Origin of the sequence: Parasediminibacterium schistidii (assembly GCF_046546515.1) — a bacterium.
Lineage (GTDB): Bacteria > Bacteroidota > Bacteroidia > Chitinophagales > Chitinophagaceae > Parasediminibacterium.
This window is the reverse complement of the sequence record NZ_JBKHKJ010000033.1, coordinates 1-52,548: the sequence shown is the minus strand read 5'-3', so window position 1 is coordinate 52,548 and position 52,548 is coordinate 1. Positions and strand designations below refer to the sequence as shown.

38 protein-coding genes are annotated in these 52,548 nt (G+C 40.5%); 29 read left to right on the top strand and 9 right to left on the bottom strand.

Annotated elements, in window-relative coordinates; genetic code table 11:
* The 6 genes from ACHFIY_RS16485 to ACHFIY_RS16460 all read left to right on the top strand — a co-directional run.
* Nucleotides 1-534: T9SS type B sorting domain-containing protein (locus ACHFIY_RS16485; protein WP_410847217.1), on the top strand; the 534-nt coding region annotated here is incomplete at its 5' end.
* 834 nt (nucleotides 535-1,368) lie between these two features.
* Entirely contained in the window at nucleotides 1,369-2,676 is a 1,308-nt protein-coding gene (gene rimO, locus ACHFIY_RS16480; protein WP_410847216.1) for a 30S ribosomal protein S12 methylthiotransferase RimO, read from the top strand.
* Nucleotides 2,677-2,866: 190 nt separating this feature from the next.
* Nucleotides 2,867-4,498: a bacillithiol biosynthesis cysteine-adding enzyme BshC gene (gene bshC / locus ACHFIY_RS16475; RefSeq protein WP_410847215.1), complete on the top strand. Its 1,632-nt coding sequence runs from the start codon at nucleotides 2,867-2,869 to the stop codon at nucleotides 4,496-4,498.
* A gap of 60 nt (nucleotides 4,499-4,558) precedes the next feature.
* Complete coding sequence (locus ACHFIY_RS16470; protein ID WP_410847214.1) at nucleotides 4,559-4,981, top strand: hypothetical protein; 423 nt, start codon at nucleotides 4,559-4,561, stop codon at nucleotides 4,979-4,981.
* A gap of 100 nt (nucleotides 4,982-5,081) precedes the next feature.
* Entirely contained in the window at nucleotides 5,082-6,224 is a 1,143-nt protein-coding gene (locus tag ACHFIY_RS16465) for a sensor histidine kinase (protein ID WP_410847213.1), read from the top strand.
* Complete coding sequence (locus ACHFIY_RS16460; protein WP_410847212.1) at nucleotides 6,221-6,922, top strand: LytR/AlgR family response regulator transcription factor; 702 nt, start codon at nucleotides 6,221-6,223, stop codon at nucleotides 6,920-6,922. Before ACHFIY_RS16465 ends, ACHFIY_RS16460 begins: the two co-directional genes overlap by 4 nt.
* Before the next feature lie 197 nt (nucleotides 6,923-7,119).
* Here the strand turns inward: ACHFIY_RS16460 and ACHFIY_RS16455 are convergent, their stop codons facing one another.
* Nucleotides 7,120-7,368, bottom strand: a complete 249-nt coding sequence (locus ACHFIY_RS16455; protein ID WP_410847211.1) for a hypothetical protein — start codon at nucleotides 7,366-7,368, stop codon at nucleotides 7,120-7,122.
* Between the two features lie 213 nt (nucleotides 7,369-7,581).
* On the opposite strand from ACHFIY_RS16455, the gene ACHFIY_RS16450 reads away from it, so the two are divergent.
* The 6 genes from ACHFIY_RS16450 (at nucleotide 7,582) to ACHFIY_RS16425 (ending at nucleotide 13,806) form a co-directional block, all read left to right on the top strand.
* Nucleotides 7,582-8,514, top strand: a complete 933-nt coding sequence (locus ACHFIY_RS16450) for a phosphoribosylaminoimidazolesuccinocarboxamide synthase (protein WP_410847210.1) — start codon at nucleotides 7,582-7,584, stop codon at nucleotides 8,512-8,514.
* A 292-nt stretch (nucleotides 8,515-8,806) separates the two neighbouring features.
* Complete coding sequence (ccsA, locus tag ACHFIY_RS16445) at nucleotides 8,807-9,478, top strand: cytochrome c biogenesis protein CcsA (protein WP_410847209.1); 672 nt, start codon at nucleotides 8,807-8,809, stop codon at nucleotides 9,476-9,478.
* 1 nt (nucleotide 9,479) lies between these two features.
* A complete protein-coding gene (locus ACHFIY_RS16440; protein ID WP_410847208.1) occupies nucleotides 9,480-9,701 on the top strand; it encodes a CcmD family protein in 222 nt (73 codons plus the stop codon).
* Nucleotides 9,702-9,817: 116 nt separating this feature from the next.
* A complete protein-coding gene (locus ACHFIY_RS16435) occupies nucleotides 9,818-11,227 on the top strand; it encodes a Glu/Leu/Phe/Val family dehydrogenase (protein ID WP_410847207.1) in 1,410 nt (469 codons plus the stop codon).
* Nucleotides 11,228-11,538: 311 nt separating this feature from the next.
* Nucleotides 11,539-12,930, top strand: a complete 1,392-nt coding sequence (gene mgtE / locus ACHFIY_RS16430; protein WP_410847206.1) for a magnesium transporter — start codon at nucleotides 11,539-11,541, stop codon at nucleotides 12,928-12,930.
* 90 nt (nucleotides 12,931-13,020) lie between these two features.
* Nucleotides 13,021-13,806: a PhzF family phenazine biosynthesis protein gene (locus ACHFIY_RS16425; RefSeq protein WP_410847205.1), complete on the top strand. Its 786-nt coding sequence runs from the start codon at nucleotides 13,021-13,023 to the stop codon at nucleotides 13,804-13,806.
* 145 nt (nucleotides 13,807-13,951) lie between these two features.
* On the opposite strand, the gene ACHFIY_RS16420 is transcribed toward ACHFIY_RS16425, so the two are convergent.
* From ACHFIY_RS16420 to ACHFIY_RS16410, 3 genes are all read right to left on the bottom strand, one after another.
* Nucleotides 13,952-14,581 carry a response regulator transcription factor gene (locus ACHFIY_RS16420; RefSeq protein WP_410847204.1) on the bottom strand — a complete coding sequence of 210 codons (630 nt, stop codon included), beginning with the start codon at nucleotides 14,579-14,581 and terminating at the stop codon, nucleotides 13,952-13,954.
* Complete coding sequence (locus tag ACHFIY_RS16415) at nucleotides 14,556-16,316, bottom strand: tetratricopeptide repeat-containing sensor histidine kinase (protein ID WP_410847203.1); 1,761 nt, start codon at nucleotides 16,314-16,316, stop codon at nucleotides 14,556-14,558. The genes ACHFIY_RS16420 and ACHFIY_RS16415 overlap by 26 nt, the downstream gene beginning before the upstream one ends.
* A gap of 883 nt (nucleotides 16,317-17,199) precedes the next feature.
* Entirely contained in the window at nucleotides 17,200-17,370 is a 171-nt protein-coding gene (locus tag ACHFIY_RS16410; RefSeq protein ID WP_410847202.1) for a hypothetical protein, read from the bottom strand.
* 245 nt (nucleotides 17,371-17,615) lie between these two features.
* Between ACHFIY_RS16410 and ACHFIY_RS16405 the strand changes: the two genes are divergently transcribed.
* From ACHFIY_RS16405 to ACHFIY_RS16390, 4 genes are all read left to right on the top strand, one after another.
* Complete coding sequence (locus tag ACHFIY_RS16405; protein WP_410847201.1) at nucleotides 17,616-25,484, top strand: YCF48-related protein; 7,869 nt, start codon at nucleotides 17,616-17,618, stop codon at nucleotides 25,482-25,484.
* Between the two features lie 233 nt (nucleotides 25,485-25,717).
* Nucleotides 25,718-25,927 (top strand): hypothetical protein, encoded by a 210-nt coding sequence (locus ACHFIY_RS16400; RefSeq protein WP_410847200.1) that lies wholly within the window; start codon nucleotides 25,718-25,720, stop codon nucleotides 25,925-25,927.
* Between the two features lie 766 nt (nucleotides 25,928-26,693).
* Nucleotides 26,694-27,158: a ribonuclease HI gene (rnhA, locus tag ACHFIY_RS16395; RefSeq protein ID WP_410847199.1), complete on the top strand. Its 465-nt coding sequence runs from the start codon at nucleotides 26,694-26,696 to the stop codon at nucleotides 27,156-27,158.
* 68 nt (nucleotides 27,159-27,226) lie between these two features.
* On the top strand, nucleotides 27,227-27,715 hold the full coding sequence (locus ACHFIY_RS16390) for a hypothetical protein (protein ID WP_410847198.1): 489 nt from the start codon (nucleotides 27,227-27,229) through the stop codon (nucleotides 27,713-27,715).
* Nucleotides 27,716-27,887: 172 nt separating this feature from the next.
* On the opposite strand, the gene ACHFIY_RS16385 is transcribed toward ACHFIY_RS16390, so the two are convergent.
* Both ACHFIY_RS16385 and ACHFIY_RS16380 read right to left on the bottom strand, forming a co-directional pair.
* On the bottom strand, nucleotides 27,888-30,404 hold the full coding sequence (locus ACHFIY_RS16385; RefSeq protein WP_410847197.1) for a DUF5686 family protein: 2,517 nt from the start codon (nucleotides 30,402-30,404) through the stop codon (nucleotides 27,888-27,890).
* A 196-nt stretch (nucleotides 30,405-30,600) separates the two neighbouring features.
* On the bottom strand, nucleotides 30,601-33,750 hold the full coding sequence (locus tag ACHFIY_RS16380) for an alpha-amylase family glycosyl hydrolase (protein ID WP_410847196.1): 3,150 nt from the start codon (nucleotides 33,748-33,750) through the stop codon (nucleotides 30,601-30,603).
* A gap of 900 nt (nucleotides 33,751-34,650) precedes the next feature.
* Here ACHFIY_RS16380 and ACHFIY_RS16375 point away from each other — a divergent pair.
* From ACHFIY_RS16375 to hpt, 4 genes are all read left to right on the top strand, one after another.
* Nucleotides 34,651-36,102, top strand: coding sequence for a sodium:solute symporter (locus tag ACHFIY_RS16375; protein WP_410847195.1), 1,452 nt, complete (start codon nucleotides 34,651-34,653; stop codon nucleotides 36,100-36,102).
* 172 nt (nucleotides 36,103-36,274) lie between these two features.
* Nucleotides 36,275-36,913, top strand: a complete 639-nt coding sequence (locus ACHFIY_RS16370; protein WP_410847194.1) for an O-methyltransferase — start codon at nucleotides 36,275-36,277, stop codon at nucleotides 36,911-36,913.
* A gap of 2 nt (nucleotides 36,914-36,915) precedes the next feature.
* On the top strand, nucleotides 36,916-38,025 hold the full coding sequence (locus ACHFIY_RS16365) for a glucosaminidase domain-containing protein (RefSeq protein ID WP_410847193.1): 1,110 nt from the start codon (nucleotides 36,916-36,918) through the stop codon (nucleotides 38,023-38,025).
* A gap of 42 nt (nucleotides 38,026-38,067) precedes the next feature.
* Nucleotides 38,068-38,604 (top strand): hypoxanthine phosphoribosyltransferase, encoded by a 537-nt coding sequence (gene hpt / locus ACHFIY_RS16360; RefSeq protein ID WP_410847192.1) that lies wholly within the window; start codon nucleotides 38,068-38,070, stop codon nucleotides 38,602-38,604.
* A 202-nt stretch (nucleotides 38,605-38,806) separates the two neighbouring features.
* Here the strand turns inward: hpt and dcd are convergent, their stop codons facing one another.
* On the bottom strand, nucleotides 38,807-39,343 hold the full coding sequence (dcd, locus tag ACHFIY_RS16355; protein WP_410847191.1) for a dCTP deaminase: 537 nt from the start codon (nucleotides 39,341-39,343) through the stop codon (nucleotides 38,807-38,809).
* 307 nt (nucleotides 39,344-39,650) lie between these two features.
* On the opposite strand from dcd, the gene ACHFIY_RS16350 reads away from it, so the two are divergent.
* From ACHFIY_RS16350 to ACHFIY_RS16310, 9 genes are all read left to right on the top strand, one after another.
* Nucleotides 39,651-41,363, top strand: coding sequence for a DEAD/DEAH box helicase (locus ACHFIY_RS16350; protein WP_410847190.1), 1,713 nt, complete (start codon nucleotides 39,651-39,653; stop codon nucleotides 41,361-41,363).
* Between the two features lie 253 nt (nucleotides 41,364-41,616).
* Nucleotides 41,617-42,711, top strand: a complete 1,095-nt coding sequence (locus ACHFIY_RS16345) for a chorismate mutase (RefSeq protein ID WP_410847189.1) — start codon at nucleotides 41,617-41,619, stop codon at nucleotides 42,709-42,711.
* A gap of 229 nt (nucleotides 42,712-42,940) precedes the next feature.
* Nucleotides 42,941-43,960, top strand: a complete 1,020-nt coding sequence (gene aroB, locus ACHFIY_RS16340) for a 3-dehydroquinate synthase (RefSeq protein WP_410847188.1) — start codon at nucleotides 42,941-42,943, stop codon at nucleotides 43,958-43,960.
* Between the two features lie 10 nt (nucleotides 43,961-43,970).
* Entirely contained in the window at nucleotides 43,971-45,275 is a 1,305-nt protein-coding gene (gene aroA, locus ACHFIY_RS16335; protein WP_410847187.1) for a 3-phosphoshikimate 1-carboxyvinyltransferase, read from the top strand.
* A 36-nt stretch (nucleotides 45,276-45,311) separates the two neighbouring features.
* A complete protein-coding gene (locus ACHFIY_RS16330; RefSeq protein WP_410847186.1) occupies nucleotides 45,312-45,896 on the top strand; it encodes a hypothetical protein in 585 nt (194 codons plus the stop codon).
* A 1,031-nt stretch (nucleotides 45,897-46,927) separates the two neighbouring features.
* Nucleotides 46,928-47,158, top strand: a complete 231-nt coding sequence (locus ACHFIY_RS16325; RefSeq protein WP_410847185.1) for a hypothetical protein — start codon at nucleotides 46,928-46,930, stop codon at nucleotides 47,156-47,158.
* Nucleotides 47,155-47,589, top strand: a complete 435-nt coding sequence (locus ACHFIY_RS16320) for a PIN domain-containing protein (RefSeq protein ID WP_410847184.1) — start codon at nucleotides 47,155-47,157, stop codon at nucleotides 47,587-47,589. The genes ACHFIY_RS16325 and ACHFIY_RS16320 overlap by 4 nt, the downstream gene beginning before the upstream one ends.
* A 3-nt stretch (nucleotides 47,590-47,592) precedes the next feature.
* A complete protein-coding gene (locus ACHFIY_RS16315) occupies nucleotides 47,593-48,894 on the top strand; it encodes a chorismate synthase (protein ID WP_410847183.1) in 1,302 nt (433 codons plus the stop codon).
* Nucleotides 48,895-48,957: 63 nt separating this feature from the next.
* Nucleotides 48,958-49,272: a thiamine-binding protein gene (locus ACHFIY_RS16310; RefSeq protein WP_410847182.1), complete on the top strand. Its 315-nt coding sequence runs from the start codon at nucleotides 48,958-48,960 to the stop codon at nucleotides 49,270-49,272.
* 168 nt (nucleotides 49,273-49,440) lie between these two features.
* On the opposite strand, the gene ACHFIY_RS16305 is transcribed toward ACHFIY_RS16310, so the two are convergent.
* Together ACHFIY_RS16305 and ACHFIY_RS16300 are read right to left on the bottom strand one after the other, a co-directional pair.
* Nucleotides 49,441-51,465, bottom strand: coding sequence for an OstA-like protein (locus ACHFIY_RS16305; RefSeq protein ID WP_410847181.1), 2,025 nt, complete (start codon nucleotides 51,463-51,465; stop codon nucleotides 49,441-49,443).
* Between the two features lie 33 nt (nucleotides 51,466-51,498).
* Nucleotides 51,499-52,548, bottom strand: a 1,050-nt coding sequence (locus tag ACHFIY_RS16300; RefSeq protein WP_410847180.1) for an MlaD family protein, incomplete at its 5' end; no start/stop codon positions are given.

Genomic DNA, 52,548 nt, shown 5'->3' with positions numbered 1-52,548 from the left:
AATAAAGATATACAAGGGTGCATAAACTGTATGAAACAAAGTCATGAAAAAATATCCTTTTTTCTTCTCGTAACTATTGCTATTTTATTCAGTTGTTCCAAGTCCAAAACACAAGCGAAGACTATTAATTGTGATGGATTGATAACAGACACACTAAGTACAAATGATAGTGGCAGGATTTACATGCCTAATGCTTTTACGCCTAATGGAGATGGTTTAAATGACATCATTTACCCCTTTGCATGGAATATTAATTCCATTGAATTTACAATTTATGATGAGGATAACAATATCGTTTTTACAACTACGCAGTTACATAATGTATGGCAACCTATACCTAACCCTGTCGTAAATACAAAATACTATTATAGAATTCAGGCTACAACTACTACCAATCATAAAATTGGGTTGTGCGGGGATTTGTACATGCTTAGTTGTATGCCTAAAAATGCACCTGTTTTATATTTTGAAGATCAGCTTTCTGTTAATGGGTTTACTGTGCCAACAGCTGAGGTATTGGGAACATGCCCATAAAAATAACAACTGGCTTTAATAAGTTTTAAGTGATGTACAAAACATTTGAAATAGTAAATGAAATTCTGCTTGCTGAATATTTCCAATAAAAAAAGTACCCATTTATTGTTTTATACTACTTGCCTCTATACTTGCTTTCAGCGCAAGACTTCCCATTATTTAAAATTGGAAAAGGCAAAGTTGGCACTCCCTTACAAAAGTGTCTATAAAACTTTTTCGCTTTGTCCTGATACCCCCCAATCTATAAAAATCTTATCTTTGTGGTAGAAATGCACTTGATAGAAACTACTTACCAAACTAGTGTCCTGGCATCCTATTCGTAGCTCTTTTTTTACTAATATTAAGATAGTTGTAGTCTCAAAATTTGGTCATGTATTTATGGCTGTAAAATATGCACAAATCACGCATAAAATAAGCATAAATTATGCACAAACCAAGCACAAATTACGCATAAAATAAGCATAAAATAAGCATAAAATAAGCATAAAATAAGCACAAAAATTTGATGTTGTTGTTGATAATCAATGGCTTACAAGTGTGGTAACGATTTTTGAAAAAAGAAACAGCGTAAAAATCCTACAAAAAATGCAAAACTGAAACTATTTTAATATAACACTAGGAAATATTGATATTATTAAAAATAAGTAGATGTTGTCCTCTTGCCCTGTTACTGTTACCTTTCTTTTGGGTAACTTGTCCCTGTCTTTCGGGAGGGGTAAGGTTGGGCTAGGTTGATTTTTTAATAAAAAAGCGAAAACCTTTTTATGAACCCCTTACTACTTTACGACTTATGACTTACGACTTATGCCTAATCACTTACCTTTGCCCACATTTATGAAAGCAAGGACGCTACAAAAAGACAAAGTAAACATCATTACGCTAGGTTGCAGCAAGAACCTGGTGGACAGCGAAGTGCTGAGCGGGCAACTGGCCGCCAACGCAATTGACGTGGTGCATGAAAACAAAAAACTAGACCATAATATTGTGGTGGTGAATACTTGTGGGTTTATCGACAAAGCCAAGGAGGAAAGCATCAATACCATCCTGGACCAGTTGGAACTAAAACGCCGTGGCAAACTGGACAAGGTATTTGTTACAGGCTGCCTCAGCGAACGATACCGCAACGATTTGGAGTTGGAAATGCCGCAGGTTGATGCGTGGTTCGGTACTATGGAATTGCCTTTGATGCTGAAAAGGTTTGAAGTTGACTATAAAGCAGAACTGGTTGGCGAGCGTTTGCTTAGCACCCCCCAGCATTATGCCTATTTAAAAATAAGCGAAGGCTGTAACCGTACCTGTTCTTTTTGTGCCATCCCATTGATGCGTGGTCAGCATGTAAGCAAAACGATTGAGGCATTGGTTGCGGAAGCAGAAGGCTTGGTAAAAAAGGGCGTGAAAGAAGTAATGCTAATTGCACAGGAGCTGACTTATTACGGCTTGGATATTTACAAAAAAAGGGAATTGCCAAGGCTGCTCCATGCACTCGCAGATGTAAAAGGTTTGGAGTGGATTAGGCTACATTATGCTTACCCATCCAAATTCCCGTTGGAAATATTGGATGTAATGCGGGAACGGGAAAATATTTGCAAATACCTCGACATGCCACTGCAACATGCCAGCAACAACATGCTAAAAGCCATGAAGCGCAATATTACCCGTGAGGAAATGAGCGAACTAATCCACCAAATAAGGGAGCGTGTGCCGGGTATTTGCCTGCGTACCACTTTGATTGCTGGCTTCCCCGGCGAAACAGAGGAAGATGTAGAAGAACTGAAAGCATTTTTAGTAGAGCATAAGTTTGACAGGGTAGGTATATTCTCTTACAGCCACGAGGAAAATACATCTGCCCATTTGCTGGAAGATAATATTTCACAAGAAGACAAAGAATTGCGTGCGCAGGAGATAATGGAAGTGCAGCAGGAAATAAGCCTGGAACGCAACCAAGAAAAAGTAGGCAAGACCTTAAAAGTAATTGTTGACAAGCGTGAAGCAGGCCGTTACCTTGGCCGCACTGAATTTGACAGCGTGGAAGTGGACAATGAAGTAATCATCAACACCACCAAAAGACTAAAAATCGGCGATTTTGTAATGGTTAAAATTACCAAGGCGTTCGATTATGACTTAGAAGGCGAACTGGTGTAGGGTTGTTTTAAATTTTAAGTTTTATTGATTTAACCAAAAAGCCGCAAAAGAAGTAAAATCTTTTTTGTGTCCTTTGTGACTTTAACCTTGTGTACCTTGTGGTTTAAAAACGCTTTGCCTTTTTTATTTTGTAAGTAGTAATTCCATTAGATAGCCTTATTATAATTTTGTTGCTTATCCGCAAATGATTATGGGCAATAATTCAGAAGCTTTGAATGTTTCTTATGCGTCAACAGGTTTCTTATCCAAATTGGTGTCTGAATATATTACTGGCAATGAGCAACTAAAGCCATTTTACCAGCATCCCGTTTCTATGGAAGGGGTTTTGGATTCCATAGAAGCCCGCAAAGCATACCCTACCAACCGGGTTTTATTGGTAGATGAACTAACAAAGCAATACCATGGCATTGCCCTTACAGGAAAACAACAGCACAATCTCCGCGCATTATTAAGCAAGCATACATTTACCATTACCACGGCACACCAGCCCAATATTTTTACGGGGCCATTGTATTTTATTTATAAAATAATCCATGTTATTAAGCTGGCAGCCAATTTAAAGATAAAATTGCCTGATTATGATTTTGTGCCTGTTTACTATATGGGCAGCGAAGATGCTGACTTAGACGAACTAGGCTATATCAACCTGAACGGTGAGAAATTGGTTTGGCAAACCAACCAAACAGGCGCCGTAGGTAGGATGAAGGTGGACAAAGCCTTGCTACAAATGATTACTAAAATAGCAGGAGAAATAGGTATCTACCCTTATGGGGAAGAATTGACGGAAAATTTTGCGCGTTGTTATACCATTGGCAAAACAATCCAGCAAGCCACGCTAGAATTAGTAAACAGTTTGTTTGCTGAATATGGTTTGTTAATTGTGATACCAGACAATACAGCGTTAAAAGCAAGTTTTAACCCATTTATTGAAAAAGAAATAGTAGAACAATTCTCACATCAAGCTGTTGGTGAAACAATACAAGAGCTTAGAAAGCATTACAAACCACAGGCTGGAGGTAGGGAGTTAAATTTATTTTATTTGATTGGGCATGAACGGGAAAGGATTGAAATAGTGAAACCTGATGCCTCCCATTTAAGGGAGACGGGCTTGCGCTATACAGTACCATCTTTACAGCTAGATTGGAACCTAGAAGAAATAATGGCAGAAGCAAAAGCACACCCAGAAAGGTTTAGCGCCAATGTAATATTAAGGGGCTTGTTTCAGGAAACCATTTTGCCTAATATTGCGTTTATAGGTGGGGGAGGGGAACTGGCTTATTGGTTAGAATTGAAAAAAGTATTTGCATTGGCCAATGTGCCATATCCAATGCTGATATTGCGCAATTCTTTTTTGTTAGTCAAGCAAAACCATGAAGAAAAGATAAACAAACTTGGTTTTGCCATTGGAGATCTTTTTTCAAATGAAATGGAATTGGTTAATAAATTGGTACGCAGCCATTCTGAGCATCAATTGAGCATAGATGCAGAAAAAGCAATCATAGAAAAAGCTTATCAGCAATTGAAAAATGCGGCTTCAGCCATTGATGGTACGCTGTCTGTGCATGTGGATGCCATGCAGAAAAGGGCATGGAAACAATTGCTTGAACTGGAAAAGAAAATGCTGAGGGCAGAAAAAAGAAAGTTTACCGAGCAACAGCAGGCAATTTCAAATTTAAAACGAGCATTGTTTCCAAATGATAATTTGCAAGAAAGAGTAGAAAATTTTGCTGTTTATTATTCCCTGCAGGGAAAAAGATGGCTTGGCACTATTTATGATTATTCAAACACATTTGAACAAACATTTTGCATATTAAAGCAGTAGTTTATAATTAGCTTAAAGGTAAAATGAACTTTTTTTTACAACTCTTATTTCAACCCCCTTATGAGTAGCACCAATTTATGGCCATCCTTTAGCAATATTGCAGTTACAAAAACACCCAAAATTATCTTGCAGGAGCAGGGTGTTTTTCTTGAGAAAGCATGTACCCCTTTTCTTATAACAGAAATAATTACCACGCCCCACAACCATAATATTAACAACAACAAGGTTTCTCATGCATTGAAAATTACGGCTCCATTGGTAGAAAATTACACGGCTATTGTAATAGTAGTAGAGCATGACCCGATAAAAATATACCCAACTACTGTTGCCTCCCGTATTAGGCTAATGCCTGTGGCTTATAATGCAAGCAACGAAGAAGAATTGGTGGCATTACTGAAAAAAATTTTTGAAGAAAAAGAAACAGTTGAAACCATACAAAGCTTGCTTTCCCAAGGCAAAGCAGCACAAATGTTCGGTAAGTAAGCTTTACAAACGCTCATTTATTCACCGATTGAATGTTTCTTTTTACCAATTATAATATAATCAGGCTTTTGTCCATGCTACATTTGGAAAAAGAAGAATAGTGGGTATATCATTAAATAGCGTAAGCGGAAGGAATAAAAGGGCTTTAATCATTATTTTACATATTGCTGTTTGGGCTTGTTTTATATTAGTCCCTTTTATTTTCCAGCCCCAGCCAAAAGCATTGCCTGCGGTAATGGCCAATCACTTCAAGATTGTTTTACTTACAAGCAGTATCTACCTGATTGCTTTTTATTACATCAATACCCAATTGCTTATACCAAAGCTACTGTTTACACGGCAGTGGGGTTGGTATATTTTTAGCATAATAGCTTTATTTATTGCTTTTTTGTACCTGCCAGAATGGGTTGCCTCGCTTTTTGGCGAGCAGCCTAGCGAGGCCGATTTTAAGATTGCAGCCATAGAAAGGGCAAAAAGCCGCTTTGCAGACAGCATACCCCCAAACATGCCCCACAAACCTAGTTTTGGTGGCGGCAGGAACAGGTTTAGGTTTTTTCCAGGGTCATACCTCATTTTTATCCTCGTATTTGCTATTAGCACCTGTATATCGGTCATGCAGCAATGGCTAAAAACGGAAGAGCACAAAAAAGAGATAGAAAGGGAAAAACTAAATACAGAGCTACAGTTCCTGAAATCGCAGGTAAACCCTCATTTCTTTTTTAATACGTTAAATAATATTTATTCCTTGGCAGTTACAGGCAGCGACCAAACTGCAACAGCTATCTTAAAACTATCGGCTATAATGCGCTACATCATTTCTGATGCCCAGAGCAATTTGGTGCCATTGGAAAACGAAATAGCCTTTATAAATGATTTTATCCATTTGCAGTTGGTAAGGCTTACAGACAAGGTGGTGGTTCAATTTACAAGTGAGGGTGATGTAGGCAGCAAAATGATTGCCCCGCTTATTTTTATCCCTTTTGTGGAAAATGCTTTCAAGTATGGCGTAAGCACCAAAGAAAAATCAACCATTACCTTCCACATGCAAACGAGTGATAAAAGGGTGCTTTTCTCTGCCTCAAACAAAATTGTGCAAACAGAAAATAAAAATAGGGAAACTACAGGTATTGGCATCAATAATGTTAAGAGAAGGTTAGATTTATTGTACCCCAACAAGCATCGGTTACAAATTTTCAACACGGATCAAACTTTTTCCATCCAACTAGAAATTACATTGAAATGATTACAGCAATTGCATTAGACGACGAGCCTCTAGCATTGAAATTGATTAGCCAACATTGCGAGAAAATTAGTTTCCTCCACTTAAAAAAAGTGTTTACCAACCCCGATGAAGCAGCAGATTACTTAAACGAGCATAAAATAGACATTATTTTTCTGGATATACAAATGCCCGATATAAATGGGATGCAGTTTTATAAAAAGCTTGCTGCACCACCACAGGTTATTTTTGCAACTGCCTATAGGGATTATGCCGTGGAAGGGTTTAATGTAGATGCTATTGATTATTTGTTGAAGCCATTTGAATACGACCGTTTTCTTAAAGCTGTTTATAAGGCAAAAGAACACTTAGAATTTTTAGCTACTCAAGACGTGAACTTAAATTCCTTGTTTATAAAAGTGAATTATGAGATGATGAAAATCAATCTCCGAGACATTGATTTAATCGAGGCTTTGGACGATTATATCAAAATCCACATAAAACCTGTGCCTGTGTTAACCTTGATGACCTTGAAAAGCGTTCTGGAGAAATTGCCATCTCAGGAATTTATAAGGGTACACCGATCTTACATTATACCAATATCTAAAATAGAAAAGTTTACAAAAACAAAAATTAATGTTGGCGGCAAAGAGATACCTATTGGTTCTAGCTATGCCGATGTACATGAAACATTGCTGCAAAGAAGCAATGTGATGGCATAGTAAAAGCATTGAAACCTATAAGAAATGGTGTGCGTAGGGCTGTATTCCATACGCCCTTCTAATAAAATATGTACGTTTAATTTAGGGTACAGTCTATTTTAGATTAATAAAGTGGGTATTTCTCAATAAAAATGGCTTCCATCACGGGAAGCCATTTTTATTGAGAAATACCCACTTACAATTTTTATTAATCAAAATTATATTTCGAATATTTTATTATTCCTTCTAATTTTTACTATGCCATACAAAACAACAACCCCAACTAAAAGAGTTAGGCCAGCAGTTCCGTCAAAAGGCACATCTGAAGAACCATCAGGAGGTGGGTCAAGCGGACCATCATCTTGAGCCTTAACCCCGCCACAAAAAACAAGTGAGAATAAAAGCACAGTAAAAGCCATTATTGCAATATCCCTAAACTTTTTTATTAAACCTTTCTTTATTTGCATTTTTCCTTATCTTAAAGATAATTAAACAAAGTTATAGAATATATTTATATATAGCCCATTGAAACTGTTTATTTATTAACAATTATACAAAAATGCAATAATCGTTCCAAATTACAAAATATCATTCTTGATGCGTAAATAATAGTGCCGGTAAAGCAATTCTTTTTTATAGTTTTTGTTGATTGCAAAGCAAGCTAACATTACTTTTGGGGCATGGCAACATTTACATTCCCTCGGCAAACGGCCTTTTATAGCGGCAAAGTAAGAGATGTATATACTATTGGCAAAGAAGTGTTGGTAATGGTAGCAAGCGACCGCATATCGGCTTTTGACGTGATACTGCCTAAGCCTATACCTTTTAAAGGCCAAGTACTCAACCAAATAGCGGCCTATATGCTAAAAGCCACGGAGGATATTTGCCCAAACTGGTTAATGGAAGTTCCTGCACCCAATGCCTCCATTGGTAAATATTGCCAGCCATTTAAATTAGAAATGGTAGTGAGGGGCAACTTAACAGGGCATTCCTGGCGCACATATTCCAGTGGCGGCAGGCAATTGTGTGGCGTAGCAATGCCCGAGGGCATGAAAGAAAACGATTTTTTCCCTGCACCCATCATTACGCCTACTACTAAGGCATCAAAAGGGCATGACGAGGACATTAGCAAGGAAGAAATTATTGCACAGGGGCTTGTAAGCACCGAAGACTGGGCTATATTGGAAAAATATACACTTGCCATTTTTGAAAGGGGAAAAGCCCTTGCTGCTGCAAGGGGGCTAGTGCTGGCAGATACCAAATACGAGTTTGGCAAAATTGGCAATACCATTTACCTGATGGACGAAATACACACCCCCGACAGCTCCCGTTATTTTTATGCAGAAGGTTTTGACGAAAAGCAAGTAAAAGGCGAAAGGCAAAGGCAGCTAAGCAAGGAATTTGTGAGGGAGTGGCTGATAGCAAATGATTTCATGGGCAAGGAAGGGCAAACCGTGCCAGCAATGAGCAGCGAATGGATTGATACCATCAGCAAAAGGTATATAGAGCTGTATGAAACATTGATTGGTAAGCCTTTTGAGCCGCAGGTTTTATCGGATGAGGAAATATTCGTTATGATAGTGGAAGCTTTAGGAAAATTGCCATCTTTATAAAAATGTTTATTGCAACTACCTGTTTATATTGCCACAAAGCCACGAAAGTACTAAAAGGAACAACGGGAAAATGAAGAAAATATATTGATAACATAAAAGCCCTTTCTTTTCTTTTTTCTTTCCTTCCTTCGTGCCGCTTTGGGTCTTTGTGGCGAAAAAAGTATTTTGCCAATGTGTGAGTAATACCAACTTTTGCTTATCCTTATTGTTTTGCTGTTATCCATTGCACTACTTTTGCATCCCCCTTGCTAAGGGTTGTCACAACTTTATATGATACTAAAATAATTCCTGCATGTTGCGTTCTTCCTGGTGGAAAATATTGTGTTTTTTATTGCTAATATATGTCTGTTCTTATGGGTTTATAGTAGATGTGCCCAAACTAGACGACAGGCTGCAACAGAGCATCCGCAACTTCTTTTTCCATGTGCCCATGTGGTTTGGCATGATGGTTTTGCTGCTTGTATCCTTGGTATATTCTATCAAATACCTGAACAACCCCACCCCAATCAATGATTTTTACGCTTCTTCTTATGCTGCCACTGGCACTATTTTCGGGTGCATGGGCATTGTAACAGGTGCATTGTGGGCCAACTACCAATGGGGACAACCCTGGAGTGGCGACCCTAAGCAAAACGGTGCTGCCATTGCCCTGCTCATTTACCTTGCTTATTTTGTGTTAAGGGGTAGTATGCTAGACGATGAAAAGCGTGCAAGGATAGGTGCCGTGTATAATATTTTTGCCTTTTTTATGCTCTTCCCCACTTTATGGATATTGCCTAGGCTCACGCAATCGCTGCACCCGGGAGGGCAGGGAAGTTCTGGCAACCCGGGCATTAACGGAAAAGACCTTGCCCCTTCCATGAAATTGGTATTCTGGCCAGCAGTTTTGGGCTGGACATTGCTAGGTGTTTGGATAACTACACTGAAAATAAGGTTACAAATTTTAACTGAAAAGCACTTATAATATGAACAAGATAAAAAGGTTGTTTGCCACTATGTTTTTAGCTGTGGTTGCTTTAGCTACAAATGCCCAAACTGCCGTGGGTGCAAAACCAGAAACACAGGATTTCATGCGTAGCAATGGAAAGATATATGTGGTAATGGCAGTAATACTGATTATATTAACTGGCTTTTTTGCTTACCTAGTAAGTGTTGACCGAAAAATAAGCAAACTGGAGAAAAATTAGGAATTAGGAATTAAAAATTAGGAATTGAAAAATGCTATTGTATAATAATTCATAACTCCTAACTCATAATTCTCAATAATTCCTAATTCCTAATTTTTAATTCCTAATTAATAACGATGTCTTACAGTTTTTTTGAAAGCGTAGAAAAAAGTTTTGACAAAGCCGCCCATTTTACAAAATGGGACAAAGGCTTGCTTGCACAAATAAAAGCGTGCAATAGCGTTTATAGTATGCGGTTCCCTGTGAAAATGGACGATGGCCGCATAGAAGTAATAGAAGCCTACCGGGTGCAGCATTCGCAGCACAAAACCCCGTGCAAAGGCGGTATCCGTTTTAGCCCTGAGGTAAACCAGGACGAGGTAATGGCACTTGCCAGCCTAATGACGTACAAATGTGCCATTGTTAACGTGCCTTTTGGTGGCGGCAAAGGGGGCATTAAAATAAACCCACGAAAGCACAGTGCTTACGAACTGGAAAAAATAACCCGCCGCTATACTGCCGAGTTGGTAAAGAAGAATTTTATTGGCCCAGGTATAGACGTACCTGCACCAGACTATGGCACTGGGGAAAGGGAAATGGCGTGGATTGTAGATACTTATTTATCACTGAAACCCGGCGAAATAGACGGTGCAGGCTGTGTTACGGGCAAGCCAATATCGCAAGGTGGCGTTAATGGCCGCAAGGAAGCTACTGGACTGGGTGTTTTCTTTGGGGTGAGGGAGGTTTGCGATATGCCAGATATTATGGCCAAATTAGGCTTGGCAACTGGTATAGAAGGCAAAAGGGTAATAGTGCAAGGATTGGGCAATGTAGGTTACCATTGTGCTAAGTTTTTCAGGGAGCATGGGGCAATTGTAGTAGCCATTGCAGAATATGAAGGGGCTGTTTACAACGAAAACGGCATTAACGAAGAAGAATTGTTCCAATATAGGAAAGCTACAGGCACTGTATTAAACTTTGGTGGTGCTACTAATATCATAAACAGTAGCGATGCACTGGAACTTGATTGCGACATATTGATACCTGCTGCACTGGAAAATGTGATTGACGGCAAAAATGCACCGAACATCAAAGCAAAAATTATTGGGGAAGCTGCAAATGGTCCGTTGACGCCAGAAGCAGATGAAATATTTGCAGGAAAGGGTGTGTTGGTAATTCCTGATATGTACTTGAATGCAGGTGGCGTAACCGTTTCTTACTTTGAATGGCTGAAAAACCTAAGCCATGTTCGCTACGGGAGGCTGGAAAAAAGGTTTACTGAAAACATGAACCACCTAATACTAGAAGAAATTGAAGAGTTGACTGGCAAACAAGCAACGCCAAAAGCAAGGAAACTGATAGAGCATGGCCCCGATGAAATAGACCTAGTACATAGCGGCCTAGAGGAAACAATGATTAGTGCCACGAGGGAAATAATGAAAATATGGAAAGAAAACCCGGAAATACCCGATATGCGCACTGCGGCCTATGTATGTGCCATTAACAAAGTAGCTACAAGCTATACAGAGCTAGGCATTTTCCCATAAGGAAACGCTTGAAACAAATAGAAATAGAAATAATAAAAAAGGGGCCTACCACAAGTAAGCCTCTTTTTTTATGTGCTATACAATTGCCCCACACAACTCCTAAAAGGAAGCAAATAAGCATAAAGCTATATCGGGTACTAATGTGTTATTTTGGATTGCGCAACATAATTTGTGCGCATTAAATGCTTATTGCTTGGTGTACTTTGTGTTTCCTATTCATTGTGAACCTTGTGGTAAAAAATAAACACAAAATTTATGATAACCTCAATAAATTAATATACCCAAAACGGGTAAACCCGTAATTTGCAGCCATGAGCGTAGAACTGGAAAACGAAGGCTTAATACAGGAATTTGAAGGCATTGTGGCTTCAGAAAACAAACAAGTGCTGGCCGATTTCCTGAACGACCAGAATATTAGCGACGTAGCGGAGTTAATTAATGAATTTCCTGAGTACGAGGCACTTATTATTGGCAACATGGCCGTGAACAGGGCTGCCAGTGTTTTTAAGATACTGGATATTTCGCAGCAGAAGGATATTGTTAAGGAACTTAGTTCCTTTAAAACGGCCGAGCTACTCAATGAACTGCCCCCCGATGACCGTACTGACTTTTTAGAAGAACTGCCCAAGAATGCAATCAGGGATTTGATTAAATTATTGAACCCAGAGGAAAGAAAAATTACCCTTACGCACCTTGGCTACCCCGAAGACAGCGTGGGTAGGCTAATGACACCCGATTATGTGTATGTATATGAACACAACAGCATAGAGGAAGTATTTGCTACCCTGCGGGCAGTAGCAAAAAACACAGAAACAATAGATGTAATCTATGTCATCAATGAGAATGGTGAACTGATAGATGATATAAGAATTAGGGATGTAATATTAGCTTTGCCGGGCAAATTGGTAAACCAGATTATTGATGGCAGGGTAGTAGCTTTGAACGTAAATGACGACCAGGAACATGCCAACCAAGTGTTTAAAATGAACAATCGGGTGGCTCTTCCGGTTACGGACGATAATAATATTCTCCTTGGCATTGTTACTATTGATGATATGCTTTGGGTGGCCAACGAAGAGTATAGCGAGGATATGCAAAAAATGGGTGGTACCGAGGCTTTGGACGAACCCTATTTGGATATACCCCTGCTAAAATTGTTCAGGAAAAGGATAGGCTGGCTGGTAGTATTGTTTTTGGGCGAAATGCTTACTGCTACCGCAATGGGCTATTTTGAAGATGAAATAGCCAAAGCAGTCGTTTTGGCGCTGTTTGTACCGTTGATTATTAGTAGCGGCGGCAATAGCGGCAGCCAGGCAAGTACCTTAATTATACAGGCAATGGCCGTGGGCGATATTAGCCTAAGCGATTGGTGGCGGGTGCTGCGCCGCGAATTGATAAGCGGCTTACTGCTAGGCAGTGTGTTAGGTATCATTGGCTTTGTAAGGGTAGCTGTTTGGCACAGCATAGCCCCAACATTGTATGGGCAACACTGGAACCTAATTGGCTGTACTGTTGGCTTTAGCCTGTTAGGCGTGGTGCTTTGGGGCACACTAAGTGGCTCTATGCTGCCAATAGCTTTAAAAAAGCTAGGCGCCGACCCTGCCGTATCTTCCGCCCCATTTGTAGCCACATTGGTAGATGTTACCGGGCTGATTATTTATTTTAGCGTAGCTTATATGTTTTTAAAAGGATACCTACTTTAATTAAGAATTGAGAATTAGGAATTAGGAATGTATTTCCTATAAACAATTAATTTCAAATTCTCAATTCCTAATTCTTAATTCTTAATTCTCATGCCTTACCACTTATACCAAGTAGATGCCTTTACAAATACCATTTTTGGTGGCAACCCTGCGGCTGTTTGCCCTTTGCAGGAGTGGCTGCCTACTGAAAAAATGCAGCAATTGGCCAATGAAAACAACCTTTCAGAAACCGCTTTTTTTGTGCAGGAAGGCGATGGGTTCTATATCCGCTGGTTTACGCCAGAGTTTGAGATAGACTTGGCTGGCCACCCAACGCTTGCTACGGCTCATGTACTTTTTAATTGTTTGGGCTATGAGAAAGATACCATCCGCTTCAATAGCAATAGCGGCATACTAGAAGTAGTAAAGAAAGAGGGCAATATATTGGAGATGAATTTCCCAAGCAGGATGCCTCTAGAAGCCGTTCCACCACCTGAATTGTTGGCGGGCTTTAATATCCAGCCTAAAGCTGTCTATAAAAGCAGGGACTACGTGTTGGTTTACAATACCCAGGCAGAAATTGCCAATCTAATACCCAATTTTTCTATCTTGAACCAAGTAGAAACAATGGGGATTATTGTAACAGCACCTGGGGATGAATGTGATTTTGTAAGCCGCTTTTTTGTACCCAACTCTGTTATTGGCGAAGATCCGGTAACCGGTTCTGCACATGCCACTTTAATCCCTTTCTGGGCAAAGGAGTTAAATAAAAATACTTTAGTGGCTAGGCAAATTTCTAAGCGTGGGGGCTTGCTGTTCTGCGAAGCCAAAGGCGACAGGGTAACTATTGCTGGGGAATCTGTTTTGTATATGAAGGGGGAATACAGGGTTAATTAGGAATTATCAATTAGGAATTACTTAACACAAATTGAAAGCAAATTAATGCTATTGCATGTTACTAAAAATGGGTTATTTTAGAATATATTTTTCCTGCACCCAGCCATTTTTTCACGCAATTGCTGCTATTTGCCTTATACCGCACCTATATCAGCCCTTGTTTCACGGCATTTAAAACCATTTCGGCTGTGTTGTTTGCCCCTAGTTTCTGGGCAATATTTTTCCGGTGAAATTCAACCGTGTTCAGGGATATAAATAGCTTTGAGGCTATTTCCTTGTTGCTCATCCCCTTTGCCAAAAATGTTAATACTTCATATTCACGTCCACTCAGAAGGCCATACAAGGTTTCGGTTGTGTCATTGATTTCCTTATTGACACCATTTCCCTCCATAAATTCTTTTGGGTAATAGGGCTTGTTGTTTACAATCCACTTTATGGCTGTAACCAATTGTTCTGGGCTGTCTTTTTTGTTGCAATAACCTTTTACGCCCATCCTTTTCAAGGTTTCTATGATTACGGGGGAATAGAGTTGGGTATAAGCAATAAGTGGCAGTTGGGGCCAAAGTGTATTTAATTCTTTCAAATGCCGCAAGGAGGCTATGCCTGGCATGATGCAATCTACTATAGCCAAGTCAGGCTCGGTAATTACCATCTGCTCTTTAAAAGTAGCAAAATTATTGGCTGTAAATGCAATAGAATATCCATTTTCCTGCAGGAAAGTGGCTGTGCCTTTCAGTAATAATTCATGATCATCCAATAGTGCTATCGACAGCATGGGCAGTAGTAAATTGTAAAACAAATGTACAAGTATTATCTTTGTTGTTCATAGCAGAAATACGGCCATGCGCTTTTTGCATTAATTGTGCGGTGATGTATAGCCCTAGGCCATAACCAGTTTCATAATTAGTACCCTTAGTGCCGGTTACTACGCCGCTAAAAAGCTGTTTGATAAGTGTTTCAGGCAGTTGGCCTTTATTTGTAAAAGAAACTATAGGGATACTGCCTTGCATAAAGCATTCAATTTTAATAATGCTTCCCAATGGGCTGAACTTTATGGCATTGCTAAGCACGTTCCTGCATACAATTTTAAATATTTCTTCTGGTATAGCTACTGACAGCCGCTCGTTGCTTGAGCTTATTTGCACGTCTAGTTGTTTGGGTTTTATCAGGTAGTTGTTTTGCGCCAGCAGTTCATCCATCGCCTTATAAACATCTACGGATGCATTTGTGGTTATCTCGTGGCCTAGTTCGCTCTTGCTCCATTGCAGCAGGTTTTGCAATACCTGGCTGCAACTGTTTAGCTGCTGCCTTACATCTTGGTAAAAAATATTATCAGTATCCCTGCCGTCTTCCATGCCCATTATTTCAAACAGGCTTTCCAGCGTTAGCAATGGGCTATTTAGGTCGTGGCTAATAGTGGCAAACACTTTCTTATTGATGGCATCTAGCTGTTGCAGTTGCAGGCTTTGTTGCTCCGCCAGTTTTTTTTGGTTATTTAATTGTTGGCGGTTTTGGTAAAGCAATACTGCGCCTATAGCTATCAAGGCCAAGGCTGCAAGGGCTACGATAAGTTGGTTTTGCCTCGCTTTTACAATGGCTTGTTGCTGCGTGTTGATGGTGGCCAAGGCTTTGTTTTCTTTTTCCCTGTACTCAATTTCTGCTTTCTTAAAACCTTCCAGTTGTGTTGGGCCATATAACTTTTCTGTTAGTTCATTTACTTTCTTACTGTAATAAACAGCGTTTGCAAAATCATGCAGGTGCTCATAGCAACCTGTTGCGCCCTGTGCAGCCCATAATAATTCCCCAGATTGGTCTTGTATGGCTTTTGCTTTATAAACAGTAAGGAAAATATGTAGCGCAGCCTTATATGCTTTATTGTCTTTTAATGTCTGTGCTTTATTTAGGAATACGTTGTAGTAGTGCGTATCAAAAGATGAGTCTATATGTGCCATGGCACTATCATAGTAGGCAAGTGCCTGTTTAAAATTTTTCTTGTCTAGGTTATAAACACTTCTACCCAATATTTCATAAAGTATAGGCACAAAGCTAGTTTGCTTGTACTGTGGATCCATGAAATAGGGCAACCCTTTCTTTGCAAAATAGCTGGCAGAATCATACCGTTTGCTGGTATTGTATATGTTTGCCTTAAAAAAACAATAAGCACCTATATACAAGCTATCCATGGCAGGCGTATGCATATTGTCTGCCAACTGTTTTGCTTTGGAAAGATACAAGTCCATCATGCTGGTGCTGCCTACCTGTTGGTAGGTACCGGCAATGCGCAGGCAAGTTTTTACTTTATTGATGCCCGATACGTTTTCATTGTTCAATATCCCCAGCATCAAAGCCACTGAAGAGTCGTATTTGCCTTGGTTCATATACTCGTCTGCTTTGTCATTTATACTTCTTATAAAGGATTTAATAGCCGTGTCCTTGCTGTTTTTTTGGGCATAACCCCCAGAAATACCTATGGCTAGAAGAACAACAATTAACTGAATCTTTAGCAGCATTAGACAATTTTTGTTTATCCTAATAAAACAGATATTTATACAAATAAAAAGTTTTTTGGTTTATTTGAAAACGCAATTTTCCTGTGCCAAATTGCCAAATGGGGTGCATAAAAGTCTCCTTACAAGCAAATGGTGTTTACCTAAAAACAACCAATTTATATGTAAAATTAGTGCCATTCGTGCTTTCGTGGTAAAATGGTTGTATAGGAGTTTTTCGCTTTTTAGTGAAAAAATACCCTACTATAACCCTGCCCGCCACTTATCCCAAAAAACCGGAACAAACACCCCCAGGGGCAAGAAGATGGGATGCAAAACGAGGACACTTATACAATTTCTATACTATTACTTTTTCTAAGTTTTTTATTAAAATAGTTTCAGTTTTGACAATTTTCGGTTTTTTTCCCTATTTGCGATTTTTTGAAAAAACGTCCCCATGCTTTTAAATCATTGATTATCAACAATAACGGCAAATTTTAATGCGTATTTTGTGCCTATTTTGTGCCTATTTTTTGAGTAATTCGTGCATACTTTTTGCGTATTTTATGCTCATTTTGTGCATACTTTTTGCTTATTTTACAGCCATCAATACAAGGCTAATTTTTTAAGCTAAAACTATCTTAATATTAATAAAAAAAGAACATTGATGCAAATACTAGTTGATAGCTTGTAAAATGTGTTTAACCTAGGTTTTTAGCAAGGGCATTTCTGGCACAAAGATAAGGTTTTTAAAGATTAAGGAATAGCGCCACAAAGCGAAAACTTTTATGCACCCGCCAAATGTGCATATTTTAAGAAAAAAAATAAGGGTAAATGCAAACCATTAGCTGTAGCACGGCTAAAAATTCTTGGAACACCAATTGCACTAATCCAAAACCCAAAACAATCACTGCGGTACTGGGAAAGTTTCTTTAAACCATTTGATGTCATGGATGGCCACGGGGCTTACGGCAAAATTTAGCAGGGCTTTTTCTTTGGTTACAATTACGAAGCCCGCCGGCTGTGAGGCAAAAGTCCTTAAACTGAAATATGTAGAATTAGATAGGCAATTTGGCATAAAATAATTTTGATGCGTTTGCCCTGCTATAAAACAAACCCTACAACCAAAAACCTACAACATAATCCCACATTTGTGGTGAAAACCCCCAAAAAGCCCAAAAAACTACGGTAAACCGTAGGTGCAAATGCCAAAAGGCAGCAATAGTTTTGTAGAATTATTCATAAGCTGGTTTATAAAGCGTTTTGGTAAAGCAAAAAAGCTTAGCTAAACAGGTAATAAACAGCGAAAATAAACCGTGAATTATGCAAAAAATCTATGTAAAACAAGTTGTAATTAGTTTAGTTACTTGTTTTTTTTTGCTTTCGTTTGGTGTGCTAAAAGCCCAAACTTGGTCTACCCAAACCTCAGGTACCACAAAAAATTTATTTAGTGTTTATTTTGCCAATCAAACTACCGGTTGGGCTGTAGGAGCAAGTGGCACCATACTAAATACTACTGATGGTGGCAGCACTTGGACAAGCCAATCAGTAGGTACAAATAATTTTAACAGCGTCCGTTTTACTGATGCAAACTTTGGTTGTGCAGTGGGTAATAGAGGTACCATTATTACCACAAATAATGGTGGCAGCACGTGGAATATGCAAAGCTCTGGTACAACCGCTACTTTATACAGTGTGTTTTTTGTAAGCTCCACTCAGGGTTGGGCAGTGGGTGCGGGTTCAACTGGTATTATATTAACAACAATTGATGGTGGCAGCACATGGGTTGCGCAAACATCTGGCACAACTGCCTCTTTATCCAGCGTGTTTTTTGTTAGTGCCACTCAGGGTTGGGCAACGGGTTCAGGTGGTACTATATTAACAACAATTGATGGTGGCAGCAATTGGGTTGCACAAACATCTGGCACAACCAATCGTGTATTAAGCTTATATTTTGTTAATGCCACCACAGGTTGGGCCTCCTGTGGAAATGGGCAAATCTTAAAAACGACCGATGGAGGTAATACATGGGTTTCTACTAATTCCAATACTACTGTTAACTTATCTAGTATTTATTTTACCAGTGCAACACAAGGTTGGGCAGTGGGTGCATCTGGTACTATATTGACTACTACTGATGGTGGCAACACTTGGACAACCCAAGCATCAGGAATAACCAATTATTTAAATAGCATTTATTTTGTCAATGCTTCACATGGCTGGGCTGTTGCAACTAATGGCCCTATTATAAATTTCAATGCGCCTTGCACCGCTACCACCAGCACCACCACCATCACCTCTACCAATGCATCCTATACTTGGAATGGCACTACCTACACCACGGCAGGTACTTATACCAAAACCTTTGCAGGTGGCAATAGTGTGGGTTGCGATAGTGTTGCTACTTTAAACCTATCGTTTGCGTCACCAAGTGCATTTACTTATACCACGCCCAATACCTTCACGGCAGGTACTGCCATTACCCCATTAAGCCCAACAGCACAAGCTACTGTTAGCACCCTTGGTTCAGGGTTCAATAGTGCTAGTGGTGTAGCGGTTGATGCGGCAGGGAATATTTATGTAGCAGATCAAGCTAACAATGCGGTTAAAAAAATAGCTACCAATGGCACTATTACCACACTCGGCTCTGGGTTTAATACCCCAACTGGTGTGGCATTAGATGCTGCGGGTAATGTGTATGTGGCTGATTATGGTAATTCCATGCTTAAGAAAATAGATACAAATGGCAATATAACCTCCATTTTGGCTTGCACTCCTTTTGGTGTAGCACTAGATGCTGCTGGTAATGTATATACAACTGATGTAAGCAAAGGCACTGTGGAGAAAATTGCCACAAACGGCAATGTTACTACGCTTGCTACAGGGTTAAATGTTCCGCATGGCTTAGCCGTAGATGCTCAAGGCAATGTGTATGTGGCAGAAGATAGCAATAATGACATCAAAAAAATTGCCACCAATGGCAGTATTACCACGGTAGCTTCAGGGTTTAGTGCACCTCAAGGGGTAGCTATAGATGCTTCGGGCAATATATATGTGGCAGATTTACGTAACAATGCCATCAAAAAAATTGCTACAAACGGCACTACTACAACCCTTTATTCAGGGTTCAAAGCTGCTGGTGCTCCACCCAACGGAATTGCTTTAGACGCTGCTGGCAATATATATGTGGTAAGTCAATACATCAACCCAATAACTAAAATCCTTATAGCAGGAGAAGTATCTAGTTACAGCATTAGCCCTACCTTACCTACTGGTTTAAGTTTTAATACAACAACGGGTGTTATCAGCGGCACACCCTATGGCAATAGTAGCAGCACCACCTATACAGTTACGGCAAGCAATGGGGGTGGCAATGTTAGCAGTACTTTATCTATTACGGTAAACTGTACCAATACGTACAGCACTACCATTGTTACCGATGTTAGTTTCCCTTACACTTGGAACGGAAATACCTATACCCATGCAGGTAATTATTCAACAACCTTTACCAATGCAAATGGCTGCGATAGCATTGCAAACCTAGCTATCAATAACAGCAGTATTTCTCGCTTCTATGTAAATAAAAGCGTAGTAGGCGGCAATGGCGATGGTAGCAGTTGGGCAAATGCCTACACAGAAATGGGCGAGGCTTTATTGGCTGCTCAAAACAACCCTGCTGTAAAAGAAATATGGGTGGCAAAAGGCACTTACCTGCCTACAAGGGACTTTAAAGGCAAAATATCCCCAACCGATATACGCACAAAAACCTTCTACTTGCGTAACAATCTAGCCATTTATGGTGGCTTTGCAGGTACAGAAACAATCCTTAGCCAACGCAACTATACCACCAACACCACTACCCTTAGTGGCGACTTTAATGGGGATGATGTGGTAACAGGTACTGGCAAAACTTTATCTTTTACCAACAATACCGAAAATGCCTACCATGTGTTGGAAGGGATTTTATTGGACAGTACCGCTTATTTTGATGGCTTTACCATAAAGGGTGGTTATGCAAATGGTTCAAGTAGCGACACCACTACTATAAATGGTACTACATATAGCATTCTACAAACTTATGGGGGTGGTTTTAATGAAGTTTCTTCCTATGCCAAGTTCTCCAACAATATTTTTACTGAAAACGCTGCTGGTTATGCAGGTGGCATTTATGCAAATGGCATATCGGCACAGCCTGGCATTCCAACGTTAACAAACAACACTTTCTCTTTGAACAATGCTTTAAATGGTGGTGGTATTTATGCTGTCACTGGCAGTTATTATTATTCCAACTGTTCCTTTATAGGCAATGCGGCATCTATAAGTGGTGGTGGCATTTATCAAACTAGCGCTCTGTCTAGATTCTTAAATTGTGTTGTTACGGGTAACTATGTTACCAACACTGGTGCAGGTGTACTTACTTCGTTTGGTGGGGCATCTTTTATCAATTCGGTTATCTCAAACAATACGGCTGGAGCTTCCCTTTCTAGTGGAGCTGCTGGGGGCTTTTATAATGTTAGGGCAATAGATACGCTTATCGGCTGTGTTTTATCAGGAAACACTTGCGGTATAGCAGGAGGTGCAATACTGAACAACACTGGTTCATCAATATACATTACCAATTGTACTATTTGGGGCAATACTGCAACTAGTGTCACTGGCAGGGGCGGGGGCTTATATGCCGCCAGTAGCACGACTACAGTAAGCAACTCTATTTTGTACAACAATACAACCCCCAACAATGCCACAGATGCTGGCACAGAGGAAATATACAATACCACGGCAACAAAGCCAGTAAAACTCACTAACAGCCTTGTAAGGGAAGCATTGCCTATTACCAATGTTACCGATGGCGGCGGCAACATAAACAGCTACCCACAATTTAAAGATACCACCAACCCCATAGGTGCCGATGGTATATGGGGTACGGCAGACGATGGTTTGCAACTCAATTGTAGCAGCCCAGCAGTAAATGCGGGCAACAACGACTCTGTTACCGTAAGCACAGACTTAATAGGCAATGCACGCATTTATGGCAGCAAAGTAGATATGGGAGCGTATGAAAAAATAGGTGCCGCTACTAGCAGCACCACCACCATCACCACTTGCTCCTTCCCTTATACTTGGAATGGTACGACTTACAATGCTGCTGGCACTTACACGTACACCACCACCAACAGCCAAGGCTGCGATAGTGTAGCTACTTTGGTGTTAAGCGTAAGCCCTACCCGCTACTATGTAAACAAAAACGTAGTAGGTGGCAATGGTGATGGCAGCAGTTGGGCAAATGCCTACACAGAATTAGGCGAAGCACTGTGGGCTGCGCAAAGCAATTGCGTAAGCGAGATATGGGTGGCCAAAGGCACTTACCTGCCCACAAGAGATCCTAAAGGCTTAACTAGTCCTACCGAAGTGAGGGACAAAACCTTTTACCTGCGCAATGGCGTAGCATTATATGGTGGATTCAATGGTACTGAAACAAGCCTTAGCCAACGAGACTATGCCACCAATACCACCATCCTCAGTGGCGATTTGAATGGCGACGATGTGGTTACGGGTAGTGGCAAAACTTTAAACTTTGCCAATGGCAATGATAATGTTTTCTCCATATTGCTCTCTATTAAAGATGATAGTACCACACAAGTAGATGGTTTTAAATTAATGAATGGCAATAAGTACAGTACTACTATAAATGGTATCAGCTTTAAAGGAGATACGCTGGAAGGCCTAGCTTTGGATGACTTCTATGGCAACCCTTTGCTGCAATCTGCCATTACCTTAAAGCATTTAACCATTACCAATTGTGCAACTCCCACTATCCTTTACAGCAGCAATCCTACAATTGATTCTGTTGATTTTATTAATAATTACACAAGTGGTAGAGGAGGTGCTATTTCAATTGGTAATAGCTACAATATTTCGGTACCCGCTACTATTATTAACCATGCTTCATTTATTGGTAATTATGCAGTAGGAGGTGGATCTAGTATAGCTAGTGTTAATGCTAATGGCTTTAAATTGCTTAATGCTATTTTTCAAAATAATTATGGAAGTAGTGGTGCAGGTGTTTTTGTACAAGGCAGTGGTAGCTATGAAATAACCAACTCTGTGTTTAGCAATAATGCTGGTTCAAATGGTGGTGCTATCTTTATATTTAATAACACTGCAACTACTATCAGCAACTGTGAGTTTAGCAGTAATGCTACCACTGGTGGGGGTGGTGCTATCACTTTATCAACAACTAATACTTCCATTATCAATTGTATTTTTAATAAAAATACCTGTGTTAACACGGGTGCTGCAATTTCGGCGGGAGCAAGCACTGTGAAAATAAATAATGCTACTTTCTGGGGCAACCAAGCCACTAATACCACTAGTAGGGCTGGGGGTATTTATTTTAACAATAGTACAGCTACTGTAAACAACAGCATTTTATACAACAATACTACTCCAAACAATGCCACAGATGCAGGTACAGAGGAAATATACAATACCACGTCAACTAAGCCAGTAAAACTTAACAACTGCATAGTACGGGAAGCATTGCCTATTACCAATGTTACCGACCTCGGCGGCAACAGTAGCAGCTATCCTCAATTTAAAGACACTACCAACCCAATAGGTGCCGATGGTATCTGGGGCACGGCAGACGATGGACTGCAACTCAATTGTAGCAGCCCAGCAATAAATGCGGGCAACAACGACTCTGTTACAGTAAGCACAGACTTAATAGGCAATGCCCGCATTTATGGCAGCACGGTAGATATGGGGGCTTATGAAAAAATAGGTGCCGCTACCAGCAGTACCACTACCCAAACTGCCAGTGGCAGCTATACTTGGAATGGCACTACCTACACCACAAGCGGCACTTATACTTACACCACCACCAATAGTGCTGGCTGCGACAGTACGGCTACTTTAAATTTAACCATTACTGCTTCAGGCATTACATGGACGGGCACTACATCGGCTAACTGGTCCACCGCCAGCAATTGGAGCAACAATGCAGTGCCTACTAGCACAGATAGTGTAACGATCCCAAGGAACGGTGGTGGCAACGAGCCTGTTATTAGTGGCACAGCCTCCATTAAGTATATCAATATTGGCAGCGGCCGCACGCTTTCTATTATTGGTATGCTAAACCTATATGGCACTATCAGCAATGGCGGCAACTTGTTTGCCAACAACGGCACGGTGGCCTATGTGGGCAGCACGGCACAGTCCATCGACGATGGCAACTTCACCAGCAACAGCATCAAGAAACTTACTATCAACAATGCCGCAGGCGTGAGCCTCAATGCCAATTTGAGCGTGACAGGCACATTGACCCTTACTGCCGGCACCTTTAATACCAACGACAACCTGACGCTGAAAAGCACCAGCATAGCCAATACCGCCGTGGTAGGCCCCGTTTCGGGCAGCATCACGGGCAAGGTAACCGTGGAAAGGTTCATCCCACAAGGGTTGCGGGTATTTAGGGACTTGGGTGCTGGCCTTGCCAATGCGGGCAGCATATTCAGCAACTGGCAGGAAGGCGGCGTGAACAACAACGGCTACGGCATACCCATCACGGGCAGCCAAAACACCAGCGCAGGTACTAACCCAACCACAGGTTTGGATTATACAGGCACGGGCAACCACAGCATGTACACCTTTACCAATAGCAATTGGGACAGTGTGCTGAATACTAAAACCACCAACCTAGACCCTTACCAAGGGTACAGGGTATTGATCAGGGGCAACAGGGCCGTAAACCTGTTCCAAAGCCCACAACCAGCCGCCATGCTTAGCCCTGCCACCATCCGCACCACGGGCAATTTGGTTACAGGCACGGTTACTTTTGGCACCGGCGGGGTATCTGCAAGCACCAATAGCAGCTACCACCTTACTAGCGGCGCATCGGCCTTTAGCTTTGTAGCCAACCCCTATATATGCCCAATAGACTGGAGCAGCATATATGCCAGCAGCAGCAACATCGGCAGCAGCTTCTGGTATGCCGAGCCTACCTTCCTTACGGGGGGCTATACCACTTATGTTACCTACAATGCCAGCAGCGGCACAAGCAGCAATCCACTGGGTAGCCGCTTGAACCAGTATATACAGCCTGGGCAGGCATTCTTTATTCAGAACGATAGCACGGGAAGTGCGCCAGAGTTGGTGATAAAAGAAAGCGACAAAGCCCCCAATGCAAGTAAACTGGCCATTTTCGGCAGCACACCAGTAAACAGGATAGCCATTGGCCTGTACAAGGGCGGCAACAACGTGGACGGGGCAGTAGCCGTGTTCTCAAATAGTTTTTCCCCAGCCATAAGCAAGGAAGACAGCCGTAAGTTTAGCAACGGTGGCGAGAACATAGCTTTGAAACAAGGCAATACAGACCTAAGCATCAATGGCTTGGGCTTGCCAAAAGCAACGGACAATATACCGCTTCACTTGTACCAAATACAGGCCAATACTACTTACACCATAAGGATAGATGCCTCGCAATTTGCAGCCAATGGCCTGCAAGCCTACCTAAAAGACAAGGTAACGGGCAAGCAAACCCTGCTTAGTGGCGACAGTACCGTGGTAGTTTTCACAGCTACTAAAGACACGGCCACCTACAACAGCCGCTTCAGCATTGTGTTTGGCACTGTAACCCTGCCTGTCAGCAGCATCAAGCTTACGGCTACGCCAGCCAGCAATGGCAGCGTGAAAATAGACTGGGCAACCATTGGCGAAGCCAACGTGGCTAGCTACACCGTAGAGCATGGCACAGACGGTGCAGCATTCACCGCCATAGCCACCCAAAGAGCAGCCAACACAGCTACGGCAGCATATAGCTACACCGATGCCAATGCAGCAGCAGGCGCAAACTACTACCGCATAAAGGCAACGGACAACAACGGGGCAGTAACGTACAGCAACGTAGTTGCACTTACAACGTACAACGTAGAACGTACAACTTTCTCTGTTTACCCCAACCCAGTCAAGGGCAGCAGCCTCAGCCTGCGGCTTAGTAATCTGGACAATGGGCAATACACCGTGAGCTTGGTGAACAAGCTAGGGCAAACCGTGCTTAGCAAAGCAATAAGCCACAACGGCGCAGCGGTAGAAAAGATAAGCATTGGCAAAGGCTTGGCTGCTGGCACTTACACCATCCGGTTGAGCAACAACAGCGGCACTATTTTGCAAGCACAAGTCGTGAAGGAATAGCGGATAGCCACAAAAACCTTCGCTAAGGTCTCCGCAATTCCCCTCTTGAGGGGTGGCCGTAGGCCGGGGTGGTTTTCTAATGATGCAAGTGCGAAGCCACAAAGAAGCACAAAGGAGAATAAGTACAAAGATTATTCTCCTGCTTCTTTTCTTTCTTTCCTTCGTGCTGCTTTGAGCCTTAGTGGCAAAAATCCTTGCCTTGGTGGCAAAAAATAAACTTTTAAAACATAAACATGAAAAAAATCATTGCAGTATCACTTTTTACCCTGCTCGCAGCCATGGCTGCAAGCGCACAGCCAAATCCCGGCGGCCCGGGCACCAATGGCAACGGCACTACCAACGATTTGGGCAATACACCTGCAGTACCTTTTGATGGCGGCATGAGTTTGATACTTTTGGCTTCTGGCATTGGTTATGGAGCTAAAAGAATGAAGAAGAAATAGGGTATCCCTCTAACGCTTCCGAGGAGCTACTTACACCTCACAACTTATCACCCGCCATGGGGGAAATTTGGGATACGCATGGGGGCATTTTTCCCCCATATAGGATTGTCCTTTTCAATAATTCGTGAATTATTCCCAATTTTACAGTATGTAAGCCCTTTGTCTCTGCTAGGTCAACCGCTTCGGTTTCCCTAACCCCTTTTATTAGACTTGTGGCACTAAATTTAATATGAAACTAAAAATTATAATATGTTCATTTCCGCCTTATAAATCACTCACAAATCACTCACTTTTCACTCACAAATCACTCACAAATCACCCATAAATCACTCACAAAACACTCACAAATCACTCACGAAACACTCACCTTAAAAAACAAAAAAGCACTGTATTTCAATGAGTTATCACCAACGAACGCCTGATATTTAAAATAAAGGCTAAAAATTCACTGACAAACAAAAGGGTCACCGCCCCAAAAAAGGGTATAAAAAAGATGTCTCCGCTCATTTACGGCAGTAAAAAGACCAAATAGAAAGTGCCGTAGGAAAGCCAAAGAAAACTAACCCTGTAAAAATTTTTGTTTGTTTTTGGTAAAACTAGAAAAGTTATTTTGACAGCGTTAGTAAAAATGTGCTTCTTTGCGAAAAAGCTTTTGCACCTTTTGCTTCAAAATCTGCTAAATGCTGTACAAGCCACTTAATGCCTTTTCTAAACAGCTTGCAAGCAGGGCTAAGTATCAATTATTCATTATTAATTATCAATTAACTTGTCGCATCAACTAATTATTTATACAGATGGCTCTTCACGGGGCAACCCAGGGCCGGGAGGCTATGGTATCGTGATGCAATGGGGCGAGCAAACCAAGGAGTTTTCGCAGGGCTTCCGGTTTACTACCAATAACCGCATGGAGCTGATGGGCGTAATAGTTGCCTTGGAAAGCCTTACCAAAAAAAACATCCCATTAACTATTTATACCGATAGCCAATATATTGTAAACAGCGTAGAAAAACGTTGGCTGGATGGCTGGATAAAAACCGACTTTAAAGGCGGCAAAAAAAACAAAGATTTATGGCTACGGTATTATAAACTATCCCGTGATTTCAAGATAAAGTTTGTTTGGGTAAAAGGCCATGCAAACAATGCCATGAACAACCGATGCGATATATTGGCAACTACTGCCGCAGATGGCAAGGGCTTGATTGAGGATGTTGGATATATCCCAGGTTCGTAATTATTTTTACTCTTATAGTTCTTATAGTAAATCATGACGCTGCAAATCAAAGCAAAAACACATAAATAATGATTAAAATATACAAGCCTTTATTATTAGTAACTACCTCACTTACACTTCTATTAAGCTTTGTTTATGGGCATGGCAAGAAGCAATATTTGAACAACAAGCAACAACCACTGACCAATAAGGAATTTAAGATTACAATAGATGTTTTTTCTACTTTCCCTCCTGAAATTGATGGTTGTTCCTGCTGCTTTTCTAACAATGCAAAAGAGTTCAAAAAGAAGCAGTATATGTATTTGAACGATTTTGCCCAAATTTCATTTTTAAAGATAAATGGCGTGCTTACAAAATTTATGCAAACCAGTTATAGGAAAATGAACAAAACAACCACAATTGCGAAGGCAAAAAGCAAAAATTATGAACTGGCTATAGAAATTAAAACAACTATGCCAAGCGGAGAGGAAGCCTCCTTATGTACTGGTATCATTATAATTACTGACAAAAAAGGAAACAAAGTTGTTAAGGAGTTTTATGGTGAATGTGGTTGCTAATTTATGTACTTCTATACTTGCCTTTAGAAAAAAGCAATTTTAAATAGGCAATAACTATATTTCCTTTCTCTTCTTTTTCTTATCTATGTTGTACAATGTGCTTATGTGGTAAGTAGAAACCTTTTTTCTTAGTGCTACTTCGAGCCTTTGTGGCTATGAGATGGCAAAAAAACTAAAACTGCAACCTAAAACTCCCAAATACCCCAAAGTTCATTACCTTATTGGTAATTGCTTTAGGGGCAGATGGGTCTGGCGTTGGGATAGGGGTTGAAGGGCCAGAAAAATGGGGGGCAAACCGCCACACCAAGTCAACCCTAAAGCACTTGAAAATATTATCTATGCCTGTGCCTACCTCTGTATAGTTTTTGCCTCTTAGGGTTTTTAGGCGGTAGGAGCCAAACTCCAATCGGTTGAAGGCCCTGTTGTCCATGCTCATATTGCCCCAAACAGTTTTTACGTTCCAAAACTGCCGCATACTGGTTTTGCGCATGAAGGGGAATAGGTTGAATAGTTTTTTATCAAAATTATGCTCGATATTAAAACCATAATACTTGTCGCTTACATACTCAAAGCGGTTCATCAGGTTAAATGATTGCTTTGAATAATAATATATTTCATTGCCTGGGTGCACTTCAAGCAGCATAAAAGGTATGTGGCTGCCATTAATTTTGCCCCCATAAGCGGCATAGCTTACCGTGCCCCAGCGTGGTATATTACTGTTTTGAGAGAACATGGCTGTGTATTTCTGGTAGGTGTAGCCACATTGGAAAACATGGGGCAAAGCCATGGCATAGTTAAGCTCTAAAACGGGCAACTTACCTTTTATCGTAAAGTCTTTTCTTTTGCCACTTATCTTTCTTTCGCCGGGGGCATAGCGCAGGTGCAAGCCCAATTCCGAGTTAACCAAGTCGCCATTGGCAAACAACTTGCTAGAAGGCAGTGGGGCATATGTTTTATAGTTGCTCCTGCTAAAACTGAGTTTGGTTGATAAGTTGTTTTCCCAGTCTTTGTTTACCGATACCTTATAGCTTTCAATGTTGATGAATTTCTGCGTAATCCCTTTACGCCTGATGAAGCGGCTGAAAAAATTGTCTATTGTGGCCTCGTCATTATCGTTGAAGCGTATGCGGCCATTGTCTAAGTCGTTGGTATAGGCACCGGCAATAGACCAAGTTTCGTGTTTGTTTACTTTGTAGTTAAAGCCTAATTTTTCTTTAAACCTTTTATCCCTCACGCCGTAGGCAAGATAGCCATATAGGCGTAAATGCTGGTTAAATAAAGGTGTCGTACCCAAATCGAAACGAAAGCGCCTATGTTCCAATTGGTCGTAGCTTATCCATTTGTACCAAGGGCCTATTTCTATCATGCCAAATTGCTTGTACCCGTCAACTAAAAATTTCAACCTGGTTGTATATGTTTTAAACAAAGGCATTTGTTTCAGCGTATCAATCATTTGATACACTTTTACCTCGTTGCCGTTTAGATTTTCGTGCCTGTTTTGCTGCCAGAATGCCCTGGTGTTTTCCTTTGCCGTAGGGCTTACTATTGCTTCCTCGCTTTTCTTGTTTTTGGCAAGGGCAGTTTGTATAGAGGGGGTATTAATCAGTATGTTTTTATAAGTAGCTGTTTTACGGCCTATAAAACTTAGTTTTTCTTTTGGGAAAGGCGACAAATCTGCAATGAGTTTATCCTTGAAAAACATCCAAGTGCTATCATTCAGTGGGGCAAACTCCTGTACCACGGTAAGGCGGTTTACAAAGTTGATGCTGGCAGAGCTGGATGCTGTGATGTTTATTTTTTCAATAGCCCAGGTTTTGCTGTGTACCCAGCAATCGCCAGTAAACGTATTTGTTCCCTCCTGAAGCGGGTTGAAAAAAAGATGAAAAAACTGCTCGTGGTTTATGTATTGTGTGTCTGCCCCTTTATAATGGTAATATTTATCGCCAATGCTGCTAATGGGGCTGATGAATGCTTTGTCAAATAGTTTTACATAGTCCTCGTATATATTTATCTTTTGGCTTATGCCGCCCATGAATTGTAACAGGCTTTCGTTTTTAATACCATTGGTTTCCACGGCTTTTATTTCTTCCCTTACCCTGTATGGCTTGTTGGAATAATAATAGTCTGATAAAGACTCTGTAAGGAACACTGGTAAAAAAGGTTTTGTTTCACTTACGCTGTCTATATTGTTCAGTAGGAAGCTAAACGGTTGCATCATTTTGCTATGCATGAATTTCACCTTGTTAATATTGTTCAGGTCAAGTTCCAGTTTGTTGTACAACTCGTAACTGTAATTTTCAAAGCGGTAGGGATTGTTTTTGGGTTTATGAGCCACAATAGCCCGCCACCAACGCAGACCCTTGCTAAATTTCGATTTCACAATCACGCCTTCGGTCGGCGCAGCATCTTTTAAATAACAGTAAATCCAAGCAGTATCTGAAAACAAGGATGCTGGTTTGTAATAGGCTTCGTAGCCTACATATTTAATAACCAATGTATCTGCCTTATAGCTGCTTTTTGCCAATGAAAACTTGCCCACAGAATCGCTTGTAGTGCCGTAGCCTGCTTTTTTAAAATATACACTGGCAAAACGGATAGGTTCTTTGGTAAATTCATTTGCTACTATTCCTGTTATATGCCCTTTTTGGGCATAGCTTTCTTGTATCATGCTCGAAAAAACAAACACCATACAAAAAAAGTAAAAAAATATAGATAATAGCCTCTTGTTCATTTCCAAATAAGCATTCAATTATGTTTCGGTAGTTAGCTACACATAACAATCGCAAGTTAATGTTTTTTTAATTACCTTTTAATCTTCCTGCATGAAAATAAAAAAGGCTACATCCAAGTTGGAAGTAGCCTTTTTTAGTATGAAGCAATAGTTTTTATTCTACTACTATCTTTTCTGTTTTATTGCCGTTATCAGCCTGAATGCGGAGCAAATAAACACCTTTTGCAAATTGCTTTGCAGGTATGTTTATTTGCTGGCCAGCAACAGTTTTAGCTGCCGTTTGTTGATACAATGCTTTCCCAGACATATCATAAAGCACCACGTCCATTTTATTCACATTTGCCTGCACTGCTATTTTTATGGTACTGTTCGAGTAAGTGGTATGCCATAAAGTTTTGCTGGCATCTGCAGTAATGCTTACCACCTTAGAAAATGTGTACTTGCCATCATTATCTACTTGTTTTATGCGGTAGTAAACAGTGCCTCCCAAGGTGCTAATATCCGTATAGTTGTACGTTACAGCGTTAAACACGCTGGTACTGGCTGGTACAGATCCTATATAAGAAAAACTAGTGCCATCAGTGCTGCGTTCTATGTCGTAGTGGTTGTTGTTTATTTCGTTGGATACAGACCATGCAAGGTTCACAGCATTGTTTAGCCCTTTTTGTGCCGTAAAGCTAACCCAGCTTACTGGTAGCACTGCATTTACATCAATATTGGTAAAAACAGCATAATCCCCAGACGACAATGTAAAAGTTGTTGCATTATTTGCAATTGTGATAGTTGGATTACCAACAGTACCAACCACCCTATACCAAGTGCCATTAGTCGGGAAGTTGATACTGGAGGTAGAGGATCCAGTACCCAAATTTGCGAAACTAACCACGCTCATGTTGGAGTAATATATTGTTAATTGCTTAACATCCCCATTTAAGCTATATGTTGCAAGATTACCAAACATTAAGCTGCCGTCTGTAAATGTAGGGGCTAATGAAGGCACGTTACGCATATTAAACAGTTTGGCATACACATCGTACAAGCCTTTGCGGTAAGTATTTTGATAATAGCTCCACAAAATAGGTTTAGGATCTGTTTTGCAGCTGTTTTGGTTTATTGTTGTCCCGTCTGAACAAAGGCCAATAGTTTTATCATAGCCTACTTCTCCAAACTGCCATATCATTTTAGGGCCAGGCATTACGGCAAACAAAGCAGCAGCAGCAGCATCCCTTTTCATTTGTGTAGCAAGGTCATATTTAATGCCTGAATTGGCACCATAAGCATACTGTTTGTAAGCAAGGCGTTCTTCGTCATGGCTTTCTTGATAAGCAACCAAATTGCGTTGTGTATAACCGCTTCTATCAAAAGAATAAGACAAATCAGCATTTGTAGAAGGATAACCGATTACACTTTGTTGATATTGGCTAGACATGTTCCCCCATGGCATCATGCCATAATTGGCCAAAGCTGCTTCCTCGCCATTATCGCCAAGATGTTCTAAAATGCAATAAGAACCTGGAGCTACTGCTTGCATTTTATCGTAAATGCGTTTCCAAATATCCACCCTGCCTTGGCTGTAAGCACTCCAAGTGGCCACATCTTGTGTGTTCATGTCAGCAGGGGTAAAGCCTTTTGCTAAATCCCACCTGAAACCATCAATTTTATAATTGGTTAACCAATGGGTTACTACTCGGTCAACAAAATCCCTTGTAGCTTGGGTATTGTGGTTAATGTCATATCCTACATTGAAAGGATGGTGTGCATCGGTATAAAACCAAGGGTTATTTGCGGCAGGTTTGCTATTTGCAGCATCCCAATACATTTGTACCATTGGCGAAAGCCCAAAAGAGTGATTTAAGGCAATATCCATTACTACTGCTATACCTTGTGCATGGCATGCATCTACAAATTTCCTTACATCGTACTCTGTGCCATAGTTTTTGTCTGGGGCAAAGTAAAAACTTGGGTTATAGCCCCAGCTATTATTGCCTTCAAACTCGTTTATTGGCATTAGCTCTATGCAATTGATACCCAGTTTCTTCAAGTACCCCAAGCTATCAATAGCAGCTTGGTAGGTTTGCGAAGCAGAAAAATCACGCAATAACAACTCATACACAAGCAGGTTATGTTTATTTGGTTTTGTAAAATTGGTTACCTGCCAGTTGTAGGCGGGTTTTGCAGTTTGCAAAACACTTACAATTCCAGAGGCAGCTGTTGGGTATGCTTTCAAGTTTGGGTAAGTGCCCGCGGCGAGGTACTTGTCGTTCCAAGGGTCCAATACTTTTTCCGTATTGTAATCTGCTACTTTCAGGCTGCCGTCAATCAAATATTGGTAAGCGTATTCAGTGCCTGGGGTAAGCCCAGTCAATTTTAGCCAATACCTATTGCCATCGGGGGTAATATTCATCTGGTAATTTGCAGACTGTGCCCAGTTGTTAAAATCGCCTAATACAAAAATATTGTTTTTTGATGGTGCATATAAAACCATTGTAGCTACGGTGTTGTCATTAGGGTCGTAATTAATACCATCAACAGTGCCAGCTGGCAAAGCGGCCACTGTGTTGGCACTAGCTACCACAAAAGTTACTGTGTCGCTTACTGTTGTGCCACCGCTTGTTGCTTGTGCAATGATGGTTTGGTTGCCAGAAACAGCTATATTAGTTGTTGTTGTTGCAGTTGTTGCACCAGTTTGTGTTGCTAACAAACTTCCATTTAAGTATAGATTTATTGTAGATGATACCGATGCGTTTGCTGTGATAGTAATTGCATCGCCTACTTTCTTTGTGAGCGTTTCTATCACTGGCAAATACAGAGGTTGCTTAAATGGGTTGTCTATCCTAACATTCAAACCACCAGCTGTATATACGGGTATGTACATATCGCTGCCATCAGCATTCCGCTGCACAGTAGAGCCAGCACCATTTCTAAATAGGATTGCTATTTTTTGTACGGTTTCTGTTGCATCCGTCATGCTAAAAAAAGAACGTAGGCCACCTGTAATGGTAAAAGACCATTTATTGGAGCCAAGATAAGTGGCATGGGCTGTAGTGGGAGTAGTAGCCCAGGTAAAAGGCGCATGTTTCCAATCGGAAGACGATGTACTTTTGTTGGTAATCACGCCCATGTGTACATATATGTCTGAAGTATTTGCATAGTTCAGCAGGCCTGCATTTCCTTTTGTAGCATCTAATGTAATTGTAATAGGCGTAGAGGCTTCGGTAACAAATGCAGGGGAAGTACTCAATTCCTGTGCACGGATAGAGGTTGCTAACAGCGCCATGGCAAGTAGTGTAAATAAGTGTTTCATTGACAAGCTTTTTTGTTTTTTTAATTAATGTGTAAAATGTACACATTTAAATTCGCTACGAAATTTGCTTTTTTATCACACATAGCCAAATTTATTTTTAACTTTCTACCTATTTTGTGTTAATGTTAAAAAATCGATTGATTTTATAACCTTTATATTGTTCAAACGGTGCAAAAAAGTCTCCCGATAAACAACTGATGTTTAGCTAGAAACAACCAATTTATATGTAAAATTAGTACTATTTGTGCATTCGTGGCCAATTGGTTGTATAGGAGTTTTTAGCTGAGCTTCCTTTTTTTAATTTGTCAAGAAACATGCCCTAATTTAGAAAAACCTTATCTTTGGTGTATAAATGCACCAGATACAAAGCATTTACAAAACTATTGTCCCGGCGGCAGTATCGTAGTTCTTTTTTTGCTAATATTAAAATAGTAGTTTTAAAAATTAAGGTATTATAATTCCTTATCAATAAATTATCACTTTACTATCATAAAATGATTAGTTTACTATCAGTTTACTATCAATAAATGATAGTAAATTTTCATAAAATGATACTTTTTTTTCTACTAAAAATTCTCTAATGTTATTAATAATCAATCATTTACAAAAGTTGTGAGGATTTTAAAAAAAATCAAGAACGACATAAAAGGCTCAAAATTAGCAAAACTGAAACTATTTTAATAAAAATAACTTGTATATTGATATGATTAAAAATGTATAAATATTCTTTTCTTGCCAACTACTTTTGGAGAAATTGTCCCTGCCTTTAGGGAGGGGTGAGGTTGCATTAGGTTGCTTTTTTTTATAAAAAAGCGAAAAATTTTTATACACCCGTTCAAAACCCTATAAAGCTTTGTTACTAACAACGTTTATCTTGCAAGCCTAATATTTTATTGGCACATGAACCCACTTTTGTTGTTTTTCTTTGTGGTTGTTTATTTTTTAGTGTTATTGTCAGTTGCCTGGTACACAGGCCGTGGTAGCAACAACGAGTCATTTTTTATCGGCAACCGAAACAGCAACTGGATGCTGGTAGCTTTTGGCATGATTGGCACCAGCCTTAGCGGCGTAACTTTTGTAAGCGTGCCAGGTGGGGTTGCAAAAGATAGTTTTGCCTATTTCCAAGTTACATTAGGTTATTTATTGGGCTATGCGGTGATTGCTTACGTGCTTTTACCATTGTATTATCGGTTGCAGCTAACTTCTATCTATCATTTTTTAAGTACAAGGTTGGGTGAAGCATCCTACAAAACAGGTGCTTCGTTTTTTATCCTTTCCCGCACGCTGGGGGCTACTGCAAGGCTTTATTTGGTTGTGCGTATTTTGCAGGATGCAATACTATCAAGCTTTGGTGTGCCGTTTTGGTTAACAACCCTCATTATACTCGCCATGATTATCCTTTACACATTCAAAGGGGGCGTAAAAACAATTGTGTGGACAGACACGCTGCAAACAACCTGTATGCTTGGTGGCTTAGTTGTTTGCGTGGTATATATATTGCAAATCATGCACCTTAGTTTTGGGCAAAGCATTGCGGCAATGGGGGAGAAGGGGTACACCAAAATATTTTTTACCAATCCATATGGCAAAATGTTTTTTATGAAACAGGTATTGGCAGGGGCATTTATCACCATTACCATGACAGGCATGGATCAGGAAATGATGCAGAAAAATATTTCCGTGAAAAAACTGGGCGACTCGCAGAAAAACGTGATGACGATGGCCTTGGTCATGATGGTAGTAATATTGCTGTTCCTGTTTTTAGGTGGGTTGTTGTACTTGTTTGCTGGGCAGCAACATATTGCGGCTGTTGGCGATAAGTTGTTCCCAACCATTGCATTGGGCTATATGCCATCATTTGTGGCCATTATTTTTATCATTGCGCTTATCTCGGCATTGTTCCCTAGTGCCGATGGGGCTATCACCGCACTTACATCCTCTTTTTGCATTGATATCTTGGGTATTCATAAAAAGGAAGGGCTAAGTGAGGCAAAACAAAAAGCAATACGCCAGACTGTTCATATTTCCTTTGCAATCATTTTTTTGTTTTTTGTAATGGTGTATAAATGGTGCAACAATCCCAGCATGATTTCCGTGATACTAAAAGTAGCGGCTTATACTTATGGGCCATTGCTGGGTTTGTTTGCTTACAGTATCCTTACAAAAAAGCAGGTAAAAGACAAATGGGTGCCTTTTGTATGCGTTTTATCTCCTGTTGTTTGTTTTTTTATCGATAAATACCAGCAGCTATTGCTTGGCAATTTTGAAATAGGGTTGGAATTGTTAATCATCAATGGGTTGCTTACTTTTTTGGGACTGCTGGCTATTTCGAAGCAGAAATTGGAAATTTAGAACACCTTTTAAATTAAAACAAAGTACAAAAACAAAGTTCTTGCTTTTTGTAGGGGCCTGGCATCCCCTCGCCTTCGGAGAGGGGGGTGAGTTCTAACAAAAAGTAAATAAAAATTAATTTACTCTCCTCCTATTCCCCCTTTAGGGAATGGGGGCTTTATCTCAATAACAAATGGACATTATACACCCTTTAGCAGAGGCATACTCCTATGCAATAACATCAGATGAAGATGAATTGCTGCAACTGATATACGAGCAAACAAGTGCCAAGCACCCCAAGGCACACATGCTTAGCGGCAAAGTGCAAGGGCAGTTTTTAACATTTGTAAGCCAAATGTTGCAGCCAAAATACGTGCTGGAAATAGGCACTTTTACAGGGTACAGTGCTGTGTGTCTCGCTAAGGGCTTGCAATACGGCGGAGAACTGCACACAATAGAACTGCGGGATGCCGATGCCCAAACCGCACAATCATATTTTAACCAATCAAAACAAAAGAAGGAAATACATTTGCATATCGGTGAAGCGTTATCTATAATCCCCCAATTGACCCACAACTGGGACTTGGTGTTTATAGATGCCGACAAAACAGGTTATATCGATTATTATGAATTGGTAGTACCTTTGCTCAGCAAAAAAGGCGTGATTATTGCCGATAATGTTTTTTTTCATGGCCAGGTGCTTGAGCAGCCTTTAAAAGGCAAAAATGCTATTGCCATTGATGCTTTCAACAAGCATGTGGCCGCCGACCCCCGTACAGAAAATGTGTTGCTGTCTGTGCGTGATGGGTTGTTATTAATAAAAAAGAAATAGTGATGAAGCAAATATTGGTATGGTGTTTTTGTGGATTTGTAATGGTAGCAAATGCTCAGCAACAAGAAAATGTAAGCGCTTATATTGATAGGTACAAGGATATTGCAATGGCGGAAATGCAGCGTAGCGGGGTGCCAGCATCTATCACTTTGGCTCAAGGCTTATTAGAAAGCGGCTGTGGGCAAGGTGAATTGTGCAAAACCAGCAACAACCATTTTGGCATAAAATGTAAAACTGAGTGGACTGGCGACAAAGTTTACCATGATGATGATGAAAAGCAAGAGTGTTTCAGGAGTTATCCCTCCGCTGCCGAAAGTTATAAGGATCATTCCAATTTCCTTAAAACCCGTGAGCCATATAGTTTTTTGTTTTTGCTAAAACCTACCGACTACAAAGGATGGGCTAAGGGGCTTAAAAAAGCAGGGTATGCCACCGAGAAAGACTACCCGCAGAAATTAATTAAAATTATTGACGACTACAACCTGAACCAATATACTTTGCTGGCATTAAATAATAAACCGTCTGACAATAACAATAGCTTAGCAACAACAACCCAGCCTGCAAAAATTGCTGCCGATACAGACATGGTCAAAGATACTGTTTTGGGTGAATTAACCATCCCTGTTACTGCCCATGCTGCTTTTAAAAAACCAAAGCCAGTTGTTGAAAAAGGTGAGGATTCTGTTGTGATTACAAACCCAAATTTTACAATTGACAAGAAATCTATTGATAGCAGCATCAAAGCAAGTTACCCTGTTGGTGTGTTTGCTATAAACCATGCAAAAGTGGTTTATGTGGAAGAAGGTTATAGTTTATTGTCTTTGGCCAAGCAATACGACATTTCATTGTCTAAATTGCTGGAATTTAATGAAATGGAAGATGTGGACGTAACCAATGCCGCACAACTTATTTTCCTAGAAAAAAAGCAAACAAAAGGGAATACAGAAACCCATATAGCCAAGGCTAATGAAAACCTGCATGAAATAAGCCAAGAAGAAGGCGTAAGGCTAGATAAAATATTAGAATATAATAAACTAAAAAAGGAGAGTGTTGTAAACATCGGGGACAAAATTTTATTGAGGCCAGTCGCTACTTACGGGCTTTCTAAATAAATTGCAAAGCCTGTTTATTATAAAAAATAAATCATCATTGATATGAGCGTGATAACTGTTTTGGACAAGCAATTTGTACCCTTTATACCAGAGGCAACTATCTTGAATAAGGTAAAAGAACTAGGGGTAAAGCTAAATGAGGATTATGCTGGCAAAACCCCGCTTTTTATCGTGATATTGAATGGGTCTTTCATGTTCGCTTCCGACTTGTTCAAAGAGTTGACAATAGAAGCGGAAATTTGTTTTATCAAGCTGGCTTCTTACAAAGGCACGCAATCTACCGGACATGTTATTACTGCCATAGGGTTAGATACCGATTTGAACGGGAGGCACGTGGTTATTTTAGAAGATATTATAGACACTGGCAAAACCCTCAATGCTTTTTTGCCACAATTGATTAACCAGCAACCAGCTTCTTTAAAAATAGCGGTGCTACTCCATAAACCAGATGCACAAAAATATCCTGTGCATATAGACTATTGCTGTATCACCATCCCCAACAAGTTTGTGCTGGGGTATGGCTTGGATTACGATGGCCTTGCCCGCAACATCAGGGAAATATACCAGTTGAGCGAGTAGGGGCGTATTGCACACGCCCTTGATGTGCTGCACACGCTGTAATTATGTAGTACCCAATGTAAAATTTTTCTTCTTTTATTCTTTCTTTCTTCCTTTAAAACTTTGTGCCTCTTTGTGTTTTCCGAGCCTCGTGGCAGATTAACCAAACTTACATCGGATTAATAATCATTTCAATTATCCTTTCTTGCCTTTTGGCTAAATTCTAAAACTTATTTTTCCACATCATGCTTTCTATCGGCTTGTTGGGCTGCCCACTGTATTTTGCATTCTTCTTTTGGTTGTATTTCTCTTCTATCTCCCCATCTACCGGAAAATAAATAAGTTGCCCGATAGGCATCCCTTTATATACCCTTACAGGTTTTTTGCAGGATATTTCAAGCGTCCAGTTGCCACAAAAACCCACATCGCCCTTGCCAGCCGTGGCATGAATATCAATGCCCAAGCGGCCCGTGCTTGACTTGCCTTCTAAAAAAGGCACATGGGCATGGGTCTCTGTATATTCTGCCGTAACGCCTAGGTAAAAAGAGGATGGCTGCAAAACAAAGCCTTCTTCCGGGATGTCAAAATAAGTGATGGTGTTGTGCTTTTTTGCGTCCAGTTCGTCTGCATCATAAGTAGCTAAGCAGTCGCCCAAATGCACATCATAGCTGTTGCTACCAAGGCATTCCCGTGAATAAGGCACTATTTTGATGCTGCCTGTGGCTATTTCTTCTAAAATTCGTTTATCTGATAAAATCATTTTCTTTTTTGTTTTTTTACCACAAGGTACACAAGGAATAGGAAACACAAAGTACACCACTCGTGGTATCGTGCCAGCTAAATATGGCGTATTTTACTTTGTGTCCTTTGTTAAAATCTTTTGTGAGCCTTGTGGTTAAACTTCATTTTGCGTGCTCAATTTACTAAATTAACAGTCATTTTAGCCACAAATCTAATAGTTTTGTAGCCCTTTTCGTAAGGTTTTTGGTTTAAATATCAGATTAATACAAACAAAAAACGGGTAAAGGCTATAATTAAGTTACTTTTGCCGCAAATTTTAAAAATACATGATGACTTTTGAAGAGTTGGGTTTAGATGCCAGATTGATACAGGCAACGTCGGAGTTGGGGTATGTGAACCCAACACAGATACAAGAAAAGGCGATACCGGTATTGCTTTCAGGCACAAAAGATTTTATTGGCTTAGCACAAACAGGTACTGGTAAAACAGCAGCATTTGGGCTGCCATTGCTACATATAATTAAAGAGGAAGACCGCTTTCCCCAAGCATTGATTGTTTGCCCCACAAGGGAATTGTGCATGCAAATCGTGAACGAGATTGAATTGTTCAAAAAGCACATGAAGGGCATTTCTGTTGTAGCTGTTTACGGAGGTGCAAGTATTGGGCTACAAATCAGGGACTTGAAACGTGGTGTGCAAATAGTAGTAGCTACGCCAGGTCGATTGATTGACTTGATTGAACGCAAGGCTATTAACCTTGAGCAAATTAAATATGTTGTATTGGACGAAGCTGATGAGATGCTGAACATGGGCTTTAAAGACGATATTGAGTTTATACTGCAAAACACGCCTAAACGTGAAAGCACTTGGTTGTTCAGTGCCACTATGCCACCCGAAATAAGGAAGGTGAGTAAAAAGTACATGAACGAGCCTTTTGAAGTAACAGTAGGCAAGGTAAACAGTGGCAACAAAAGCATTGACCACCAATATTATATTACCCAGGCACAACATCGTTATGAAACCTTGAAAAGGTTGATTGACTTTAACCCTGGCATTTATGGTATCATATTTACAAGGACTAAGGTTGACGCACAGGATATTGCCGAGAAACTAACCCGTGAGGGATACGATATTGACGCTTTGCATGGCGATTTGACACAGGCACAACGAGATAAAGTAATGGGCGAATTCAGGGACAAAACTCTGCAATTGCTAATTGCTACAGATGTGGCCGCCCGTGGCATAGACGTGCAAGGCATCACCCACGTTATTAACTACGAATTACCGGATGATATAGAAGTATATACACACCGTAGTGGCCGTACTGGCCGTGCGGGCAATACAGGTATCTGCATGAGCATTGTTCACGCCCGTGAAACTTTTAAATTGAAAGCCATTGAACGTTTGATACAATCTACTTTCAACAGGGTAGATGTGCCTACTGGCAAGGATGTTTGCCGCAAGCAGTTTTATGCAGTAATGGATAAAATACTGGAAACAGATATTAGCCATGGCGATTACGATACTTTCTTGCCAATGCTGCAAGAAAAATTTGCAGATGTAAGCAAAGAAGAAATATTGCAAAGGATGGCTGCCGTGGAGTTTGATCGCTTCTTGAAATATTACGAAAACGCAGAAGATTTAAATCTTCGTGATGCAGGCAGGCAACCACGCACCCGCGACTATGCTGACAGGAATGCTCCTGCTGGCGGTGGTCGTGAGCGTGAAAGGGGTGGACGAAACGAAAGAAGCGAGCGTGGTGAAAGGCCTGCTTATGGCGGTGGCAACACTGCAACTGCAGGATATGCACGGTTGTTTGTGAACCTTGGCACCAAAGACGGTTTTTACAAAGCGAGCTTTGTGCAGTTTATACTGGACATGAGCGACTTGAAAAAAGAAGTACTGGGCAGGATAGACATGAAAGACATGAATAGCTGGGTAGAAGTAGAAGAAGGCGCATCGCACCAGATGATCCGTTGCCTGGATGGTAAAAACTATAAAGGAAGAAGGATTAGGATGAACGATGCGAATAGCCGATAATAAATAATTAGGGATTATAAATTAGGAATTTTAGCTATTTGCAGTTTGTAAATCACTTTAAACCCCATAAGGTTTTTGAAGCCTGAAAATAACGGTTTCAAAATAACTTCTCCTATATGATAATACCTGAAATATAGGTGATTGCACCAATAACCCTGAAAGGGTTGAACAAAAGTAGCCACGGGTGCAACCCGTGGTAAATTTGTAAGTTTACAATAAAATAGAATTTAAAAACATATTAATAATTAACGAGATGCAAGCAACAACCGCAGCCCCAACAATGAAAGAGGTTACGCAGCAAGCATGGGTAAAAAGGCCATTGATTATCAGTGGCCCATGCAGCGCAGAAACAGAAGAACAAGTATTGGCAACAGCCCAAGGATTGGCTGCCACAGGTGTAGTAGATGTAATGAGGGCAGGTATATGGAAACCCCGTACCCGCCCAGGAAGTTTTGAAGGCATTGGCACCAAAGGTTTGCCTTGGTTGCAAGCCGCTAAAAAAATAACTGGCCTGCCAGTAGCCGTGGAAGTAGCCACTGCAAAACAAGTAGAAGATGCTTTGCATTTTGACGTGGATATCTTGTGGCTGGGTGCTAGGACAACCGTAAACCCATTCAGCGTTCAGGAAATAGCTGATGCTTTGCGTGGCGTGGATGTACCTGTATTGATAAAAAACCCTATCAACCCAGACTTGGAATTGTGGATAGGCGCAGTAGAGCGTGTTGCAAAAGCGGGTATCAAGCAAATAGGGTTGATACACAGGGGCTTCAGCAGCTACGGCAACACTGAATACAGGAATGCCCCCATGTGGCATTTGGCTATTGAAATGAAACGCCGCCACCCAGAATTAATGATGATAAACGATCCGTCCCATATTTGTGGCCGCCGTGATATTTTATTGGAAGTAGCGCAAAAAGCGATTGACTTAGATTTTGATGGCTTGATTATAGAAAGCCATGTTGACCCAGACCATGCCTGGAGCGATGCCAAGCAACAAATTACCCCAGCCAAGCTGGGTGAAATGATTGGCAGTATCCGCTGGAGGAAAGAGGACACGGCTTCTGCTGAATACCATGCAGCACTAGAAAAATTGCGCCAGCAAATTGACCAGCTTGATGATGAATTGATGCAGATTTTAGGGCAACGCATAAAAGTGTCTGAAAAAATTGGCCTATACAAAAAAGACAACAACATTACCATCTTGCAAACCAACCGTTGGAACGAGATATTGGAAAGGGCTACTGCAAAAGGCGATAAATTGGGCTTGAGCAAAGAGTTCATCACCAAGTATTTGGATGCCGTGCACATGGAAAGCATAAACCATCAGAACAAGATTATGAACGCTTAATTTTTTCGTTACATCATAAAGTTTCCCTGTCTTTCAAAAAAGACAGGGAAATTTATATACTAAGCAGCAGCCATCCGAGCAGTTCTGATAAACCCATACCCCATCTCAAGAGAAGAACTTAGCGAAAATTGGCACAAAATATTCTTGGTAATTGGTGGACAAGGTGCAGAACACTCCCCTCCTCGGAGGGGATAGGGGTGGGTTAACACAATGTAGAATTTTACGGTGCATGAAAAAACAAACATTCCAATTTACAACTGCTTCTGTTGACTATTATTTCGATGCTTCTATACAGCAACTAAAGGAGATTGTAACTTTAGATAACACCATTATTATTACCGATGAAACTATTGATGCGCTCCATCATGCAAAGTATGCTGGTTTCAAGAAAATAGTAGTGCCTTCGGGGGAGCAACACAAAAACCAGCCAACCGTTGATGGCATCATCAATCAACTTATTGCGCTGGAAGCAGACAGGAAAACAACTTTGGTAGGTATTGGCGGGGGTGTAGTTACCGACATGACGGGCTATGTTGCCAGTATTTACATGCGTGGCATTGCATTTGGTTTTGTACCCACTACTTTGTTGGCTATGGTTGACGCAAGCATTGGGGGTAAAAATGGCATAGACGTGGGCATTTACAAAAACATGGTAGGCATCATACGCCAGCCAAAGTTTTTATTGTACGACGTAAGCCTGCTAAGTACATTAACCGATGCAGATTGGAGTAATGGATTTGCCGAGATTATCAAGCACGCTTGCATAAAAGATGCTGCCATGTTTGATATTTTAAAAGCAAATACATTGGCTAATTTCCAGCAAGATAAAACGCTTTTGGCCGAAATAGTAGAACGCAATGCCCGCTTGAAAACAACCGTTGTGCAGCATGACGAATTTGAACAAGGCGAAAGGAAACTGCTGAATTTTGGTCATACCCTTGGCCACGCCATAGAAAACGAATATCAATTGTACCATGGGCAGGCTGTGGCTATTGGCATGGCGTATGCTTCTTTAATGTCTAGCCAATTATTGGGTTTCCAGCAAACCGAGGAAGTAACAACTGTATTGGCAAACTATGGCTTGCCCACAAGCTACCCGTTTGACAAAGCAAAAGCCATAGTCACGTTGAAAATGGACAAAAAGCGGGAGCAAAACACCATCAACTATATTTTGCTGGAAGCCATTGGCAAAGGCGTTATCCGCCAGATACCTATTATAGAAATAGAAAATATTATTCAGGCATTTTAATCTTAATACATTGATTGTAACCATACAACCATCACAACTGAAAGGCACAATTACGGCAGCTGCTTCTAAAAGTTCTATGCAAAGGGCTTGTGCAGCAGCATTGCTGCATATTGGTCAAACGGTAATCCAAAACCCTGGTATTTCTAATGACGACCTTGCGGCCATTAAGATGATACAGGACTTAGGTGCAACCATTCAGGAAGAAGCCGATAAGCTGATTGTTAATTCCGAAGGTATGCTAGGCACTTCTAATGAAGCATTGACTGTTAATTGTGGCGAAAGCGGCTTAGGCATCAGGATGTTCACGCCAATTGCGGCTTTATCAAGCAAGCCAATTACCATCACTGGGAAAGGCAGCCTACTTACTCGGCCAATGGATTTTTTTGATACTGTGCTGCCACAACTAGGTGTACATATTACTTCCAATAGCGGCAAGCTACCTTTACATATACAAGGCCCGCTAGCACCCGCAGCCATTACGGTTGATGGTTCTTTAAGTTCACAATTTTTAACTGGTTTATTGTTTGCCTTTGCAGCTTCTGCCAAAGAAGAGGTAACTATTACAGTTACCGACTTAAAAAGCAAGCCTTATATTGACCTATCCTTAAAAGTATTGACAGAATTTGGTTACGCCATTGTCAACAACCATTATGAAAGCTTTACCATCAAGCCATTAGATACTGCCAAGCAAAAAGCCACGATTGATTACACGGTAGAGGGCGATTGGAGCGGTGCAGCTTTCCTTTTGGTAGCAGGTGCTATTGCCGGGGACATTACGGTGAAAGGCCTGGACGTATTTTCTACCCAGGCCGATAAAAAGATTTTGGAAGCATTGCAAGATTGTGGCTGTACCTTATCTGTTCAGGAAAAACAAATAGAAGTTGCCTGCCCCCCTTTAGGAATTGGAGGAGATGGTTTAAAAGCCTTTCATTTCGATGCTACGGATTGCCCAGATTTGTTCCCGCCATTAGTAGCCCTTGCTGCTTATTGCCATGGCAAAACAGTAATTGAAGGCGTAAGCCGCTTGGCACACAAGGAAAGCGACCGGGGCATAACCCTGCAACAGGAATTTGCTAAATTGGGAGTTGAAATTATTTTGCAGGGTGATTTAATGATTATAGATGGGGGGAATGGTTTGAAGGGTGCAACAGTGCATTCCCGCCACGACCACCGTATTGCCATGGCCTGTGCAGTAGCAGCTTTACCTGCAAGTGGTGAAGTAACGATTGAAGAAGCAGATGCCGTGAATAAGTCGTACCCCAATTTTTATAAGCATATTGAACAGATAGGCGCATTGGTATCCATTTTTTTGTAAAATATCAGTTATTTTGAGGGATTAATGTAGCGAACCATGAAAATGACAATATACTTATTCTTCTTATTTATCATTTTCATGTATGCTTGTTCTTCAAGCAAAGAAGACCAAGTAAATGCCATAAGGTCGCTTGATACCCAGAATGATAGCCTTTCGCTTGTTAACATCAGGTTAAAGGCAAGCAACGATAGCTTTTACATAAAAGTGCTTCAAAAGTTAAGGAATGAGGACAATTCACCAGAAGCAAGGTTCTGGTTGGTGAAAGTGGTTTACCTGCATAACTATCCTTCCGATGAAATCCATCGTCATTTAGAAACATTCCGTACACAATTGGATGGGGACACTTCTTTGAACAATGCAGATTCTTTGTACCTGCGGTTGACTAATTACAAGGAAAAGATATTGCTGATAGACCAGAGTATTGCTGATAAGATAAGCAATGACGTAGAGGGCATTACTTATTGTTTCGACTCTATAAAAAAAGTCAGCACCGCTAATTTGAAGTCCGTTTTTTCAAAAACAATAAAGGAAGAACAAGTAAATATCCTATACCAAACAAAAGCAAGGATAGAAGCCGTGGAAAATAAATTCTTGTTTTTGTGCATGGATAAGGTAAAATGACACCTCACCCCAACCTTCTCCAAAGGGAGGGGGGGCAAGAACAAAGAGGGAAAATTGAAGAACTAAGCGAAGATTGGAAATGGATTTTTTCTTCTTTTTCCGTGATTTATTTTTTTTAGAATCTATCTTTTTGCCTATAACTCATTGATATTCAATTATTTATGTTTTTTAAGCCTCGTTTTTTATGATAATTTATGTGAATTTTATGATAGTTTATTGATAGTAAAATGATAGTGCAGTGATAATGGAATAATAATTTATTGATAAGAAACTGATAAGATTTTGATGGTGGATTATCATTTTCCCTAGCGATATACCAGCTGGTGAAAGAGCTAAAGCTAATGTGGCTAGTTCCTATTTTAATATAAAGTTGGCATGGATATGTATAAAGCCCAAAATAAAATTCCTATATGGGGGAAATTTGCCCCCATATAGGGGGAAATTTGGGATGCTCATGGGGGCATATTTCCCCCATATAGGATTGTGCTTTTCAATATCCCGTAAATTATTCCCAATTTTACAGTACATGGCGCTCTTTGTCACAGTCAGGCTCCCAAACGAACTAGTTGTGCTAGCATACGTCCTTAGCCTTGTGGCACTATTTTTAACATCAAAATAAAAAAGTTATAATATGTACATTTCCCACTCAAAAAAACACGAAAACCACTCACTTTTCACTCACAAATCACTCACTTTTCACTCACAAAATACTCACAAATCACTCATTTTTCACTCATAAAACACTCACCAATCACTCACTCATAAAAAACATAAAATGCTGTATTTCAATGAGTTATGTTCACGGAAGGCCTAAAATTTAAAATTAGGGGCAAAATACCCTGCCAAACAAAGGGTGGCAATGCCTCCAAAAAGGGTAAAAAAAGATGTATCAGCCCAGTAACGCTTCTAAGGGGTAAAGTAGGTACAGCTATTTTAGGATAAACAATTAGCGAAGTTTTGAAATGCACCCGGGGCAAGAGCCAATAAAACTTATATTGGTATTTATTGTAAATTTGACTAAAATATATGGTATGTCAGTAGAAATATTAGCAGACGAAATAGTGGTAAGGATACCTAAATCGGAATACAACAGCGATGTACAAAGGTTGATTGATGCTGTGGAGGCACCTAAAAAAGAATCTAAATATTTTTTTGACGTGGAGGAAGGCTCGGAAATGGAGGAATTATTACTGCAAGTAAAAAAAGAAAGAAGGCCTTACACAAATGAACTTTTAAAACAAGCTGGGATAGAACACAAATGAAAATTGTAGTTGATACTAATATACTTTTTAGTATTCTTATTAAGCCAGCAGGAACAATAAGTGGGTTATTCAATGCTTTATATATTTCTAATTCTTTTTTTATAGCGGAAAGGACATTAGCAGAACTTCAAAATCATCATCAAAAATTAATTAAGCTTTCCCGGTTAACGGAGACAGAAATATTATCCTTAAAACAAGATTTAATAAATCGTACGCAGATTATTGAAGCAAAAAACCTTCGTCCGCCTATTATTAATATCGCTTATGATTTAGTAAAAGATATTGACGTAGATGATGCAGCCTTTGTTGCTACAACTATTTACTTGGATGCCATTCTTTGGTCTGGGGATAAATCTTTAATTAAGGGCCTTAAAACAAAAGGCTTCCACAATATTTACGATTCAGCAGCTATTCAAACATTATTATTATAAACAATGAATTCATTCGGACGGATTTTCAGGGTAAACATTTTTGGTGAGTCGCATGGCGAATGTGCTGGCGTTAATATTGACGGGTGCCCTGCGGGCTTGGCACTTAGCGTACATGACTTTCTGCCAGATATAGAACGCCGCAAAGGCGGCACGCAAAAAGGCACTACCCCACGGCAGGAAACAGATTTGCCTATTTTTAAAAGCGGCATTTTCAATGGGTACACCACTGGTGCACCCATCACCATTATTTTTGAAAACAACAATACCCGCTCATCTGACTATCAAAAACAGCGGGATTTTCCTCGCCCAGGTCATGCAGACTTTGTTGCCCACCAGAAATATGGTGGCTTTGAGGACTTCCGTGGCGGCGGGCATTTCAGCGGCCGCTTAACTGTTTGCCTTGTAGCTGTTGGCGTGATAGCAAAAAAGCTATTGAAAGGCATTGAGGTAAAAAGCACCATCTTAGAAATAGGGGGGGAGCAAGATTTGGAAAAAGGCTTGCAAAAAGCCATTGATGCAAAAGACAGCATTGGCGGCATTGTTGACTGTAAAGTAAACGGGCTGCCCCTTGGCTTGGGCGAGCATTTTTTCGATTCTATCGAATCGTTGCTGGCTCATGCTGCTTTTGCCATACCTGCCGTAAAAGGCATTGAATTTGGCTCTGGGTTTGAGGCTGCAAAGATGTTTGGCGTGCAGCATAACGATGCTATTATAGATGCAGCAGGCAAAACAGCCACCAACCATGCTGGCGGTGCAGTGGGTGGCATTACCAATGGCAATGAGTTTGTTTTCCGTATTGCCATTAAGCCTACGTCCTCTACACCAAAAGAACAGCAATCGCTTAATTGGAACACGAACGAAGTAGAAAGTTTTTCTATCAAAGGCCGCCACGATTTATGTATTGCCCTGCGTGTGCCAGTGGTTTTGGAAGCCATTACTGCAATGGTATTGGTGGACTTTATGATACTGGAAAACAGGTTACCAAGGGTTATCGCTAAGGAAGCACCTATTTACCATATTACTACGCAAGCAGCATGGGAAGCTGCCAAGGAAAAAGGCTATTACGAGGCTGCTTCATTGGCTATTGAAGGTTTTATCCATTGCAGCACCGATGAGCAAGTAAAAGGCACACTGGAACGCTTTTTTGCTGGGCAAACCAATTTGGTGAAGTTGGTAATACAGCCAGAAAAATTGGCCAATCCATTGAAATATGAAATAGCCCCATCTTTAAACATAGCCTTCCCGCATGTATTTGGCACCATAAATCTTGAATCTATAATAGGAACGGAAGTAATTGATAATTGATATTTCAGTACTTAATCCCTATCAAATTGTCAATTATCACCTATCATTTATCAATTACCTAAGATGCACAACTATATCATCAATGCAAGCATACAAATAATCCCCGTTGTAACGGACAAGCACCCTTATGAATGGGTAGATGAAGCCATTGCTATTATCCAGCAATCCAACGTAAAGTATGAAGTCGGGCCATTTGCAACTGTATTGGAAGGCACATACACAGATGTAATGGGCTTGATTGGCGAAGTAAACGAATTTTTGTACCAAAGAGAATGTAGCGAATGGATTACCAACCTGCAAATACAAATACGCTGCAAAGGGGATATTACCGGGGCTGAAAAAACGGACAAGTTTGCGGTGAGTGAAATACCGTATTAGCACTTTCCCATTGTCTATTTTTTTTAGCTACAAAGTCATAAAAAACACTAAGAAAAAGAAGTTAAATGATATTGATAATATCATTTAATCTTCTTTTTTCTTTTTTTCTTCCCTTAAAACTCTTTTCCACTTTGAGCGTTTGAGTCTTTGTGGAAAAAAGAACACTTCTTAATTCGCCAAAATATCAAACTTGGTCTTAGGCCTGTTTGCATCAAGCCATTTAAAGTTGCGGAGCTTTAATTCCTCATAGTTTATTTGCCCCATGGGGTAGGCAGTGCCAGTGAGGTTGTTGCGCAGCACAATGCGTTGCGGGCTGGACTCGTCTTTCTTTTGCTCAAAGTACATATCAATAATATCGCAATTAGCCTTGTTCACCCCTATAAATCTTTTGCGTTCGTCTTGGCCATAATATACCGTTTCTGCATTGCCCTTTGCCCGCAGGTGATCCATCTTGCCTCTTAAAAAATAGGCATTGATGCTATTGCCTTTTACTTGGTTGAAATAGCTTGCCCCTGCTTTTTCTATGGCCATAGCATTTTCATATACAGATAGCCGCTCTGGTTTTTTGTTGGCAAGGAACAGCAGCATCGTGTCGCCTGTTACCTGGTTGTTTTGTGCCCATGCTACAGGGTTTTTAAACAGGCGGAAAGTAGAGTCTTCCAAGGAATAAAACATGCTGTCTGCCACAGCCTGCATCGAGTCGGAAAATATCTTCACGTTGTTGTAGGCTTCAAAAAAGCGGTCGTTGTTCGTGTCTTTCAAAGCCTTTGAACTATCTAGGTATATTGATGGGTCAAAGAAAAATGCTGGTGTTTTCCTTGCTTTTTTTACAGTTGCCTTGCTGCTGTCTGCTGTTTTTTTACCTAAGCTATCTTTAAAAGTAATAAGTGTTGAAAGGTTGGTATTCAAGCTATCACCCATCTTTTTTTTACTTCTACTGCTATCACCATAAATGGTAAGCGATACATGATGGGTAGTATCTATTAGTTTTTTGGCAATGGTGCTATCTTTATTTGCCATTGCCAAAGAAGAATCAACAACCCTGCTATTTTTCAGCTCGTCATTTACATGTAGCATTCTAAGGTTGCTTTTTTGTGCAAGTTGAAGGCTGTCAGCTGTTTTTTTAATTATATTTACAGTGTCTTTACTGGCAGGCTTTTTTACAACAGCAGGTTTAATACTTTCCCGAACCAATGGCACTAGCCTGCTTTTTATCAATTGCGACAACTTGCTGGAATAGAGCGTATCGGCACTTACATAAATAGTGTCTTTGGCCTGTTTAATAAACAAGACTGGTTTTTTTGTGGCTAAAATAGAACCTGTTTTTTTATTTACCTTAATGTTGCCAGCTATTAAATCGTAGCCGCCCACTGTGTCTTTGCTCCTGTACACGGCATTGCCTTGGTATTCGCTAAGGCCTGTCTGCTCGTCAATGGCGGCTTTGTCGGCGGCAAAAGTATAAGTACTGTCATCTATCAAAGTGCGCTTGCCAAAATACCCCTGCTGGGTTTTGGTGTCGAAATAGCCATCAGTGGTAGTTATCGTCCGTTTGCCATTGTATATTTTGGTAGGGGCTACAAAAGTTGATTTGGAAGTATTTAGGTTATAAAGCAAGGTGTCCGTTAATATCTTGGCATCTGGCTCTATCAATACCACGTTCTTTTTAAAATATACATCCCTTGTCTCGCCATAGTAATACCCTTCCTTGCTGGTCAATATGGTTTTACCATTTATCACTTTCCCACCATTGGTGTAAGTACCCGTTTTCAGTTGCATGTCATATACTAAGTCATCCGTAGTCAGGATGCCCTTGCCATCTGTTAGCTTCACCTTGTTGCTTAGGTAGGCTTTTTTTTCTTTTCCTACATAACGCAAATATTGCGAGTAAGTATGTATGCTGTCTGCATCGTTTATATGCACGTTGCCAATGGCTTCCAGCGTGTTTAGCTTTTGGTTCAGCACTATGCTGTCTGCACTAAAAGTGGTGTGTTCTTGCTGCACAATGGCATGGCCAACTAGCGACACAAACTGTGTGCCGCTGTCTAACTGCTGAAAGTTGTAACGGTCTGCACCTATGATGATGATTGTTTTCCCTTCCCTTGTGGTATCGGTAGGTTTTTGCTGGCATTGCCCAACCTTGGCAGATACCAACGGTAGCAGTAAAATACCTAGCCTGAAAAACAGGTTACCCATTGTGTGCGGGCTATTTTGCAATGCTCTCAAATTTTATGGGTGTATGGAGTCGTTTAAGGGTAAGGGAGCGGTCAAAGGCTTGCTATTGTCTTTTTTGCCAAAAACAGAAATGCTTACATAACGCTTGGGATGCAACTTCAGGTCATCTACTAAAATATTTGCACTACGGATGGTATTGGTAAGGTTGTTGTATAGTGTTTTATCGTTTATAAATAAGCCCAGCGTACCCTCTTTATTATCCACTTTATCCACAATACCGTTTAGCTTGTCTATCGTGGCTTTTAGCGATGCCACGGTGCCATCAATATCTGTCTTGGAAAAATTCTCAGTTGTTTTTTCCAGGTTGCTCATCATTTTAGTAACCTTATTATTGTTGTCTGCCAAGTTTTTTGTAAAACTGTTGGCATTGTTCATCGTTTGCGTCAAAGCCCCTGTTTGGGCATTTAGCAAAACTTGCAATCCTGCGGCAGAAACAGCCAAACTGGCTGTTAGCCGGTTTAAATTAGCAAAGCTTTGCTGCAAGTTGCCTTTAAAGTTGGGATCCATTAAGTTGTTTATATTGTTCAATACACTGTCTAAACTGTGCATGGTTGTTTTCAATTGGTCGCCCACAGGTGCTAGTTTGCTGCCAAGCCCGCTTAAAAGCCCTTCATTTTCCCCAGTTAAAATAGTATCGCCAGTTGAAAGGAAATGCGTGTCGTTACCCATTACAATGTCAATACTGGGCGACCCCAAAGGGTTTTCTTTAATGGATGCAACTGCATTTTTTGCTATATTATATTTGTCATTTAGTTTAATGGTTACAATCATTTCCTTCAACTCAGGGTCGGCATTTTCAATTTCATAAACAGCCCCAATCTTATAGCCATTGATAAAAACACCGTTTGATACCATAAGGCCTTTGGTATTGCTGTACTTGGCAAATAAATAGTTCCCTGTCTTAAATAAACTTTTTCCTTTCAAAAAGTTGAAGCCCAAGATTAGCAGGGCAATTGCCACAGCGGTTAGCGCCCCAACTTTTGTTTCGTTGCTTATCTTCATGGATGCAAATCTAAGGTTTAAGGTTTTATTGTATTGGTTAAA

Bases quoted from the DNA above. Each gene is read 5' to 3' on its own strand.
- rimO (WP_410847216.1), top strand. From the start codon at position 1,369: ATGAAAGCAAGGACGCTACAAAAAGACAAAGTAAACATCATTACGCTA.
- bshC (WP_410847215.1), top strand. From the start codon at position 2,867: ATGGGCAATAATTCAGAAGCTTTGAATGTTTCTTATGCGTCAACAGGT.
- ACHFIY_RS16470 (WP_410847214.1), top strand. From the start codon at position 4,559: ATGAGTAGCACCAATTTATGGCCATCCTTTAGCAATATTGCAGTTACA.
- ACHFIY_RS16460 (WP_410847212.1), top strand. From the start codon at position 6,221: ATGATTACAGCAATTGCATTAGACGACGAGCCTCTAGCATTGAAATTG.
- ACHFIY_RS16455 (WP_410847211.1), bottom strand. From the start codon at position 7,368: ATGCAAATAAAGAAAGGTTTAATAAAAAAGTTTAGGGATATTGCAATA.
- ACHFIY_RS16450 (WP_410847210.1), top strand. From the start codon at position 7,582: ATGGCAACATTTACATTCCCTCGGCAAACGGCCTTTTATAGCGGCAAA.
- ccsA (WP_410847209.1), top strand. From the start codon at position 8,807: ATGTTGCGTTCTTCCTGGTGGAAAATATTGTGTTTTTTATTGCTAATA.
- ACHFIY_RS16440 (WP_410847208.1), top strand. From the start codon at position 9,480: ATGAACAAGATAAAAAGGTTGTTTGCCACTATGTTTTTAGCTGTGGTT.
- ACHFIY_RS16435 (WP_410847207.1), top strand. From the start codon at position 9,818: ATGTCTTACAGTTTTTTTGAAAGCGTAGAAAAAAGTTTTGACAAAGCC.
- mgtE (WP_410847206.1), top strand. From the start codon at position 11,539: ATGAGCGTAGAACTGGAAAACGAAGGCTTAATACAGGAATTTGAAGGC.
- ACHFIY_RS16425 (WP_410847205.1), top strand. From the start codon at position 13,021: ATGCCTTACCACTTATACCAAGTAGATGCCTTTACAAATACCATTTTT.
- ACHFIY_RS16420 (WP_410847204.1), bottom strand. From the start codon at position 14,581: ATGCTGTCGATAGCACTATTGGATGATCATGAATTATTACTGAAAGGC.
- ACHFIY_RS16415 (WP_410847203.1), bottom strand. From the start codon at position 16,316: ATGCTGCTAAAGATTCAGTTAATTGTTGTTCTTCTAGCCATAGGTATT.
- ACHFIY_RS16410 (WP_410847202.1), bottom strand. From the start codon at position 17,370: ATGCCAAATTGCCTATCTAATTCTACATATTTCAGTTTAAGGACTTTT.
- ACHFIY_RS16405 (WP_410847201.1), top strand. From the start codon at position 17,616: ATGCAAAAAATCTATGTAAAACAAGTTGTAATTAGTTTAGTTACTTGT.
- ACHFIY_RS16400 (WP_410847200.1), top strand. From the start codon at position 25,718: ATGAAAAAAATCATTGCAGTATCACTTTTTACCCTGCTCGCAGCCATG.
- ACHFIY_RS16390 (WP_410847198.1), top strand. From the start codon at position 27,227: ATGATTAAAATATACAAGCCTTTATTATTAGTAACTACCTCACTTACA.
- ACHFIY_RS16385 (WP_410847197.1), bottom strand. From the start codon at position 30,404: ATGGTGTTTGTTTTTTCGAGCATGATACAAGAAAGCTATGCCCAAAAA.
- ACHFIY_RS16380 (WP_410847196.1), bottom strand. From the start codon at position 33,750: ATGAAACACTTATTTACACTACTTGCCATGGCGCTGTTAGCAACCTCT.
- ACHFIY_RS16375 (WP_410847195.1), top strand. From the start codon at position 34,651: ATGAACCCACTTTTGTTGTTTTTCTTTGTGGTTGTTTATTTTTTAGTG.
- ACHFIY_RS16370 (WP_410847194.1), top strand. From the start codon at position 36,275: ATGGACATTATACACCCTTTAGCAGAGGCATACTCCTATGCAATAACA.
- ACHFIY_RS16365 (WP_410847193.1), top strand. From the start codon at position 36,916: ATGAAGCAAATATTGGTATGGTGTTTTTGTGGATTTGTAATGGTAGCA.
- hpt (WP_410847192.1), top strand. From the start codon at position 38,068: ATGAGCGTGATAACTGTTTTGGACAAGCAATTTGTACCCTTTATACCA.
- dcd (WP_410847191.1), bottom strand. From the start codon at position 39,343: ATGATTTTATCAGATAAACGAATTTTAGAAGAAATAGCCACAGGCAGC.
- ACHFIY_RS16350 (WP_410847190.1), top strand. From the start codon at position 39,651: ATGATGACTTTTGAAGAGTTGGGTTTAGATGCCAGATTGATACAGGCA.
- ACHFIY_RS16345 (WP_410847189.1), top strand. From the start codon at position 41,617: ATGCAAGCAACAACCGCAGCCCCAACAATGAAAGAGGTTACGCAGCAA.
- aroB (WP_410847188.1), top strand. From the start codon at position 42,941: ATGAAAAAACAAACATTCCAATTTACAACTGCTTCTGTTGACTATTAT.
- ACHFIY_RS16330 (WP_410847186.1), top strand. From the start codon at position 45,312: ATGAAAATGACAATATACTTATTCTTCTTATTTATCATTTTCATGTAT.
- ACHFIY_RS16325 (WP_410847185.1), top strand. From the start codon at position 46,928: ATGTCAGTAGAAATATTAGCAGACGAAATAGTGGTAAGGATACCTAAA.
- ACHFIY_RS16320 (WP_410847184.1), top strand. From the start codon at position 47,155: ATGAAAATTGTAGTTGATACTAATATACTTTTTAGTATTCTTATTAAG.
- ACHFIY_RS16315 (WP_410847183.1), top strand. From the start codon at position 47,593: ATGAATTCATTCGGACGGATTTTCAGGGTAAACATTTTTGGTGAGTCG.
- ACHFIY_RS16310 (WP_410847182.1), top strand. From the start codon at position 48,958: ATGCACAACTATATCATCAATGCAAGCATACAAATAATCCCCGTTGTA.
- ACHFIY_RS16305 (WP_410847181.1), bottom strand. From the start codon at position 51,465: ATGGGTAACCTGTTTTTCAGGCTAGGTATTTTACTGCTACCGTTGGTA.